General features: G+C 40.8%; 37 protein-coding genes and 4 pseudogenes (2 of these 41 cut by a window edge). 8 read left to right on the top strand and 33 right to left on the bottom strand.

Translation table 11 applies throughout. The annotated features are described in order from the left end of the window. The 11 genes and pseudogenes from H6A27_RS02420 to H6A27_RS02370 all read right to left on the bottom strand — a co-directional run. On the bottom strand, positions 1–70 hold the 5' end (the start) of the coding sequence (locus tag H6A27_RS02420; protein WP_204507543.1) for a TMEM43 family protein. Its footprint begins 1,247 nt before the window's first position; only the first 70 of its 1,317 coding nucleotides appear in the window; it begins with the start codon at positions 68–70; the stop codon falls past the left edge of the window. 53 nt (positions 71–123) lie between these two features. Next, complete coding sequence (locus H6A27_RS02415) at positions 124–1,560, bottom strand: hypothetical protein (RefSeq protein WP_204507542.1); 1,437 nt, start codon at positions 1,558–1,560, stop codon at positions 124–126. 23 nt (positions 1,561–1,583) lie between these two features. Further along, the gene (locus tag H6A27_RS02410) at positions 1,584–3,221 is read right to left on the bottom strand and encodes a right-handed parallel beta-helix repeat-containing protein (RefSeq protein WP_204507541.1); all 1,638 of its coding nucleotides are present in this window, start codon (positions 3,219–3,221) and stop codon (positions 1,584–1,586) included. Positions 3,222–3,252: 31 nt separating this feature from the next. Beyond that, on the bottom strand, positions 3,253–3,627 hold the full coding sequence (locus tag H6A27_RS02405) for a DUF805 domain-containing protein (RefSeq protein WP_204507540.1): 375 nt from the start codon (positions 3,625–3,627) through the stop codon (positions 3,253–3,255). A 240-nt stretch (positions 3,628–3,867) separates the two neighbouring features. Beyond that, positions 3,868–6,675 (bottom strand): response regulator, encoded by a 2,808-nt coding sequence (locus H6A27_RS02400; RefSeq protein ID WP_204507539.1) that lies wholly within the window; start codon positions 6,673–6,675, stop codon positions 3,868–3,870. 254 nt (positions 6,676–6,929) lie between these two features. After that, entirely contained in the window at positions 6,930–7,910 is a 981-nt protein-coding gene (locus H6A27_RS02395) for a M48 family metallopeptidase (protein ID WP_204507538.1), read from the bottom strand. Positions 7,911–7,932: 22 nt separating this feature from the next. Then, positions 7,933–8,493 carry a LemA family protein gene (locus H6A27_RS02390; RefSeq protein ID WP_204507537.1) on the bottom strand — a complete coding sequence of 187 codons (561 nt, stop codon included), beginning with the start codon at positions 8,491–8,493 and terminating at the stop codon, positions 7,933–7,935. Positions 8,494–9,195: 702 nt separating this feature from the next. After that, positions 9,196–9,612 (bottom strand): 5-fold beta-flower protein, encoded by a 417-nt coding sequence (locus tag H6A27_RS02385; RefSeq protein ID WP_204507536.1) that lies wholly within the window; start codon positions 9,610–9,612, stop codon positions 9,196–9,198. Positions 9,613–10,112: 500 nt separating this feature from the next. Beyond that, positions 10,113–11,471, bottom strand: a pseudogene (locus H6A27_RS02380) (TolC family protein). 197 nt (positions 11,472–11,668) lie between these two features. Beyond that, positions 11,669–13,244 (bottom strand): annotated as a pseudogene (locus H6A27_RS02375) (efflux RND transporter permease subunit); the annotation flags it as partial. 37 nt (positions 13,245–13,281) lie between these two features. Next, a pseudogene (locus H6A27_RS02370) lies at positions 13,282–14,211 on the bottom strand (efflux RND transporter periplasmic adaptor subunit); the annotation flags it as partial. A 56-nt stretch (positions 14,212–14,267) separates the two neighbouring features. Between H6A27_RS02370 and H6A27_RS02365 the strand changes: the two are divergent. Beyond that, positions 14,268–14,378, top strand: a pseudogene (locus H6A27_RS02365) (helix-turn-helix domain-containing protein); the annotation flags it as partial. Positions 14,379–14,583: 205 nt separating this feature from the next. Next, complete coding sequence (gene mnmA / locus H6A27_RS02360; protein WP_204404464.1) at positions 14,584–15,633, top strand: tRNA 2-thiouridine(34) synthase MnmA; 1,050 nt, start codon at positions 14,584–14,586, stop codon at positions 15,631–15,633. Here the strand turns inward: mnmA and H6A27_RS02355 are convergent. The 5 genes from H6A27_RS02355 to dapB all read right to left on the bottom strand — a co-directional run bounded on the left by H6A27_RS02355 (position 15,630) and on the right by dapB (position 20,881). Beyond that, the gene (locus H6A27_RS02355) at positions 15,630–16,862 is read right to left on the bottom strand and encodes an anaerobic sulfatase-maturation protein (RefSeq protein WP_204507534.1); all 1,233 of its coding nucleotides are present in this window, start codon (positions 16,860–16,862) and stop codon (positions 15,630–15,632) included. The genes mnmA and H6A27_RS02355 overlap by 4 nt on opposite strands. A gap of 31 nt (positions 16,863–16,893) precedes the next feature. Further along, entirely contained in the window at positions 16,894–17,535 is a 642-nt protein-coding gene (locus H6A27_RS02350; RefSeq protein ID WP_204507533.1) for a WbqC family protein, read from the bottom strand. Between the two features lie 9 nt (positions 17,536–17,544). Further along, on the bottom strand, positions 17,545–18,453 hold the full coding sequence (gene lepB, locus H6A27_RS02345) for a signal peptidase I (RefSeq protein WP_204507532.1): 909 nt from the start codon (positions 18,451–18,453) through the stop codon (positions 17,545–17,547). An 81-nt stretch (positions 18,454–18,534) separates the two neighbouring features. Continuing rightward, positions 18,535–19,959, bottom strand: coding sequence for a signal peptidase I (lepB, locus tag H6A27_RS02340; RefSeq protein WP_204507531.1), 1,425 nt, complete (start codon positions 19,957–19,959; stop codon positions 18,535–18,537). A gap of 166 nt (positions 19,960–20,125) precedes the next feature. Beyond that, the gene (gene dapB, locus H6A27_RS02335) at positions 20,126–20,881 is read right to left on the bottom strand and encodes a 4-hydroxy-tetrahydrodipicolinate reductase (RefSeq protein WP_204507530.1); all 756 of its coding nucleotides are present in this window, start codon (positions 20,879–20,881) and stop codon (positions 20,126–20,128) included. Between the two features lie 207 nt (positions 20,882–21,088). Between dapB and H6A27_RS02330 the strand changes: the two genes are divergently transcribed. Beyond that, positions 21,089–22,354 carry a DUF2851 family protein gene (locus H6A27_RS02330; protein ID WP_204507529.1) on the top strand — a complete coding sequence of 422 codons (1,266 nt, stop codon included), beginning with the start codon at positions 21,089–21,091 and terminating at the stop codon, positions 22,352–22,354. On the opposite strand, the gene H6A27_RS02325 is transcribed toward H6A27_RS02330, so the two are convergent. Further along, positions 22,347–23,288 (bottom strand): tRNA-dihydrouridine synthase family protein, encoded by a 942-nt coding sequence (locus H6A27_RS02325; RefSeq protein WP_204507528.1) that lies wholly within the window; start codon positions 23,286–23,288, stop codon positions 22,347–22,349. The two genes, H6A27_RS02330 and H6A27_RS02325, sit on opposite strands and share 8 nt — an antisense overlap. A gap of 201 nt (positions 23,289–23,489) precedes the next feature. On the opposite strand from H6A27_RS02325, the gene H6A27_RS02320 reads away from it, so the two are divergent. Together H6A27_RS02320 and dprA are read left to right on the top strand one after the other, a co-directional pair. Next, on the top strand, positions 23,490–23,894 hold the full coding sequence (locus H6A27_RS02320) for an acyl-CoA thioesterase (RefSeq protein ID WP_204403211.1): 405 nt from the start codon (positions 23,490–23,492) through the stop codon (positions 23,892–23,894). Between the two features lie 7 nt (positions 23,895–23,901). Continuing rightward, positions 23,902–25,017, top strand: coding sequence for a DNA-processing protein DprA (gene dprA / locus H6A27_RS02315; RefSeq protein ID WP_204507527.1), 1,116 nt, complete (start codon positions 23,902–23,904; stop codon positions 25,015–25,017). Positions 25,018–25,310: 293 nt separating this feature from the next. Here the strand turns inward: dprA and H6A27_RS02310 are convergent, their stop codons facing one another. The 8 genes from H6A27_RS02310 to H6A27_RS02275 form a co-directional block, all read right to left on the bottom strand. Further along, complete coding sequence (locus H6A27_RS02310; RefSeq protein WP_204403207.1) at positions 25,311–26,066, bottom strand: succinate dehydrogenase/fumarate reductase iron-sulfur subunit; 756 nt, start codon at positions 26,064–26,066, stop codon at positions 25,311–25,313. Between the two features lie 50 nt (positions 26,067–26,116). After that, positions 26,117–26,482, bottom strand: a complete 366-nt coding sequence (locus H6A27_RS02305; protein WP_204507526.1) for a four helix bundle protein — start codon at positions 26,480–26,482, stop codon at positions 26,117–26,119. Between the two features lie 75 nt (positions 26,483–26,557). Next, positions 26,558–28,540, bottom strand: coding sequence for a fumarate reductase/succinate dehydrogenase flavoprotein subunit (locus tag H6A27_RS02300; RefSeq protein WP_154044719.1), 1,983 nt, complete (start codon positions 28,538–28,540; stop codon positions 26,558–26,560). 124 nt (positions 28,541–28,664) lie between these two features. Beyond that, positions 28,665–29,336, bottom strand: a complete 672-nt coding sequence (locus tag H6A27_RS02295; RefSeq protein ID WP_154044720.1) for a succinate dehydrogenase/fumarate reductase cytochrome b subunit — start codon at positions 29,334–29,336, stop codon at positions 28,665–28,667. A 237-nt stretch (positions 29,337–29,573) separates the two neighbouring features. Next, positions 29,574–31,136: a S41 family peptidase gene (locus tag H6A27_RS02290; protein ID WP_204507525.1), complete on the bottom strand. Its 1,563-nt coding sequence runs from the start codon at positions 31,134–31,136 to the stop codon at positions 29,574–29,576. Between the two features lie 76 nt (positions 31,137–31,212). Further along, entirely contained in the window at positions 31,213–31,665 is a 453-nt protein-coding gene (gene coaD, locus H6A27_RS02285; protein ID WP_204403201.1) for a pantetheine-phosphate adenylyltransferase, read from the bottom strand. Between the two features lie 5 nt (positions 31,666–31,670). After that, positions 31,671–33,611 carry a DNA topoisomerase IV subunit B gene (locus H6A27_RS02280; protein ID WP_204507524.1) on the bottom strand — a complete coding sequence of 647 codons (1,941 nt, stop codon included), beginning with the start codon at positions 33,609–33,611 and terminating at the stop codon, positions 31,671–31,673. Positions 33,612–33,698: 87 nt separating this feature from the next. After that, positions 33,699–34,832 (bottom strand): N-acetyltransferase, encoded by a 1,134-nt coding sequence (locus H6A27_RS02275; RefSeq protein ID WP_204507523.1) that lies wholly within the window; start codon positions 34,830–34,832, stop codon positions 33,699–33,701. Between the two features lie 360 nt (positions 34,833–35,192). Between H6A27_RS02275 and H6A27_RS02270 the strand changes: the two genes are divergently transcribed. Continuing rightward, positions 35,193–37,301 carry an HRDC domain-containing protein gene (locus H6A27_RS02270; protein ID WP_204403195.1) on the top strand — a complete coding sequence of 703 codons (2,109 nt, stop codon included), beginning with the start codon at positions 35,193–35,195 and terminating at the stop codon, positions 37,299–37,301. Positions 37,302–37,388: 87 nt separating this feature from the next. On the opposite strand, the gene H6A27_RS02265 is transcribed toward H6A27_RS02270, so the two are convergent. The 7 genes from H6A27_RS02265 to H6A27_RS02235 all read right to left on the bottom strand — a co-directional run bounded on the left by H6A27_RS02265 (position 37,389) and on the right by H6A27_RS02235 (position 54,267). Next, positions 37,389–38,996, bottom strand: coding sequence for a glycoside hydrolase (locus tag H6A27_RS02265; protein WP_204507522.1), 1,608 nt, complete (start codon positions 38,994–38,996; stop codon positions 37,389–37,391). 79 nt (positions 38,997–39,075) lie between these two features. Then, on the bottom strand, positions 39,076–40,776 hold the full coding sequence (locus tag H6A27_RS02260) for a RagB/SusD family nutrient uptake outer membrane protein (RefSeq protein WP_204507521.1): 1,701 nt from the start codon (positions 40,774–40,776) through the stop codon (positions 39,076–39,078). 13 nt (positions 40,777–40,789) lie between these two features. After that, complete coding sequence (locus H6A27_RS02255) at positions 40,790–43,819, bottom strand: SusC/RagA family TonB-linked outer membrane protein (RefSeq protein WP_204507520.1); 3,030 nt, start codon at positions 43,817–43,819, stop codon at positions 40,790–40,792. 21 nt (positions 43,820–43,840) lie between these two features. Further along, positions 43,841–45,400, bottom strand: coding sequence for a hypothetical protein (locus H6A27_RS02250; protein ID WP_204507519.1), 1,560 nt, complete (start codon positions 45,398–45,400; stop codon positions 43,841–43,843). Between the two features lie 252 nt (positions 45,401–45,652). Beyond that, complete coding sequence (locus H6A27_RS02245; protein WP_204507518.1) at positions 45,653–49,687, bottom strand: hybrid sensor histidine kinase/response regulator transcription factor; 4,035 nt, start codon at positions 49,685–49,687, stop codon at positions 45,653–45,655. A 242-nt stretch (positions 49,688–49,929) separates the two neighbouring features. After that, positions 49,930–52,266 (bottom strand): beta-galactosidase, encoded by a 2,337-nt coding sequence (locus tag H6A27_RS02240; protein WP_204507517.1) that lies wholly within the window; start codon positions 52,264–52,266, stop codon positions 49,930–49,932. Positions 52,267–52,395: 129 nt separating this feature from the next. After that, the gene (locus tag H6A27_RS02235; protein WP_239469539.1) at positions 52,396–54,267 is read right to left on the bottom strand and encodes a glycoside hydrolase family 43 protein; all 1,872 of its coding nucleotides are present in this window, start codon (positions 54,265–54,267) and stop codon (positions 52,396–52,398) included. Positions 54,268–54,571: 304 nt separating this feature from the next. Here H6A27_RS02235 and H6A27_RS02230 point away from each other — a divergent pair, with 304 nt between their 5' ends. Beyond that, on the top strand, positions 54,572–56,137 hold the full coding sequence (locus H6A27_RS02230; protein WP_204507515.1) for a glycoside hydrolase: 1,566 nt from the start codon (positions 54,572–54,574) through the stop codon (positions 56,135–56,137). Between the two features lie 102 nt (positions 56,138–56,239). Here the strand turns inward: H6A27_RS02230 and H6A27_RS02225 are convergent, their stop codons facing one another. After that, positions 56,240–56,773, bottom strand: a complete 534-nt coding sequence (locus tag H6A27_RS02225; RefSeq protein ID WP_204507514.1) for a hypothetical protein — start codon at positions 56,771–56,773, stop codon at positions 56,240–56,242. Between the two features lie 223 nt (positions 56,774–56,996). On the opposite strand from H6A27_RS02225, the gene H6A27_RS02220 reads away from it, so the two are divergent. Next, positions 56,997–57,671, top strand: the 5' portion of a protein-coding gene (locus H6A27_RS02220; RefSeq protein WP_204507513.1) for a hybrid sensor histidine kinase/response regulator transcription factor. It continues 3,210 nt past the right edge of the window; 675 of the gene's 3,885 nt are visible here — the first part of the coding sequence; its start codon is at positions 56,997–56,999; its stop codon lies beyond the right edge, outside the window.

Below are 57,671 nucleotides of genomic sequence, written 5' to 3'. Positions count from 1 at the left end.
TTCCGATACCTCTTATGGAATTAGACAACCGGGTTCCATATCCTGTTGTTTTTGTTTCCTGATAAGCCATAATATTACAGTATTTATATTCTTTTTTTTTAGCTTGTTATTCGTACTTCACTGTCATTCAGGGAGCTGTGCTCCATATCCGGGTTCCGCGCCGAACAGCTGTACTGCCTTGTCGAAATTGTAGCGGTTGCCGAACATCGACACCCTGGTGGTCATTGTGCCCTGTTTGTTCAATCCGAAAGCCTCCCTGAAAAGGTTTGCCGCGGAATTAGGGTCATAACTTTCGGTTGTTATTATTTCGAGAGATGCATATCCTTTCAAATATGCCTGGTCAATAACATCTTTGAACTTGCTTGTACCTGGAAGTTCCCTGTTGTTTTCGTATTTGGTCAGCATTTCAACTTCATCGAAGCGTTTTCCCGGCACGTAAAGCCATTTGCCGCCGCTGTTTCCAGCCATAACGAGGTCGCCTCTGTTCATGAAGAACAGGTTGTCGTAGGCCGAACAGATTTTGCGCTTGTCGGCAGGGAGGTTAGAATCGTCCCAACCGCCGTCCAATGCACCATAGTTGTTGCAACCGAAGATATTGTGGTGAACATTATGGTCGGCACCGTTTTTGAACCGGTATCCGTAACCCATACTTTCCATTTCTTTTGTCGTTGGCCATGAGAACAATACTGTATTATGGTGGAAGTCGACAGTTGATTGGTGTGCCCCTGTGTTCTGGTTCAGACCTCCGTTAATCTCGCAGGAAGCATAGAGGTTGGCAACAAATACATTGTTGTATATCTCCCAGTCGCCGCCCATGTTTGTCATGATGATGGCGTTGAATGATGCGTTAAGGAACATGCAGTTGCGGATTACGAGTTTTCCTGCCACTTTTCCGCCTATAAGACGTATGGTCTTGTTGGGCTTTTCAGTAACCGGACAAATACGTCCCGTTTCACATCCTTCGGGGCAACCGAAACGGGCGTCTGACGGATCGGCAGGATTGTATTCGTGTACGAGCCCAAGGTCGAAGAAGATGCCGTCGATGATTATCTGTGAATTTTTATCAGACGTAGACTCAATCATCAGCAATCCCATGCCGATAGTACCTTTCTGTTCCTTGGAAGGCTGTATGCGTGTGATGTACTTGACAGGGTTGCGTTCGCTGAAGTCGTCTTTCCACCCGCCTTCGAGACTGACATACTTGCCTTTCATTTCAATCCATCCGCGGTCGAGATTGCCAAGGTAATTGCCCTGGGCAATGCGGATTACATCTCCGTTAGCAGCCTTGTCAATGGCTTTCTGTATATCCTTCATCGGAGCATCTTTTGTTCCCTCCGCTCTTGCACTTCCTCTTTCCTTGCTCACATATAAGGCATTGCCTTTAGCGGCAATAGTTCTACCTGACACATTGTCCGCAGAAATATTTGTCTTGTTTGTATTCTCTGTCACTGCCTTTTTAGCCCTTTGCATAAGCTTGCCTACTTGTGCTTCGGCCACCAAACCTGTGGCAAGGAATAACGCTGCCAACAGTACGCTTATTCTAAATCTCTTTGTTTTCATTTTGACTTATTTTTAATGAATTATTATCTTTCAATACTAGTTTCCTGTACATAGATACCTTCGATGCCGATGTTGGAATCAAAACAACCATCCGGTTTTCCTGATACGGGGATAATGAAGAGGAATCCATTGTAAAAAATGACTTCAAATTCATAATCGCATTCGCCATCCGATAATTGAAATTTGAATGAAGCTCCGAGGATTTCGGTTTTTCCACTGGTGGAAAACTTATGTTTTCCATTTTTACAATCGATAGTAAATTCCACCACGTCGAGATACTCGCCCAAACGTGAGATACTGATACTTCTGTAATTTTCAGAACTGCCTGCCTTGTTGATGCTACTATACACTCCATCGATATACCGATAGCGAGAGAAGAAGCTGATGATTCGTGATTTGAAGAAAGGACTGCAGTAGGCATCAGCTTCACGATGCATGAGGAAACGTGAGTCTCCTTTATAAGCATTGAGTATGAATCCTGTCTTTGTGGTTTCGTCAAGACACTCCAATGTATTGCCCACAATATGTCCGGTAAATGTTTTTCTTATGACACAACGGTTTTCACTATCATATATATTGAAAAGGATTTCGTCATCTGTACGGACAATTCCCAATACATTGAGGAACTCAGTGTACAACTCGTCCTTAATCATCAGTTCGCCTATCACCGCCATGCCAAGGCGCGTACATGCCAGACGCACTTCCTGATTGCTGATTTTTCCCTCCCACTGATAGTAAAACAGGGGTACAGGCGGCATTTTATCCTTATTTTCTTCCTCGGGGTCCAAATCAGTATGACACCAGACGCAATCATTATCAACAACCATATCGACAGTGCCTAAAGCACCTGCATGAGTGATTGAACATTTGTTCATCACTATGGGACTGTCAAGACCAAACAAATCGCCTTTATTATTTCTGATGCGGCATTTCGAAAATTGGACATTCGATGGATATTGGCTGGTATTTATAAGGCTGAATTGCCGATTGTCGTGGAAATCGCAGTCAATAAATTTGAAATTGGAACCTCCATACAAGGAAAGAATAGAATAGCTGCAATCGCGGATGATTGTACGTGTACATTCCAGCGTCTCCGTAGTACTGGCAGTAATGCCTTCCGTGCCGCATCCGTATAGGTCGCAGTCGTCAATCTTTATATTTTTACAATTATTGAAATTAAGCACTCCTCCGGTACAATATCCTTCTTCGGTATGCCCTATTTCAAGATGCCGCAATGTTATCCCATTACAGTTGGTAAAGGTGAGAACATTGGAATAATGCGGCTCGATTACAATTTTAGGTCTTTCTTCTCCGGCTCCTACTATTTCCAGATTGTTCAAGTGAATAATGTTCATCTCCATGCCAGAAAATTCAGATCCGATGGCCATCACACCTGTGAATGCTTCCGTCTCAGAAATCATTCCTAAGTCCGCAACTCCGGCTATCTTCCTCTGAACCGAGAATTCAAGAACCTTCGAGAGATTGATATAGCTGCCTTCTGCCACTGTGATGACGCGGTTACTTCCCAATGCACGAATCAGCTCCATCTCGTTTCTGACCGTTATTTTTGTCAGGTCGGTGGTCTTTGCATGGCTCTGAGAAAACAGAGCCATGAAAAAGATACTTACAAGAACAATCCGAGAAAAGATTCTTTTTCCCATATCTTCAAAAATTTATAAAACAAACTATTTATCAAGCAGGATTACCAAAACGATTCGCGACTTTCTCGCCTTCTTTTATCAATAATACAAGGAACCAGATAGAACCTATAAGAGGTATAAGATTGATAAATATCCAACCTCCCCCTTTACCTATATCGTGTAGTCGTCGTACACTGACTGCCAATGTCGGCACAAGCAATCCCAATATAACAATTATCTGCAGCACTAAAATGATATAATAAAGGAATGAGATACTTGCTACAAGATTCATCAAGATAGAGAATACAGCCCCGATGATGAAATAAACCAAATAAAACATCCAAAATTCACCTCTACCGGCACGTCCTTTGAACTGCGCATACTTACCAAGGATAATCTCCATGAAATTTGAAATAATTGCTCCCATAATCTTTAAATTTTAAGTTAATAAATCATATTACCTTTATAATTGACGTCTGAAGCAAATTTATCAGTATTTATTACCGCAGGTTAGGAGAATCAGATCAAAAAACAGTATTATAAAAACTTTTTTCGTTTAGAGAATCAGGATTATTCGAATGAATTATTCAATTATATTCTTGATTTATAACACTTTATTTCTCCTGTTTTCTCTCTAGAAACAGGTATCATATTTCTTTATTACATCCTATAGTTTGGGAGTTTTCCTATATTGACTGGGAGTAACATTGAACACTTGTTTGAAAACACGTGTAAAATAACTTGTATCTTCGAAGCCACAAACCATGGCAATGTCTCCGACAGGTTGTTCTGTAGAAGAAAGTAGCCTGGCTGCCTTCTCCATACGGATACGGAGGATGTAGGTGGTGGCAGTACAGTCTGTTATAGCACGGATTTTCCTGTTAAGTTGCGATCTGCTCATGCACATTCTGTCGGCAATGAAATCCGCATTCAAGTCTTTATTTGCCAAATGGCCATGTATAATTGATGTCATTCGATTCAGGAAGTCACGATCCCTAGGTGACAATTCAACGTTTTGGACAGAACCTTCCTGCAAGGCTCTGGAGAATTTGTCACGCAACTGACGGCGCTGCTCCAACAGTTTTTCGACACGAACAAGTAACTCCTCTGCATTGAAAGGTTTTATCAAATAGGCATCCGCACCTTCTTCCAATCCACGAATACGATCCACATCACTGCTTTTTGCCGTAATGATAATGATAGGGATATGGTTCAATATTTCCGACTGCCGTATTTCATGACAAAGAGTATAGCCATCCATGCCGGGCATCATCAGGTCTGTAAGTATGAGGTCGGGCATGCAATTTTTCGCTTTATCAATACCTTCTTTGCCGTCAGAGGCATAATTAAGATGGTATTTATCCTTTAATAGGGTACTGATGTAAAATGAAATATCCGGATTGTCCTCCACAATCAATATGGAAGGACACAGATTATCTTCAGTGTCATTATCTTCAACCTGAATATTTTCGAGATCATTCTTTTCAGGAAGCTGTTCTGTAATGTCGGTAGCATCTATCCATGGAAGTCTCTCTATCGTATCTTGATTAATTGGTATATAAACTGAAAAGACTACCCCTTCGCCTTTCTTGTTGCACACTTTGATACTGCCGTTCATGCTTTCAACCATCTGGCGTGTGTACGGAAGACCTATACCTGTTCCTATCTGTTTCTCGTTGTTTGATCCCTGATAGAACGTATCAAACAACCGTGGCAATTCCTCCTCGGGAATTTCTTTACCGGTATTGAAAACCTGCAACATCAACAACGAATTCTCTTTTTTCATTTCTACCCTGACAATTCCATTGGCTGGAGTATATTTCAGTGCATTTGAAAGCAGATTGCGCATTATTTTCTTGAAATATTCTGGAATAAAATCCATCTCAATGCTATTCGACTCAGGAATAAACAGCAGGTTTATATATTGCGAACAGGCATATTCGCGATAACTGTCAAGTGTCATTCGTATGAACGCGACAATATTTCCCCTATACCATTGTTTACGGTCGGCCTTTGCCATAAGTTTTGTCATGTCCAACAACTGATTTATTAAATCAAGCAAGTTACTACCCTGCCGTTGAATGGAACTGAGGTAACGTTCCGCCTCGTCTTTAGACACTTCATTCTTCTGCATTTGTTCTACCAATCCTAGAATTACGGTGAGTGGTGTACGAAACTCGTGTGTGATATTTGTGAAGAATCCTGTACGTATCTGTTCCATCTGTCGCAAAGTACGGTTTGTTTTCGACCTCATCCGCAAAGCATACCAAAGGAATGCTATAGCCGAACAAGTCATCAAAAGAATCAGAATGCTAACTACGAGGATAATTCGCTTGTTGCGTTGTTCCTCAATGAAATTCTGTTTTACCAGATCTATTTCCTGAGCGTTTTTTTCTATTTCGTATTTTATTCTCAGGTTTTGGAGATGATTGATGCTTTCCTCATTTTTCACGCTATCGGCGTATGCCTTGCTCTGTATATAACTGTCCAAAGCTCTTTTGCAGTCGTTTTGTCCTAAAAAATATATATAGTCCAGATTATGGATGGCACTAAGATGTTCGTACGAATTGATGGCCTGTGCCGTTTCCCTTGCCTGCGACAAATAAGTTTGAGCCCGAACCGGATTATTGAGTTTGAGAAGTACACGTGACATTGAAATGCACGACTCCAGCCAATGCCAATAGTCGCTTTTTCCTTTCATTATGTCATAAGCCTTGTTGTAGTTGGTTAGAGCCTCATCAAGTTCCCCTTTTTTTTCGTGAAGGCGTCCGAAATGATTATAGCAAAGGGATATTCCTAAATCGGATTTTGCCTGCTGATTATATGACAAGGATTGCTTGAAATATACATAAGCTGAGTCGTATTCTCCCCGGCTTTCAAAAATAGAACCTAAGTTGGCTGTGTTGATGGCCTGACCCAACGCGCTGTTCAGTTCCCTTTCTCCGGCCAGGGAATTGCGGAATACTCTTTCTGCCGCATTATTATTTCCCAAAGAGAGATAAATATTCCCGATACCGTTGATGGCTATCAGACGGTTTTTCCTGATAGCATACGTTCTTCCCTTCATTCTCTCTATCAGACCCAATGCTCTGAAATGATACTCTGAAGCTTCGGTCAGTATACCGATACGCCGGTAGTTGGTTCCAAGATTATTCAGTGCTTTTACGACTTCAAGTGTGTCGTTCATCATAGTGGCTATCTCCAGACCTCTTTTATGATACTGGATGGCATCGTCGAAAAAGGAGTTTTCACGACATATTTTTCCTAATTGTCCGTAGGTGGCAATCTGTCCGTACATATTGTCTGACGCTTTAAAAGAATCAAGCAAAATCAACAAAGAATCCGTGTTACGATTTTTTTGCAAAATAGAGTCAATTCCTTTCCTGTCCTCTTCCAAATATAATGGCGCGTTACTCTTCTGGCAAGCAAATAATATTGAAAGCCCTACAATAAGGATATATAAATATGTTTTCATAAACCGTTCACGTATTTCTTATACAACTTACATTCTGACTTACCCTGTAAAGAGCTTCACCGATATGTTAATAATGGCATCGACTATATTTCTGCTAGCAAAGTTAATATTTTATTGCATGAACAACCAGAACTTAAAGTAAAAATGGATATTAACATTTAAATATTTGTAAAACTCATAATATAAGATTTGAATCGTGGATAAATCCTGGAATTCACCTTCAGTAGATACTTCTACATCAGGATATAACATGGTTAAAATTGTTCAAGTATGCGTATTCTTTTTTCAATAGGAGGATGGGTAGCAAATATTCCACCAAGGTTTCCGATAAAACCTTCCGCCTTGTTTCCTGGATGCTGAATAAACAACTGGGCAACATCTTCACGTGTCACCGCCTCAATGTTAGGATCCTTGGCAATCTTGCTCAAGGCAGAAGCAAGAGCAAGCGGATTCTTTGTCATTTCAGCTGCTCCGGCATCAGCCAGATATTCCCTTTTTCGCGAAATGGCGAATCTCATCAGTGTTGCCAATAATAAACCTATCAGGGCTACTATAATAGCCAAAAACAGTACCAGTATGACTGCTCCATCGCTATTGTCATTCTTTTTTTTAGAACTGCCACCAGACAAAGATGATATTGTCGAGAATGCCAATTGAGCCACCATTGAAAACACACCTACAAACACAATTGAAACAATGAGCAGATGTACATCGTGGTTGCGTATATGCGACAGTTCGTGCGCTATGACCGCTTCCAACTCTTCGTCTTTTAGTCGGTCTATTATCCCTTTCGACAAAGTAACTGTATATGTCCGTTCGTTGATTCCACTTGCAAAGGCATTGAGCGACTCATCATTTATAATATTAATTTTCGGTATTTTCATGCCCTGACTCATACAAAGATTCTCTACCAGATTGTAGACACGTTTGTTTTTTTTTCTTTCGAGTGTAGTTGCTCCTGTAGATACTTTTATTATATACGTATTCAAAAAATAGGCTATGGTGAACCATACGAAAACCACTCCAAGAACATAAGGAACCGAATTCAAGTAAACGGAGTTGACAGAAAGCCAGAAGTGTCCCTCTGTTTCAGCTTCTTCAATAAAACCCAGCCATGCGAGAAGGAGAAAAAAAATGTACACCATACCTAAGACAAGGCATGGGAACATAAAAAGCAGGAGCATAGAACGGAAATCGTTTCTTCTTTTCTGTGCCTGTATACCGATATATTCCATTAATAGTATTTTATTAAGATTTTCAGAAATTGATTTCCGGAGCCTTATCCATTGTCTGGCGCTGCCCACCAAGATCAAACATCATTTCTTTTTTGAATCCGAACATGCCGGCAAAGATATTCGACGGAAACGTTTCTACAGCATTGTTAAATTCTTTAGTAGCCGAATTGAAATAACGCCGTACTGCGGCTAGTTTGTTTTCAACATCGGATATTTCCTCCTGCAACTGTAAGAAGTTCTGGTTGGCTTTAAGATCCGGATATGCCTCGAGAGTTACGCGCAGCCCTGCCAGTGCTGAAGACAAAGCGTTTTCAGCTACAATCTTATCATTGATAGTGCGGGCATTAATGGCTCCATTGCGTGCAGCAACTACCCTGTCTAGGGTATCTTTTTCGTGTGTGGCATAACCTTTCACCACAGTAACGAGCTGCGGAATCAAGTCGTGGCGCTGTTTCAATTGAACATCAATATCAGCGAAAGCATTCTCTCTATTATTTCTCAATTTTACTAAACGGTTGTACAGTGTCATTACCCATATTCCGAGCAACAAGATGACACCTAAGCAAATCAATAGTGTAGTCATATAATTCACAATTTATGATTAAAAGTCAGGTATAAAAAATATATAATTATTATGGTAATCCCCGCAAATTAAATTTTTACCATACATCATCCTTTTGGTATGCTTCCAATGATTCTGCGGGTACATATACAAGTATATCCGGACTGGTATTATAAAAAAGAAACGTTGTTATTTCCGGAGGATCGGCAGCCAGTATGGTAATTTGTGTGAGAGATAGGAACAATTGGAGAGTGCGTCTTTTGCAATATATTTCCCATTTCCGGGATAGTTACAACTCCGGAAAGATAGCTGTAATTATTCTCAAGACTTTCCTGTTTATACGTCACCTCCACGGTCTTTGTGCCTATGTCTATAATGTTGTAACATAAATCACCGACTTTGAAATTGTATGCCCAAATACCCGTTACGGATAATAGTATAATGGAAATAGTAAGTACTGTCGTTTTCATATTCCTTCTAATTATTTTTATAATTTACTACCTGCACCTCAACCACCGAAATTGCCACAGCCATAGTTTCCATGTCCAGAGCTGCTGCCATACTATTTCTTCGAGAAGATCCGCTATTGCTTCTACTGTCATCTGATTTAAATCACTTCAGATATTTGGCAATGGTATGCATACTATATTTTCAGCAGAGACAAGCATGAAGTCATATAGCGAATCTGTATCTGCTTGCAGACAGTATCGGTCAACTTCAGTCCTATCTAAAGAATCCGAAGAAGAAAAATAGAGCTGCATGCCTTGTAGAAACATTTTCAGCCTTTCCGATTGTCATGTTGGAGGCATTTCTCACACTACCATTGCTTTCCACTTTCCCAATCTTGACATTGGATGCATTTTTTACTGTGCCATCGTTTTCAATAGCTCCCAACCGACTGTTGTTCTTGTTCCAAACTTTTCCGTTACTATCAATCTTTCCTATGAGGATGTTGCCCGCATTGCGTATCTCTCCTGAGGATGAAATAGACCCAATTTTGACGTTGCCAGCATTTCTTACTGTTCCGTCACGTTCAATTTTTCCAATAGCGACGTTGGAATTATCACGAATAGTTTGTGCACCGGCAAACTGAAAAATACCGAATAGAGCCAGCATTGTAATGATTAATCTTGTTTTCATAACTGTAATTATTTGGTTAGTAATTAAATATTTATCTATCACAGTACTACCGTACTTACCGTCTTATCCAAACTATTAAGAATTAACATTCTCCGTTATAATAAGTTATATTTATCTACTATAGCAAAATTATCGTAATATATAATCGTGAGTTAGGAAAATATGATCAAATATCAGGATTATAGGACTGTTTTTCGATTATATAATTAGGATTATTTGATATAAAAAAAATACTATGCGACTAATTTACAACGATTTAATCATCCCATTTCTTAAACTGGATTCCTCAAAGCCACAACCCTTGGCAAAATCTCTTAATGATTTCCCATCCTAAACAAAAGTTGTGCTAAAGATGTTTTCAAAACTATTTCAAACAGTTTTCCCACAAAAAAGAACTGCCCGAAGATCACTCCCCAGGCAGCCCCAATCATCTAATTATCACACTAGATAATGATAACAGTTAATTTTATATGAAATGATTGTGTGTGTTTACACTATTATTATTCTCCTCTTCCGCCACCAAGCACCTGATAGAGACTTATCACACTCTGTATCTCCATAAAGCGGTTTGACACTTGTGTGAGTTGGGCACTGAGCAGGGACTGGCGGGCTGTCAACACCTCAAGATAATTTGTTGTTCCATACTCCATAAGCAAAGAGGTGCTGGTTACAGTCTTTTCCAAAGCTGTCACCTGTTTCTGATACAGCTCTGTCTTCGACTTACTTGACTGATATGCTGTAAGTGCATCGTTAACCTCGGCCCCTGCATTCAACAATGTCTGCTGGAAACTCAGACTTGCTTCTTCCTGCTGAGCCTTGGCTATACGGAGCTGGGCTATGTTCTGTCCACGGTTGAACAACGGCATTGTCAACTGTCCTATAGCTGTGGCTATGAACTTGGCAGGATTTACAATTATTGAACCAGCGGCATTCGTCCATCCTGCACTTCCGCTTAAAACTATAGAAGGATAGAAAGCCGAACGTGCCTGGTTCGTTACATAAAACGCAGCTTCCAGCGAACGTTCTGCCGAACGTACGTCAGGACGGTTTGACAACATCTGCAACGGAACGCCTATTGACAAGTCGTCAGGCATTACCTGGTCTGCCAGTTTTCCACGCTCGTAATTACGGGGAGTCTCAGCCAGCAGCAGCGCCAGAGTATTCTGCGTCTGGTTTATCTGTTCTTTAAGATCGACCACAGATGCCTGCACGCTGTAATATGTTGCTTCCATCTGCGATACACCCGCCTCGTTATACTGACCGGCATCCATCAATGCACGTGCTGCGGCAACTGTTTCTTTCCATGCCTCCGCTGTTTCTTCCGACAGTTTCAGTTGTTCGTCCAGCATAAGAAGCGTGTAATATGTATTGGCAACATTGGCAATCAACTGTGAACGTACTGCCTGTTTATAGTCAACACTCTGGGCATAAAATGCCTGAGCCTATTTCTTTGAGTTGCGCATACGTCCGAATATGTCGAGTTCCCAACTCGCTGTAACAGGGAGTTCATACGATTTTGTAGCTTTCTGAGAGTCAAAGCTGCTTATTGTTCCTTGTGGAGCCAATGCGAACGAAGGGAGGAAAGCCAGTTTGGATGACAACAGTGTAGCCTTCGCCTCTTCTATACGCAACTGTGCGGACTGATAGTCAGTATTGTTCTGCAATGCCTGGTCTATATAGGACTGAAGATAACTGTCTGTGAATATTTCTTTCCAGTCCGAATTCCCGAAGTTCGTTGTATCGGCTACTTCCACATTTGCTCCGTACAGGCTGTCAGGAACAGTTTCCGCTGGTTTATATTTTGGGGTCTTCTGGAATTTGGAGTGATGGGTATTGCGAATGGTATATTGACAATCTATACGCCCTATGTGTAACAATCTGTATTTTAGCTTGTTCTTACGCTTCTACACATTTAAACACAATTGAGCCATTTGTAGGGGCGAATTATAGCTTTTAGATATCAGTCTTATTGATTATCAACAATATACAAAATTGTATATGTTCCATATACGCTGATATTCAGTCATATAGGGTTATCACTCCAAATGTCGGATGAACCGGAAATAAGACCATAGCCTGATGTGGCACTGTAGTTCTCAACCTCATGGGTGTTCTTCAGAATATCCTTTACTTTTTCCATTACCTTGGCTGTCTCAGTAAGAGTGCTACCTGGTGATGTGCTGATGTTGACCATTACAGTACCCTGGTCCTCCTGCGGAACCAGACCTGTCTTTGTTGTCTTCATGAAGAATACGAGCAATACAACTGATACTATAAGCGCTGCCCAAACCATCCATCTGTGGTGGATAGCGAACATCACACCTTTCTTATATTTATTCATGGTAGCATTGAAAGAGGCATTATAAGCAGCCCTTACACGGCCATTGAAACTTTTAGGACTCTTGTTTCCGTCGGACGGGCGCATCATGATAACACAAAGGGCCGGACAAAGCACAAGGGCGCAAATCATTGACAAGCCTACTGACGTAGCCATAGTGATACCGAACTGGGTATAGAATATACCGGATGTACCGCCCATGAATGTTACAGGGATAAACACAGCCATAAACACGCAGGTACATGAGATAACGGCCATGGTAACATCGCCCAACGCATCTTTTGTAGCCAGATATGGAGAAGTATAGCCAGAATCGAATTTCTCCTGAACAGCTTCCACCACAACTATGGCGTCGTCAACCACGGTACCGATGGCAAGCACAAGGGCAAACAGAGTAAGGATGTTGATACTGAAACCCGCTGCCACAAGACAGGCAAACGTACCGATAAGTGATACTATGATTGAAATGGAAGGAATCAATGTACTCTTGAAATCCTGCAAGAAGAAGTAAACCACAAGAATAACAAGTATGATTGCTATTACAAGTGTTTCCACTACGTTATGAATGGAAGCATAGATTAAGACGTCCTTTATACCTCAACGCATATTGAAACACATTCGGAGAATTCTCGCCAAGATTACCGGCAGGTGCTTCAACGTTCTGCTCGCCAAGCACAGCTGTAACGTCGTCAGGAACCAGGCCATACTGGGCCATACGTTCCGGATTGAGCCATATACGCATACTGTAGGTATCACCTAACAGTGTCGCGTCGCCCACACCCTCGATACGCTTAATCTCAGGGATTACATTTATGTCAAGATAGTTGGCAAGGAATGTCTCATCGTATTTACCATCTGTACTGACCAACGAGTTGATCTGAAGGAAGCTTGTCTGCCTTTTCGCCGTAGAGACTCCGATTTTTGTCACTTCCGCCGGCAACAGTCCCTGCGCCTTCGACACACGGTTCTGCACATTGACAGCTGCCATATCAGGGTCTGTTCCCTGCTTGAAATAAACCTGTATTGTAGCCGAACCGGAGTTTGTTGCGGTAGAAGTAATATACATCATGTTTTCCACACCGTTTATACTCTCTTCCAGCGGCATTATGACACTATTCATAACCGCATCTGCACTGGCTCCTGTATATGTGGCATCAACAACTACCGTAGGAGGAGCTATATCAGGATATTGTTCTACCGGCAACGATATGAGCGAGATAAATCCCACCAACAAAATCACGATGGAGATGGAGATAGCCATCACCGGTCGTTTGATAAATATATTTCCTTTCATTGTTACTCTTAATTAAAGTCAAATCAACTCTGTCTGTTTATTTCACCTGAGTTCCTTCGCGAAGAAGTCCGGCACCCTTGGCAACTATTTCATCACCAGGATTAAGACCTTCAAGCACGATATACTCGCGTCCATCATTATAGGCCGCCACCTTGATCAGTGTTGTTACAGCCTTACCATCGACTACCTTGAACACTGAAATCTTATCTTGCTGTTTAACTGTAGCCTCCTGAGGTATTACTATATAATCGTTATACGTACTTGGTATCAACACCTTGCCTGACGAACTGCTCAGCAACAAGCCTTTTTCATTTGGGAATACGGCACGTACACCCACTGTGCCGGTCTGTGTATCAATCACTCCACTGACGGACTCAATCTTGCCTTTTTCGGCATATATAGTACCATCGTTCAGCTCAAGTGATATTTCCGGCATTTTAGCTATAGCCTCATCCATAGAGCCATATTCACGGACCATGCCGAGTACCTGATTTTCTGTCATAGAAAAATAGACATACATTTCAGAGTTATCCGAAACTGTTGTCAAAGGCTGTGTCATAGACGGACTGACCAACGTACCTACACGGTAGGGCAACATGCCTACCACACCGTTGCTGGGGCTTTTGACCTCTGTGTATGACAAGTCGTTACGGGCATTGACTTCCTGAGCCTCTGCCTGCGCCAACTGGGCTTTAGCAGTGAGATACTGGTTTTCCGAAGTCTGCAGCGTAAATTCTGATACCACCTTTTTGGCATACAGTTCCTTATTACTGTTATAAGTCAATTCCGAAGTGGCCAAAGCAGCCTGCGCCGACTTCACATTCGCCACTGCAGTATTGAGTGCAGCCTTGTAAGGAACCTGGTCGATAATGAAAAGCACCTGGTCTTTTCTTACCTTCTCACCTTCGGTTACACATAATTTCTGTATTGTGCCAGACACCTGCGGCATGATATCCAATTGGAACCTTCGTTCACTTTTTTCCTGAAAGAATATCCTTGTGTACAATTAGGAGATCAAACGTGTCCTTACAAGACATTTCATACGAGCTGAATTTTCCAGATCAGTCATTTTTCACCAGATATTTTAAAAAACATACAGGAATTACACCTCTTGAATACAGGCTGAAATATTAACAACTGTATAACGACAAGCAACTATATTAAATAGTGTTATAAAATATGAGTTTTCGCACACATAGTTTGCATATTACATAAAAGTCCGTACCTTTGCACTGTGTTTTTCATAGTATTAGATTTTAAGGTTAACAAAGGTTGGAGTACAGCGGTACTCCTTTTTTTATGCCCATACGTAAAATAACCCGTTTCAAAGGAAAGGATTATGAAAGAAAACAAGAAAGTATTATTAGGTATGAGCGGCGGGACAGACAGCTCTGTTGCCGCATTGTTGCTTCTTGACGCCGGTTATGATGTTACCGGGGTGACATTTCGGTTTTACGAGAAAGACAATAATACAGAATATCTGGACGATGCACGCTATCTTTGCGAAAAGCTTAATATTCCACATATTACATACGACCTGAGAGATAAATTCAAGGAATACATCATAGACTATTTTATAAAAGAATACATGTCAGGAAGGACACCGGTTCCGTGTACTTTATGCAATAATTACCTGAAATGGCCAATTCTAAGAGAAATTGCCGACAAAGAAGGCATTTACCATATCGCTACCGGACACTACGTTCAGAAAAAATTTATCAAAGGATACTGGCATATCATAAATGGGGCTGACCCTGACAAGGACCAGTCTTTCTTCCTATGGGGACTGCCACAGGACATTCTGCAGCGAATGCTTTTGCCTTTGGGTGGGCTTACAAAAACGAGAATAAGAGAAATTGCAGCGGAAAGAGGATTCATGAAGGTTGCCACAAAAAAGGACAGTCTTGGAGTATGTTTCTGCCCTATGGATTACAGGAGTTTCCTGAAAAAAAATGTAGATACAGAAAGTATCAAACCGGGGATATTCTGCGATGAGGAAGGCAATCAAATAGGCATACACGATGGATTTCCATTCTTTACCGTCGGTCAAAGGCGCGGATTAGGAATTTATCTGAACAAGGCTGTATTCGTAAAAGATATTATCCCCAAGGAAAACAAAATTATTTTAAGCGACAATATAAAGAGTCTTGAAAAGAATGAAATGTGGCTTACAGACTGGAATATCACAAACGAAGAGAGTCTGATTGGCAAGGACGATGTGATAGTCAAGATAAGATATCGCAAACAGGCGAATAGATGTAGAGTAGAGAAATCAGGCGACGGAAGGCTGCACGTTATCCTGTTCGAGCCATTGGCCTCAATAGCTTCAGGACAGGCTGCCGCCTTCTATCGCAACAATATGGTTTTAGGCGGTGGAATAATAGTCTAAATGTCTATCACTCCATTACGAATCGCTTCCATAACATTTGATGGCGGACGCTGTGCAAGCAATTCTTTCTTCATATAATCCATATATGGTGCCACATGCTTGAAGAACTGAAAATATCCCTTGCAAAGATAGTTCAGTCCGGGTTCGCCGGTAGCTGTCTTGGCAAAACGGTTCTTAGGACAGTCACCGTTGCAGGCAAAAAGGAACTCACATTCCTTACACTGGGTAGGAAGAGATTGCTGTTTCATTAGTCCGAATTCCTTTTGCCGGTCACTATACATCATTTCCACAAGAGTATTCTGATAGATATTGCCAAGCTTATATTCAGGAAATACGTAATGGTCGCACGAATATACATCGCCGTTGAACTCCATCACTCCGGCATGTCCGCACGTCTTAGCCATTGAGCATACACCTGGCTGTTCTCCTACCCAATTGGCAAGAGTTGAGTCGAATATCTGGATGAAATACTGTCCGACGTCATTCTTCACCCATTCGTCAAAAAGCCTACAGAGGAAATTTCCCCACTGTTCGGGAGTAACAGAAAAATCTGCCAGTTTATCTCCTTCCTGCATTGGTGAAGCAAGATGTCGTCCGTCATCGTGCTTGAAGATTCTTTCCACAATAGGGGCAAACTGGATATAATGGCATCCTATGGACTTGAAAAAGTTATAGAACTCAACCGGATAATCGGCATTATAATCGTTTACTACAGCCATTGCATTCCATTCCACTCCATGCTTGTTAAGTAATTCTATTCCTCGCATAACCTTTACGAACGAAGGAAGCCCCTGCCTGTTACGGCGGTATTCGTCATGGAATTCCTGAGGGCCGTCTATAGACACCCCAACAAGCCAGTTGTTTTCCTTGAAGAAACGGCACCACTCGTCAGTAATCAGTGTTCCGTTAGTCTGGATACAGTTATCTATCGTCCTTCCTCCGGCATACTGTTTCTGTAGTTCAACAGCTTTTTTATAAAAACTCAGAGGGCGCATAAGTGTCTCGCCGCCGTGCCATGTAAAAAGGACCTGTGGCATAGTCTGAGAACCGATATACTCCCTGATAAAGCGTTCCAGAAGCTCATCGCTCATCACATGCCTGGATGTATCCTTATACAAGTTAGATTTCTCAAGATAGTAACAATAGTCACAAGCTAAATTACATACAGCCCCTACAGGCTTTGTCATTACATAGAGAGGTTTGGCAAAAGGTGCAATAGTCTGTTTCATGGCATATTCTTTATGATATAGTTTTTTAGACTCAGAACGATACCGCATCACGCAGTACAAGGAGGCTTTCAGGTCCCATATTGAAAAGCAAATCAGCAATGCTCAAATCCGGTTGGAAGCCATGACGCGAATCAAATACCTGATAGTAAGGAACAGGGTGACAGAACGATAAAGAATCTTCTACATTTTTTTTAGGATGGATAGCCTCACGCAAATCAAGTATTCCTTCTTTGGCATCCATATATTCCGTAGTAGGTACAAGTTCCGGTTGTATGTCTATCTGCCGACACATCCAGTGTGTCAGTTCCATATTGAAATCGTAAAGAAAGACGTATTTTCTGTTGAAAAAGGCATTGAACTCATCGGCATAATAGTCAAAAAAAGGACTTTGCTTGTATGCAGCTACGAAAGCATTACGGTGGACATGACGCCAGTTACCATGTTCAGACACTCGGATATCCTTCATGGCACACTTGCCTTCAGACAATTTCTCGACAGGTATAGTAAGCGCCAAAGGTCCGTCGGCTGAAGCTATTACACAACGGTTACGATATGTCTGCTTCATATAATGGTCGTATCTTTCAATGTAAGCCTTACTACATGAATATAATGCTGCGAAATATGAGACCGGAGCCAAGTATGCAGAACCGAGGATTATATCTTTATTTTCCATCTTACGTATTTACTGAATTTTTTTCATGAACCGTCCTTTCCTGGAAGGATACCATATTCTTAAAGCTTTGCCTATAACATGTGTTTCGGGAACAAAGCCGAACAGACGCGAATCATTTATATTTACAGGATCATTCGATGCCATCCAATAGTAATTCTGCGAGAATGTATATTCTTTTCTTGGTTTACCCTCGACAAACACCGTATCACCTTTTATATATGCATTTTTTTTCTCATGAAAGGCTATCATATTAACTATAAGGGCAGCATTCCACGGATATATACTTACAGGAACTCCTTTCTTAGGTACAACAAAAGGATATGCCTTACAGCTATTTTCGGGATAGAGAGGTGTGAGGCTGAACCTGCCATCCATACGTTGGGTTACAAGATAATGTTCGTAATAGCTGAAACTCCTGATATAATTACCTTCTGGTGTATAGCCCGCCAACTGATTTTCTGTTATGCCCAACGAGGACAGTACACAGTCCATTACCTCCTCACTTTCGGCGGGATATGAATAAAGAGCTTTTGTATCAGGACTGAAAACATCGGTTCCCTCGGCTATGAGTTCGCTGTTAAGCATAAGGGTATCGCCTGGAGTACCTATACAGCGGCTTATGTAAAGTTCCCTACAATCGACTGAAATAGATGTATCGGCCGGCATAGGATTATTAAACAGTACAATTTCTCCCTGTCTGACGTCATCTGGCAAAAGTCTGTGATATCCGAAAACAGACTGCAAAGGCACACGCCATCCGTAACTCCATTTGCCCACCAGGACACCTTCTCCACGGTAAAGGGTGTTTTCCATGCCTGAGGAAGGAATAAAGCATGATGTAACAAACAGGGTTCGGACTATAAGAACGGCCAGAATGGCAATGACTATAGCTCTGATATATGTCAGATAGGGTTTCATTATTAGTTTTTGAGTTTGTCAGTTTTTGAGTTTGTCAGTTTGTTATCATCAACCAACTTAAAAACTCAGAAACTCATAAACTTACTTTATATTATCCACAAATCTAAACAGTCTGTTCCAACGGATTTTACCGTCGAACAGGCCTCTATCCTTATCAAGCGACAGCCAGATGAAGATTGGCTTACCTACGATATGGTCCTCGGGAACAAAACCCCAAAAACGAGAGTCAGCCGAGTTATGACGGTTATCACCCATCATCCAGTAATAATCCATCTGGAAAGTATATTTGTTTGTCTCTTCTCCGTTGATGTATATCTTTCCGTCCTTCACCTCAAGCCGGTTTCCCTCGTAGGCATGTATAGGGCGTTCGTATATAGGCAGATTATCAATTGTAAGTTCTATCGTCTCGCCTTTCTTAGGTATCCATATAGGTCCGTAATTGTCGGTAGTCCATCCTGTAAGTTTGTTTACCGGATACAGTCCACCGGCATCATCACCAGGAACATCAGTTATTGATTTCACAAGATCCTTGCGTGCCAGCAAAGCAGCCTTGGCCTTTTCTGTAAGAGGAATGTTATATACAGACTCCTTGGGATAATATGCCATAAGGTCTTCCTGGCTTATGCCAAGTTCCCTGCAAAGATCGTCAGGAAGCTGACGGGTAGTCTCGACAAAATATCTGTATTGCACATTATCCGGCTCCTTATTTGCCTTTCCGTCAAGGTAAACTATCTTGTTCTTGATTTCGAGTGTCTGTCCCGGAAGTCCCACGCAACGTTTTACATAGTTCTCGCGTCGGTCAACAGGACGGCTCACCACTTCGCCGAACATGGACTTGTTCTCATCAATATATCTGCGTCCTACAGCATAATAATAGTCAAACACATCGCGCTGCTGCAATGGCGTAAGAGTTGACATATCGATAGGTTTTGAAAGCTCCCTTCCAGCCTGATAGCTTATACGGTATATATCCTCTGCCGGCATGGCTGTAGCTACAGTATCTCCGGCCGGGAAATTGAATACCACAATATCGTTAAGCTGCACATGACCAAGTGCGTCAACACGCTTGTAATCCCATTTAGGCCATTCCAAATACGACTTGCAGTTGAACACCGGAAGAGTATGCTGAGTAAGCGGCATGTGAAGCGGAGTCTGAGGAATCCTTGCTCCATAGCTCATCTTGCTGACAAACAGATAATCGCCCACGAGCAACGATTTCTCAAGCGAAGAAGAAGGTATTACATAGTTCTGAAAGAAATACAGATTGACGAAATATACTGCCACAAGAGCAAACACAATGGCGTCAACCCAGCTCATAACAGTGACAACAAGCGGGTTGGTAGATTTCTTCCACCATGTCCAAGGTATTTTCTTGGTTATATAAACATCGAAAATGAATGGTATGGCAATAATACCAAGCCAGCTCTTCAGCCATATTATAAATGCAAGATAAAGAGCCATTGCTATGGCAAACTTTATCCATTGTTTGCGTGATGCATGTATCATTTTGAGTTTTTGAGTTTGTGAGTTTTTAAGTTTTTTGGATACTAGTTGACTAGTTACTAGTTGGCTAGGCTCTTTTTTAGTTACAAGTTAACGAGTTACTAGTTGACAAGGTCTCCTAGTATCTAGTCCCTAGTATCTAGTATCTGATTTCTGAAGCCTTGTCAACTTAGAAGTTAAACAAATCATTCATACCTAAGAATCCTGTATGTTCAGCAGTATATTCAGCTGCAAGCACAGCACCGAGAGCGAATCCCTTACGGTTCTTGGCATCGTGAGTAATGATGATTGAATCAGCTTCAGATTCGTATGTTATGGTATGGATGCCCGGCACCTCGTCACGACGGATTGCGCTAACAGGCATTTCGTCAGCCGCACAGTCTGTAGTACCAGTAACTGTTCCGTCTGGTGAGGTAAGCGTTCCCATCACCCATTTGTCCTTACGGTCGAGGTTCTCAAGAATGCCTTCAGCCAGAGTTATGGCAGTACCGCTTGGAGCGTCGAGTTTGTGTACGTGATGAGTCTCGACCATAGATACGTCATATCCCGGGAAATTATTCATTATACGGGCAAGATACTTGTTTACGGCAGAGAAAATAGCCACCCCAAGACTGAAATTAGATGACCAGAACAGTGTTGCGCCCTCTTCAGTACACAAGCGGCGCATCTCGTCTGCATGTTCGTTCATCCATCCTGTACTGCCTGAAACCACCTTTACACCATTCTTGAAAGCCGACAAACAGTTGTTATAAGCCACAGATGGAGCAGTAAACTCTATTGCCACGTCAGCCGAACGGAACGCTTCCGACTCAAAATCCTGTGTGTTGTCTATATCTATGATGCTAACAATCTCATGTCCGCGTGAGAGGGCAATCTTTTCTATCTCTTTGCCCATTTTTCCATATCCAATTAATGCTATCTTCATATTTGTAAGTTTGTGAGTTTTTAAGTTTGTGAGTTTGTAAGTTTGTGAGTTTGTAAGTTTGTGAGTTTTTAAGTTTGTAAGTTTGTGAGTTTGTATTCTTAAACCAACTCAAGAACTAAAAAACTCAAGAACTAAAATTATTTTCCGACAAAGATAATGCTTTTCATTATAAATCATTACATTTAGGCAATATTTACAATCGTTAGCATGGAACAACTTTTACATTACGTATGGAAACACAAACTTTTCCCTCTTAAGCCGTTACGTACTACAGACGGCATGGAAGTGGAGGTTATCGACCCGGGACTATGGAATACGAATGCAGGTCCGGACTTCTTTAATGCAAAGATTAAAATAGGCGGTGTATTATGGGTGGGAAACATAGAAATACACATCAAAGCTTCCGACTGGAAGTTACATCATCATGACATGAATTCCGATTACGAAAATGTGATTCTACACGTAGCTTCGGACATAGACTATGAGCCATGCCGACCGAACGGAGAGAAAATTCCGCAGATGGAATTGCACTACCCCACTTATCTTGTGGATAGCTATAACGAGCTTATTCGTACCGCCCACTACCCTGCATGCTACAAGCTCATCCCTTCACTATCCAAACTACTAATACACAGTTGGCTGAACACACTCCAGATAGAACGTTTCGAAGAAAAAACGGAACGTATAACTAAGCTGAAGGAAAAATACAACAATAACTGGGAAGACGTGTTCTTCATCACCCTGGCACGCAACTTCGGTTTCGGGACCAACAGCGAAGCCTTCGAACTGTGGGCACAGACCATTCCGCTAAGGGCTGTTGACAAACACCGCGACAACTTGTTCCAGATAGAAGCCATATTTTTCGGTCAGGCAGGACTTTTAGACGCGGCTAACGATGAATATGCGAACAAACTACTGAAGGAATATACATATCTTAAACATAAGTTCGGCTTCACCACATCGGAGAACTGCCGTTGGAAGTTATTGCGCATGCGTCCCGGGAACTTTCCTCACGTAAGAATCGCACAGCTGGCAAAACTATATCACACATCACAGGGACTGCTGTCAAGGATTCTTGAAGCAGAAACAATAGAACAGCTAAAACCTTTGTTAGAGACTGATACTTCAGAATATTGGATTACACATTATACATTCGGCGAAGTATCAGTTCCGATAAAGAAAAGCCTCAGCACTTCATCCGTCAATCTGCTGATTATAAACACAGTGATACCGTTCTTATATGCATACGGCAAACACAGAGGAATAGACCGTCTTACAGCACGCGCCTCGGAAATGCTTGAGACACTGAAACCGGAAAACAACTATATCACACGAATGTGGAAAGAATGCGGACTTGAAGCCTCACATGCAGGCGACAGCCAGGCTCTGATACAGCTGAAAAAGAATTATTGCGACCCGAAGAAATGCCTGTACTGCCGCATCGGGTTTGAGTATTTGAAAAAAACTACCTAACTCCCTCTACCTCGTTCAGATATACCGACAGCTTGTTTGCCTTGTGGATAGCTTTCCTTTTCTTCTTGTCAAGCCCGGGAAGCCAATATTCCCACATTGACTTCATTTTAAGAAGAAGCTGTGCATCGCCGCCCTCAATTGTTTCTGAATATCTTTGATACATCAGAGAGTGCATATTGCGCACCTTGGCATAAAGCACGTCCTTATTAATCTCCGAACCAGATTTATATCCGGCAGCCAAAGAGCCGTCGGCAAGCAGTCCGCGACCTATCATCACTCCATACAAGTCGGGGAACTTATCAACTACCCTGTTTATATCTGCCACACTGCACAGGTCGCCATTATATACCAGCGGTTTACGGCATTCATTATAGAATTCAGCAAATGCATCCATATCAAGCTCACCCTTATACTGCTGTTTGCCTATACGTGGATGAAGTGTAATCATCTTCACATCAGAATCATTAATGGCAGGCAGAATCTCCTTCCATTCATCGGCAGACACTTGCCCCAGCCTCATCTTAACGCTGAAACTTATGCCGTCAGCCGCATAACCATTGACGCACTTCATAAGCGCAGCCACCTTATCAGGATGTGGCAATATTCCGCTACCCTTTCCCTTGTTCGCTATCAGCGGAAAAGGACAACCCATATTGAGGTCAATCTCCTTATATCCTAAAGAAATGACGAAATCAGCCAAAGCTTTCATCTCCTCCGGCTCGGAAGCCATAATCTGAGGTATCAGCCTTATGCCACGGTTGTTTTCAGGCAGGACCTCGCGTCTGTCCTTATTGCGCAGACCGCCTTTCTCATATCTTATAAAAGGAGTGAAATAAGCATCAACTCCACCAAAAACCTCATTATGCGCTACACGCCATGCGGCCTCCGTAAAACCTTGTAACGGAGCTGCAAATATATTAAGTTCCTTATCCATATATGCAAAAATATGAAGAATATTCCTTGCAACGATAGATATAAGAGGATTTTTCCGTAAGTTTGTATTTATAGATTAAGAGACTAGAGACTAGGGACTAGAGACTATGAACTAGGGACTAGATACTAAGGAACCTAGTCAACTAGTAACTAGTCAACTAGTATCTAAAAAACTCACAAACTTAAAAACTTAAAAACTCAAATGAAATACATCTTCGAACAGCAAATGAAGGTACGCGATTATGAATGCGACCTACAGGGCATAGTAAACAATGCCAACTATCAGCATTATATCGAACATACACGCCATGAATTTCTTTTATCGTTGGGAGTAAGCTTCGCACACCTTCACAACGAAGGAATAGACCCTGTAGTGGCAAGACTCAATATGGCATTCAAAACACCACTGAAAAGCGGTGATGAGTTCGTATCAAAGCTGTACATCAAGAAAGAAGGTATCAAATATGTATTTTTTCAGGATATATTCCGTCTGCCGGACATGAAGCCTGTTATCAAAGCCACTGTGGAAACCGTTTGTGTTATAAACGGACGATTAGGCGACAGCGAGGTTTTCAACACTATCTTCTCACCTTATTTCAGCGAATAACACTACCATGAATGAGGAATTGCTTTACACCATGGCTCTTACCCGTCTGCCCGGACTCGGTATGATAGGAGCACACCGTCTGATGGAAGCCGTTGGTTCTGCCACAACTGTATTCCGCGAAGCAAAGGGCCTTAAGGAAATTGTGCCCGGTATCTCGCAGAAAGTTATCGATTCTATTCTCAACTGCGACGTGCTGCGCCTGTGTGAAGCAGAAATACGTTTTACAGAGAAAAACAATATAAGGTGTCTCACACTGAATGATGAAAATTATCCGTCACGTTTGCGTGAATGTGATGACGCCCCATTACTTCTGTTCTATCGCGGTACAGCCGACCTTAACAGCCTGCATATAATCAACATGGTAGGGACACGCCATGCGACTGAATACGGGAAGGGGATATGCCAGAAATTTATAAATGAGTTACACGAAATCATGCCCGATGTACTTATTGTAAGCGGACTGGCATACGGCATCGACATAAACGCCCATAGAGCTGCACTCCAGTACGGTATGAACACAGTAGGTGTACTTGCACACGGACTTGACAGAATATATCCGGCCGTACATCGGAATACCGCCGCCGATATACTCTCACATGGCGGACTGCTGACAGAATATCCAAGCGGAACAAATCCCGACAGGCAGAACTTCCTGAAACGTAACAGAATAATAGCAGGTATATGCGATGCCACGATAGTGGTGGAATCGGCAGCCAAAGGTGGTGCGCTGGTTACAGCAGATATAGCCGAGAGCTATCACCGCGACTGTTTTGCTTTCCCCGGTCGCATTAATGACGAATACTCTTCAGGCTGCAATGCGCTTATCCGCAACAACAAAGCCACTCTTCTGCAGAGCGCAGAAGAGCTCGTAAAAGCAATGAATTGGGATTATACACCTACATCCAACCCGCGCGAAGGAATACAGCGCCAGCTATTCCCCGATCTCTCGCCCGAGGAAGAACTTGTCATGTCGCAATTGGAGAAAAATCCTGACGGGCTGCAAATAAACACCATCGTGGTAAATACCAATATTCCTATCAACAGGATGACAGGCATACTGTTCGAAATGGAGATGAAAGGTGTGGTACGTGCCTTGGCGGGTGGGGTTTATAAGTTAATTTAAGACACAAAAAATGGGGACAACGCTTTGTCCCCGTACCTTGTTAACCTTAAATCTAATACTATGAAAAAAATCACGTTGCAAATGTATAATTTACACGCAATAAATGCAAGTAATCCAACTATAAAAATCTTTGTATTTAGAAATATTTCACATTAGCATATATTTGACTATTAAAATAATAATTTGTTAGCATGAATTTTAGTGTGCGTTAACGATATTTTATCGTAAGACAGCACAAAAAAAATCCGGTCCCGAACTAACGGGACCGGACTGTCATTCAAAAGCAATTTATATTAGTCTTTCAGTTTTGCTTTGATAAAGTTACGGTTCAAACGAGCGATGTTGCTGATAGAAACACATTTTGGACATTCAGCCTCACAAGCACGAGTGTTTGTACAGTTACCGAAACCAAGTTCGTCCATCTTAGACAACATTGCCTTAGCACGACGCAAAGCTTCCGGCTTACCCTGAGGAAGAAGGTTCAACTGGCTGACTTTTGCAGAAACGAAAAGCATAGCAGAACCGTTCTTACATGCAGCTACACAAGCACCGCAACCGATACATGTAGCAGCATCCATAGCTTCGTCAGCAACTGTCTTAGGGATAAGGATAGCGTTTGCATCCTGAGGAGCACCTGTAGATACGCTTACGAAACCACCAGCCTGCATAATCTTATCGTATGCAGAACGGTCAACCATCAAGTCCTTGATTACAGGGAAACCTGCAGAACGCCATGGTTCAACTGTGATAGTATCGCCGTCTTTGAAACGACGCATGTAAATCTGGCAAGTAGTAGCACCTGTTGCAGGTCCGTGTGGATGTCCGTTGATGTACAATGAACACATACCGCAGATACCTTCACGGCAGTCGTGATCGAATACTATAGGTTCTTTACCTTCTTCAATCAACATTTCATTCAAGATATCGAGCATTTCGAGGAATGAAGTATCACCCGGAATGTCTTTCATCTGGAATGTATCGAAATGACCTTTATCCTTAGGTCCGTTCTGACGCCAAACTTTCAGCGTAAATGATATATTTTTATCCATTTTACTTCTTTATTTGAGTTGACTAGGTACTAGGCACTAGGTACTAGGTACTAGGGGGTTATAGCTTTCTTTTTATTATTTATCAGCGATGTCAACATTTTCATTATTTCACTGTTCATCATCTCAAGTTCTACATATTGTCCTTCGGTAAGATAGCCAATTTCTTTACAGATAATCAATTGGGTCTCTAACTCGGATGCAGATCCTAATGATATATAAAGAAAATGTAATAACTCTTTGTCATGCGCCCTAGCATACCCTTCTGCTATATTTGAAGGGATGGATATGGCAGCACGTCGCATTTGAGAAGTGATACCATATAATTCACACAAAGGAAACTTTTGAGTAATCAAATACAAGGCTTTAACCATTGCAATACTTCTACTCCAAACGAGCAAACTCTTATGACTACTCATATACTCATTTCTTTTAACCTAGTCAACTAGTTTCTAGTCAACTAGTACCTTGTCAACTAATTAAACTTTAAAAACTTAACTCTTATAGTTACGAGTCTGTACTTTGATTGCTTCGTAAACCAATGGTTCCTTATAAAGTACAGGAGCCTTGTCGTCGCTTCCCTGGTATTCCCAGCAAGCTACATAGAAGAAGTTTTCGTCATCACGCTTAGCTTCACCTTCTTCAGTCTGGTGTTCTTCACGGAAATGACCACCACAAGATTCTTCACGGTTCAAAGCATCGTAAGCGATAAGCTGACCCATAGTGATGAAGTCGTCAAGACGGAATGCCTTGTCAAGTTCGATGTTCATACCTTCTTTAGCTCCAGGGATAAACAGTTCTGTTTCGAATTCCTTGCGGATTTCTTTCAGACGAGCCAAACCTGTCTTCAAGCCTTCTGCAGTACGTCCCATACCTACATATTCCCACATTACGCGGCCCAATTCCTTGTGGATTGAGTCAACTGACTTCTTACCCTTGATGTTCATCAGGTGGTCAATCTTAGCCTGGACAGCCTTTTCAGCTTCAGCGAATTCAGGAAGATCTGTAGAGAAGCGAGGAACTGTAATCTGGTCTGACAAGTAGTTCTGGATAGTGTAAGGCAATACGAAGTAACCGTCAGCAAGACCCTGCATCAATGCAGATGCACCAAGACGGTTAGCACCGTGGTCAGAGAAGTTACATTCACCGATTGCGAACAGACCCTTGATAGTTGTCTGAAGTTCGTAGTCAACCCAAATACCACCCATTGTATAGTGGATAGCAGGATAAATCATCATTGGGTTGTAGTATTTGCGTCCGTTGATTTCTTTTGCAAGTTCACCCGGATTAACGTCTGTGATTTCTTCGTACATATCGAAGAGGTTACCGTAACGCTGACGAACAACATCAAGACCAAGACGTTCGATACTTTCAGAGAAGTCAAGGAATACGGCAAGACCTGTGTTGTTTACACCGTAACCGTGGTCGCAACGTTCCTTAGCTGCACGTGAAGCAACGTCACGTGGAACAAGGTTACCGAATGCAGGATAACGGCGTTCCAAATAGTAGTCGCGTTCTTCTTCAGGGATATCACTACCCTTCTTAGTTCCTGCCTGAAGTGCTTTAGCGTCTTCAATATTCTTAGGAACCCAGATACGACCGTCGTTACGGAGTGATTCTGACATCAATGTAAGCTTAGACTGCTTGTCACCGTGAACAGGAATACATGTTGGGTGAATCTGAACGTAAGCTGGGTTAGCGAACATAGCTCCCTTACGGTAGCAAGACATGGCAGCTGTTACGTTACATGCCATAGCGTTAGTAGAAAGGAAGTAAGTGTTACCGTATCCACCTGTAGCGATAACCACTGCATGAGCGGCGAAACGTTCAAGTTTACCTGTTACGAGGTTCTTTGCGATGATACCGCGTGCACGACCTTCAACCAAAACGACGTCGAGCATTTCGTAACGAGTGAACAATTTAACTGTACCGGCACCTACCTGGCGGCTCAATGCAGAGTATGCGCCAAGAAGCAACTGCTGTCCGGTCTGACCTTTAGCATAGAAAGTACGTGATACCTGAGCACCACCGAAAGAACGGTTGGCAAGTGTACCACCGTATTCGCGAGCGAAAGGAACACCCTGTGCAACGCACTGGTCGATAATATTGTTAGAAACTTCGGCAAGACGGTAAACGTTAGCTTCACGAGCACGATAGTCACCACCTTTCACTGTATCGTAGAATAGACGATATACAGAGTCACCGTCGTTCTGATAATTTTTAGCAGCATTGATACCACCCTGTGCAGCGATAGAGTGTGCACGACGTGGAGAGTCCTGGATACAGAAGTTGAATACACGGAATCCCATTTCACCAAGTGAAGCGGCAGCAGAAGCACCTGCCAAACCTGTACCTACAACGATGATATCCAAGCGGCGTTTGTTAGCCGGGTTCACCAATTTCTGGTGAGCTTTATAGTTAGTCCATTTCTCAGCTATTGGGCCTTCAGGAATCTTAGAATCTAAAACTTTAGTCATAATGTTTTTCAATTTTAGTTTGTGAGTTTAAGAGTTTATGAGTTTGTAATATGAGTTTATTAGTTTGTGAGTTTGTGAAATCAGCAAACTTAAAAACTAAAGAACTCAAAAACTCAAAAACTTATTACAAGTTTTTTACGAAGAATACGATTGCTACAAGAGCAAATCCCAACACGATGATTGTTGAATAGATGTTAGAGATGCATTTCCAACGGTTGATCCAAGTCTTGTTGTTCCAACCCAAAGACTGCATAGAGCTCCAGAATCCGTGAGTAAGATGGAACCAAAGAGCAGCCAACCAAACCAGGTACAATACAAAGAATACAGGGTTTGAGAATGTCTGCATAATGTAACCATAGCCGTCAGTTGCATGAAGACCGCCCATCATAGGGTCGCCGATGATTTCAGCGAACTGCATTTTGTACCAGAAATTGGCAAAGTGAAGAGCCAATCCCAAAATCACGATAATACCAAGAACAAGCATGTTCTGTGAAGCCCATTCTACGTTCTTTGGCTTAACTGTTACTGCGTAACGTTCGTTACCACGTGCAGCACGGTTCTGGATAGTCAACCAGAAAGCATAGATGATGTGAATTACAAACAAGGCAGCCAAAGCCAAAGTTGCAACCAATGCGTACCAGTTAGCACCCAGGAACTCGCAAACCATGTTGTACGCCTCACCTGAGAACAATGCAACAAGGTTCATCGCCATGTGAAATGTCAGAAACAGGACAAGGGCGATACCTGTAACGCTCATCACCACTTTCCTACCAATAGATGAATTACTTAACCACATAAATGATTGATTTTAAATTATTTAATTATTAAAACTAAAATAGTCTGTACAATAGTCTCTACTAATGTTCATAATAATGGGCAAATTTAGACTATTTCCATCATTATTACAAACAATTAAGGAAATAATTCTTTAATTTAAGTTATGAGTTTGCATGTATGAGTTTGTGAGTTTATGAGTTTGTGAGTTTGTTTATGACAACCAACTAAAAAACTAAAGAACTTAAAAACTAATCAACTAATCCTCTATCAGCTCCAGCCCTTTCTGTACTGTCTCATTAATAGAGTTTATCACCTGAAAATATTCGTTCATATCCCAGAGGTCGCATGCTATAAGAGCCTTGAGTTGTGTCTTTATCAGTGGGAGAGCTGTCTTATACTCCTCTTCCTTATATTCCACACCGAGAGTCTTACCGAGTTCAATCAAATCATCTAACATTTCATCTGTCACCTCAAAGCGCTTGTTGAAACGATCGAAAGTCTTGTATTTTTCTTTCCACTCGCTGCGATGAGCGTCAATCAGTTTCAGGTTTTGCTGTACGATGGCTCCCTTGTCGCGCAACGCCAAATAATAATCTGTATAATAAGTAGTGTCGATAGGCACAAAGTAATCAGGCATTATACCTCCGCCTCCATATACTATACGTCCTTTCTTCAAAGTCTTCGTCTTAAGAGAATCAGGGAAATGAATGCTGTCCGCACTCTGCATCTCGCCACGGTTATACCTCTCTATAAGGTCTCTGTTATACTGTTCAATACTTTCGTACGGTTTCTGGATACACCTGCCGGAAGGTGTGTAATAGCGTGCCACAGTCAGACGTATCATAGAACCGTCAGGCAAGTCGATAGGTCTCTGTACAAGTCCCTTACCGAATGTGCGTCTGCCCACTACCATTCCCCTGTCCCAGTCCTGAATGGCTCCTGTCACAATCTCACTTGCCGATGCGGAGAACTCATCTACCAGCACTACAAGGTTTCCAGTGCGAAAATCACCGTTTCCACGTGCATTAAACTCTGTACGTGGATTGCGCTTGCCTTCAGTATATACTATAAGTTCACCTTTCTCGAGCACATGGTTTGCTATTTCAATGGCAGCATTAAGATATCCGCCACCATTTCCCTGAAGGTCGAGAATAAGATTGCGCATACCTTTTTTCTGAAGATTATGCAAAGCTTCTTCAAACTCGTCGGCAGTAGTAGCCGCGAAACGACTTATGCGTATATATCCCGTAGTCTTGGTCATCATATACGACGCATCAAGACTATATACAGGTATTTTGTCACGCTTGACGGTGAAGGGCAACAGTTCCGGAACTCCACGGCGCATTATCTTCAGGTTGACTTTTGTACCTTTAGGGCCACGCAGGCGACGCATAATCTCCTCCGTGCTCATCTTCACACCTGCTATCACAGTATCATTCACCTCTATAATACGGTCGCCTGCCAAGATTCCCACCTTTTCCGATGGGCCACCTGAGACAGGCTGTATAACGAACAATGTATCTGTAGCCATATTAAACTGCACTCCGATACCGTCGAAATTACCTACAAGGGGTTCGTTCAGTTTCTTTACTTCTTCAGCGTCTGAATAAGTGGAATGCGGATCAAGCTCTTCAAGCATATTTATTATGGCGTCTTCCACCAATTTGTCCTCATCCACATCGTCAACATAAAGATTGGCAATTGCGAACTCTGCCAGCTGAAGTTTTCTGGCAGGAGAATTCAATAATCTGTTCTGAGCTTCAACAAATAGTGTTAAACTAATGAATAAACATATAGTAGATAGTAATTTAAGCTTCATATATTGTGAGTTTGTGAGTTTGTAAGTTTGTAAGCATCAACCAACTTAAAAACTAAAGAACTAAAAAACTTAAAAACTAAAGTTTCATTCCTTCAGGCAAGAAAGGACTGACATCCTTGCCAAACTGAAGAAGTTCGCGCACGATGGTGGAACTTACAGAAGTCAGTTCCGGCTCGGTAAACAGCAGTATGGTTTCTATTCCCGCCATCTTGCGGTTAATGTCGGCAATGGTTTCTTCGTATTCAAAATCGCGTACGGTACGTATGCCACGTACTATAAACTGCGCGCCACACTCGCGTGCGAAATCTATTGTCAGCCCCGAATATGAGGCGACTTTTATTCTCGGCTCGTCAGCATAAAGCCGGCGTATCATATCCACACGTTTCTCTGTAGGAAACCATGTGCGCTTACTGTCATTTATACCGATACCTATCACCACCTCGTCCATAAACGTAAGGGCACGTTTCACTACCGAAAAGTGTCCGATAGTAAACGGGTCGAAGGTACCGGGAAATATTGCTTTTTTCATTTCATTTATAAATTTACATCTTCTTCAACCACCAGATTCTCAATGATGAAGTTCTGTCTCTCCATGGTGTTCTTTCCCATATAGAATTCCAGAAGTTCCTTCACGGCATCAGTCTTTCTCAGAGTCACCTGTTCCAGACGCATATCCTCGCCAATAAAGTTGCGGAACTCATCAGGAGATATTTCTCCCAGACCTTTGAATCGGGTTATTTCCGGATTAGGTCCTAGTTCATCAATGGCGGCAAGTCTTTCCTCGTCGGTGTAACAGTAGCGTGTAACGTATGTACCTTTTTTCCTGTTTCTCACACGGAACAAAGGAGTCTGGAGTATATATACGTGGCCTTTCTTTATCAGGTCGGGGAAAAACTGCAGGAAGAAAGTTATCATCAGCAGTCGTATGTGCATACCATCGACATCGGCATCGGTAGCCACAATCACCTTATTATATCGCAGTCCGTCAAGACCGTCCTCGATATTAAGAGCAGCCTGAAGCAGATTGAATTCCTCATTCTCGTAAACCACCTTTTTGGTAAGCCCGAACGAGTTAAGCGGTTTACCACGCAAGCTGAACACTGCCTGTGTATTCACATCACGGCTCTTGGTTATTGAACCGCTTGCAGAATCACCCTCGGTAATAAAGATGGCACTGTCCAGACGAGGATCTTTCTCCTCATCCTTCTTGCCGGACTTGACATCGTTCAGATGTATTCGGCAGTCGCGAAGCTTACGGTTGTGGAGATTTGCTTTCTTCGCCCTTTCGCGCGCTATTTTTGTCACTCCGGCAATGGCTTTTCTCTCTTTCTCGGATTCCTGAATCTTCTGCAATAAAACCTCAGCCACATCAGGATGCTTGTGCAGATAGTTATCTACATTAACCTTGATGAAATCGCCCACGAACTTATTCACACTCACTCCCGAAAGCGGATACGGATTACCGTCTGTATCCTTTTCAGGCGCCATTGTAAGCGAACCGAGCTTTATCTTGGTCTGACTCTCGAATGTAGGCTCTATAACGTTAATGGCAATGGCAGCCACCAGCCCGTTTCGTATATCCTGATATTCAAGGTTCTTACCATAGAATTCCTTAATCGTACGGGCAATGTGTTCCTTGAATGCGCTCTGGTGAGTACCACCCTGGGTAGTATGCTGACCGTTGACGAAGGAATAATATTCCTCACCATACTGAGGGCTATGCGTGAATGCTATTTCTATGTCCTCGCCTGTCAGATGAACTATAGGATATATACCTTGGGAAGTCATATTATCATTCAAGAGGTCCTCAAGTCCGTTACGGCTCACAATGCGGCGTCCGTTATAATAAATGGACAAACCAGTATTAAGGTAAGTATAGTTGCGGAGCATTGTTTCAATGAACTCCGGACGGAAATGATAATTCAGGAACAGTGTATTGTCAGGCTCGAAATAGATATATGTTCCGTTCTCCTCATTTGTAGCCGAAGTCTTATCGCTAACCAGCTCTCCTCTTTCGAACACAGCCTCACGCATCTGACCATCGCGGACGCTCCGTGCTATAAACTTCACACTGAGGGCATTGACAGCCTTGGCGCCAACACCGTTAAGTCCAACACTTTTCTTGAAAGCCTTGGTGTCATACTTACCTCCGGTGTTCAACATGGATACTGCATCCACAAGACTTCCCAAAGGGATACCACGGCCATAGTCGCGCACAGAGACTCTGAGATTATCCTCAAGAGTGATATCGATACGCTTTCCAACCCCCATCTTGAATTCGTCGATACTGTTGTCCACCACTTCCTTGAGCAACACATATATACCGTCCTCCGCCTGTGAGCCATCGCCCAGGCGTCCGATATACATACCCGGACGGGTACGCACATGTTCCATGTCGCTCAAGTGACGGATATTCTCTTCAGTATATGACACCTGAGGTTCCGAAGCATTTACATTATGATTCAGTTCATCCATTGTATTTTTATTTTAGTTACTAGTTGACGAGTTACCAGTTGACCAGGTTCCCCTAGTATCTAGTACCTAGTCAACTTGTCAACTGTATCAATTTATTTTTCTCTTGTAAGCACGGCGGCGTTTGTGCTGCTCAGACTCGAACGCACTCCACTGCGACTGTACCTTCTTATTATCTTCCAGTTCCGGGTTGCTTTCGCCATATTCAAAACCCATTTCCTTATATACAGGCACCAAATCGTAGAACAGAAGAGCATTGACACCCTTGCTCTGATATTCCTGCTTAACTCCTACAAGCAACAGGTCAAGAATCTTAGGTCTCTTGATAAACAAAGCCTTAAGCAGATGCCACCATCCGAAGGGCAGCATCTTTCCCTTTGCTTTCTGAAGCGCTTCAGACAATGACGGCATGGATATACCTACAGCAACAAGTTCGCCGGCAGCATCTTCCACCAAAGATACCATACGAAGGTCAATCACAGGCAGATACATCTTTATGTACTGGTCTATCTGACCCTGAGTCATCTTCGAGAATCCATAAAGCGGAGCGTATGCTTCGTTTATAAGGTCGAATATCCTCTGACCGTAATTCTTCTCTTTAAGTTCCTTACGGGTGATTTTCTTAATCTTGAGATTATATTTCTGAAGAATGATTTCCGAGATACGCACAAACTTCTCAGGAAGTTTTTCAGGCACTTTAAGCTTGAATTCAACCCAATCAGCTTCCTTCTCGAAACCAAGTTTCTCTATATGCTGCGGATAGTATGGATAATTATAAATTGTGGACATTGTTCCAAGCTGGTCATATCCTTCGACCAACATACCTTCAGGATCCATATCTGTAAATCCCAACGGACCTACAACATATTCCATACCCCTTTCTTTACCCCATTTTTCTACTTCATCAATAAGCGCTTTCGACACCTCCGCGTCGTCAATAAAATCAATCCATCCGAAACGTACCTCTCTCTTGTTCCAAGTCTCATTGGCACGGTTATTGATTATTGCCGCCACACGTCCAACAGGCTTTCCATCCTTATAAGCCAGAAAATATTCAGCCTCGCAGAACTCGAAAGCGGCATTCTTATCCCTGCTTAGAGTATTAACCATGTCGTCGTACAAATCAGGTACGGAATAAGGATTGTTCTTGTATAATTCATAATTGAGACGAATGAAAGTGTGAAAATCTTTCTTCGTCCTGACTTTCTTAATGATAATGGCCATTTTTGTTAAATTGAAATTTCGGCGTAAAGTTAATATTTTTTGTGTTTATTTCATGGCTGTTACGGTAAAAATAAGGACTTTACTCAAAATAAGGAATTAATATTGGGAACTAAAAAGATAATTCTACAGTACAAAAAGCTGTTTGTATGCTCAATTATTCTATAAATAAAAGCTATATTTTTATAAATACAAATTTGATTTATATATATACAACTTATATTTTTATAAATACAAGTTATATTTATAGATTATGAAAGGAATAAAACATCATTTCTACAGCACAAAATGAATTTTACCGGTTGATGAAATAAACAAATGAACTATATTTGCCATATATACTTGAATTAAAGCGAATCGCACATGAATACAAATCCGGAGCTCGAACTCGCCAATACACTGATAGCACAGACAGGGACTAACATATTCCTGACCGGAAAGGCCGGTACAGGTAAAACCACGTTTCTGAGAACACTGGTAAAAGAATCTCCCAAGAGAATGATTATCCTTGCACCTACCGGTATAGCAGCCATCAATGCAGGAGGAATGACAATACACTCTTTCTTCCAACTCCCTTTTGCGCCATACATTCCGGGAACTGCTTTCGGAGGTGATGCAAAATACCGCTTCCGCTTCGGAAAGGAGAAGCTGAACATCATGCGAAGTATTGACCTGCTTGTGATAGACGAGATAAGTATGGTGCGTGCCGACCTTCTGGATGCCATTGACGATGTGCTTCGACGCTTCAGACGAAGCAGCAAGCCGTTCGGCGGAGTGCAACTTCTCCTGATTGGAGACATACAGCAGCTTCCTCCCGTAGCCAAGAACGATGAGTGGCAGATGCTTTCGGAATACTACGACTCGCCGTATTTCTTCTCAAGCCATGCGCTCAGAGAGACCTCATTCTGCACCATAGAACTAAAGAAAGTATATCGACAGAGCGACATTCACTTCCTCTCGCTGCTGAATGCCATAAGGGAAAACCGCTGCACGGGCAATGACATAAAAGAGCTGAACAGCAGGTATATCCCCAACTTCAATCCTAATAATGACGACGGATATATCCGACTCACTACACACAATGTGCAGGCACAGCAGATAAACCAAAGAAAGCTGGACGAACTACCTACACGAAGCTATAAGTTCAAGGCTACCATAGAAGGGAACTTTCCGGACTATTCTTACCCGACAGACCTTGAACTGGAGCTGAAGAAAGGCGCGCAGGTGATGTTCGTGAAAAACGACATATCGGGCATGCACAGGTATGCCAACGGAACGATAGGACGTATCACCAACGTTTCGCACGAAGGGATAGAAGTGACGGTAAGCGAAACCGGCACCAGGGTGATTCTGGAAGAAGCCGAATGGGCAAATGCCAGATACACACTGGACGAAGAGACAAAAGAGATAGTGGAAGAGGTGGAAGGTACATTCAAGCAGTATCCACTGAAACTGGCATGGGCAATTACAGTCCACAAGAGCCAGGGACTTACATTCGACAAGGCTATAATAGATGTGTCATCATCCTTTGCACACGGCCAGGCATACGTTGCCCTGAGCCGATGCCGCACCTTTGAAGGTCTGGTACTCAGCTCGCCGATCTCTGCAGGATCCGTGATAAGCGACAGGGTGATAGACTCGTTTACCGACGAGCAACGTAAAACCACTCCTACCATGGAGCAATGTTCGGCCATGCAAAGAGCGTATTTCACCGACCTGCTGAAACAGCTGTTCGGATTCAGACAGATGGAAATATCACTCAACCATTATATCAGACTGGTGGACGAACATCTGTACAGGACATATCCCAAACAGCTTGAGATGTATAAGAATGAGGCTGAACGTTTCAAACACTCAATAATGGAAGTAAGTTCGAAATTCGAGAACCAATACACACGTATGACTGCACTGGCTGCCGACTGCGAGACAGACAAAGCACTTCAGGACCGCATATACAGCGCATCGGAATATTTTGCCGAGATGCTCAGACCGCTACAGGATCTGCTGGACAGTACGGACATTACATCCGACAACAAGGAGATACGGAAAAGGATAGAAACGGCATTCGATGAGCTGACTGATGCAGTAAGAATAAAGTCCGCACTCATGGAGCATGTTCACGACAAAGGTTTCCACGTACAGGATTTTCTCCGTAAACGCGCAATATTGAGTATGGAGGATAACAAGACCCCTGCAAGCAAGAAACGCGAAAAAACGGAAAAGAAAATTCCGCTTGAGAGCAGCGACATCGGAAATATGGAACTGTATCGTGCACTGGTGGAATGGCGCAGAAAAGAGGCCGCCAACCAGGGACTGCCGGCATATACCATACTTCAGCAGAAAGCCATCATTGGCCTGTCAAACATTCTGCCGAAAAACGAGCGCGAGCTTCTCCGCATAAAATGTATAGGAAAGAAAACCGTGGAGAAATATGGCAAGGCTATAATGGAAATAGTGGAAAAATTCAGATAGGCCTAACCTCTGATTAGGGATAAAAAAAGATGGCAAGTATTTATTTCTACATGCCATCTTTTTATTATATCTTAATTATAGACTTTATCAATTCAATTGATAAACAACAGTAGTAACGCTATTTGCATCAACATAAACATCACCATCAGTAGGTACTGTTCTTTCCTTAAGATTCTTTGAAAGACTTGAAGTATATGTAGTCACTGATTTTGGCTGACTGCTCCATCCTTCGCTTTCATCAACCAGTTTAACAGCTTTATCGGAAAGATTAGAATAAACAGCAACAATTTTGTCTCCTTCAGGTGAAATCCATGCAGAGCCAAAGAAATTCATATTTTCATTCATTGTCAGATTTATTCTTGTATATCCAGGACGAATGAAACGGCTATAGTTACCTAATACCCATAAAGTCGGAGTAGCTCTGTAGGAACCCTCTTCAGCGATATCACCACTTTCACCGCCTTTTGGAACCAATGAAATAAGCAAAAATCTGTTTTTATGTCCCCATCTTGAGACATCCATGGATGTCCAATAGCTCCATGAAGACACCTGTGCGACAGTCAAATCATTATGAATAACCTTCGACATGTAAAGGGCTATATCCATTTCAGTTGCAGCATCGTAACCAACAAATTCTGAAGAGCTGTATCCATCGCCCAACATACTCCATTCACTTTGCCACAACTCAAGGTTATATTCAACGGCTTTATTATGCACATTAAGCCTTACATCTCTCATTCCATCCCAGGTGCCATCAGTCCAGTAGCTATGACCACAAATAAGGTTATTCACATGCTGCAGGTCACCGACGTATGCCGAAGAGCCAGGAGTGAAGAAAGCTGATATAACATTGCTTCTTTCCTGTTCATTTTTTACCTTGTACAAATATTCCCAGTCACCAGCTTCACCAAGAAGTATATCTGTAGAAAGTCCGTTAGCTGTAAGGCTTGCATCAAGCTCTCTCGCAAGCTTAGCTACCTGATCATTAGTCCATCCACTACCTTCCTGACCGCTATCCCAGTTATATTGCGGTTCATTTACAGGCGAGATATGAGTGATATTGTATCCTTCGTCAGTATAATGTTTTGCGACATCGGCCATATATTTTGCATAATCATCATAACAGTCATCTTTCAGGTTGCTGTTCATTCCGCTGTTTGACAAGCCTTTGCCATTCTTTGTATATTGAACAAGAGGACTGTTGCTGAACAATATAAAGTTAGGGACACCCAACTCTTTTGCACGACTCATAAAATAACGCTGTCCCTCGCATTTATTCCAATCATAACTTCCATCCGATGACATATATGACTCTGCACGCCTTGACTTATCTTCTATACCACTTGCATCGCCTTGCTCAGCAGAGCCTGCACCTAAATTTACTCTCCACAGTGACAGACCAATTCCTTTGGGCTGTCCTTCAACAATCTCAGAAGAGAATAACAGCTCTGAAATTGCAGCACGACTATCAGTCCAATACTTTCCAACAAAACTTGGTGACCAACAGTCTGAAGCTCCGAAACCTTTTATTGTCTGAAACTTCTCAGCAGGATTAATAGATACGACCTTACCAACACTAACCTCAGGAATATCATCATCTCCAGAGTCCGGAGCTTCAGGGGTTTCTTCGCTACTGCAACCTACAAAAGCAAAACCTAAAGCCAATATCAAAAACTTATAATCAAAACAATTCATAATTTTTTATATTAAACAAGCTGTTGCAAATACCATAAATACCTGCAACAGCTTCCTGTTTATTGCATATCAAAAAATATTAATTCCATCCTGGATTCTGCTCTATAGAACCACCTGACATAGTAATTTCATAGATAGGAATAGGGAAAATAAGATCTCTAGTCACATCAAATGATATACCCTTATTACTGTCTTCACCCTGATTGTCCCATTCAAATGGATCGCGTGTAGCCTCATCAGTATTCCATTTTACGAATGAACCGTTAGGACCAAGAATACTTGCGATAAGCGGATTGCCGCTGTCATCCTTCCAACGACGAATATCATACAGACGGTTCTGTTCGAAAGCCAATTCAAGACGACGTTCATTACGGATAGCATCACGGAGTTCTTTACCTGTAGCAGTAACAGAAGGCAAGTTAACACGATTCCTTACTTTATTCAGAGCAGCCTGTGCATGAGAGTCGTCACCCAATTCGTTGCATGCCTCGGCATACATCAGCAATACATCTGCATAACGAAGAACACGATGATTCAATGGACTCTTTGTCTGGTAGTAATTTTCCGGTTGATCATCTATTGGAATATAATATTTACGGATAATACGTCCTGACTTGTGAGCCACAGGATTTATTATCAAACAATTTGGATCCCATCCATATTTTTCAGCCACTTTGGCATGGTCGGTAATTGTACCCTTATTATCTTTCAAGATTTTAGCAAAGTTTTCAGCTGTTTCACCTGCAATTTCTGTACATCCTGATGAAATGATTGTCCACTGACGACGAATATCGTCATCACCGTATGCAGCCTCAAGATTAGCTGTTGGCTGACACCAGCACCAACCGTCACCAAGAGCAGCACCAGAGTTACGAGCTCCTGTTACAGTAGATAGCGAACCACCTACGCCCAATGAAGGGTGATATTGATACTGTACTTCAAAAAGACTTTCTATACTATTATCGTGATTGCAATCCCAAACCTGTCCAAATTCAGGAAGTAAATCATACTCACCTATCTGTGAATCTTCACCAGTATAACCAGACTCCTTAACAAGTTTCTGAAGTACATCGTGTGCTTCCTGCCATTTTTCCTGATAAAGATATACCTTACCAAGCAAACCTAAAGCAGCACCACTTGTAGCACGTCCAAGATCAGCAGCAGCATATTCGCTACGTTTTGGCAGAACTTCTGCTGCAGCTTTTAAGTCTTCCTCAATGAACTTATAAGTATCTTCCAACGAAGAACGTTTAATACCTATTACATCCTCAGGCATCATAAAATTAGTCAACAAAGGTACACCACCAAAGTTTCTTGCCAATTCAAAATAGAAATATCCACGCAAGAAACGCGCTTCAGCAACAAAACGGTTCTGCAAAGCGACATCCTCCAATCCAGCATTAGGAATACGGTCGATAGCTATATTACAACGCGCAATTCCTTTGTAACGATACTGCCAGAAGTTGGAAATTACACCGTTACTTGCTCCATTACCTCTATAATGAGCCAAGGTGATATAATCAGTCTGGTCCTGAGAAGTATTACCCATCCATGCGTCATCGCTACACATTTCTGAAAGCAACCAAACTGTATTGATTTGCCACCAATCGCCAAAGGTAATACCTTGATAGCAACCTGTTATATACGCTTGGCACTCTTCTGCCGTACTAAAATAAGTGTCAAGATTCTGTTTTCCTCGTACTTCTTCTGTAAGGAAGTCCTCACAAGAAACAAACATCAGCGAGGAAAATATTGCAATAATTGAAAATATCTTTTTCATATTCATTCAAGAGTTAAAATTTAAAGTCTATTCCAAACAAGAATGTACGTGGATTAGGATAAGAAGTATTGTCAATACCTGTTTCAATTACACTACCATCCATAGCTGCTCTTTCAGGATCCATACCTGAATAGTTAGTAATTGTAAACGGATTTTGTGCAGAGAATGAAATACGTAAGCCTGTATCGCCTACAAGTTTCTTAGGGAATGTATATCCAATCTGAAGTAATTTACAGCGAACGTAAGAACCATCTTCAACATAGAAGCTTGATACACGGCTATAGTTCTGGTTATAGTCACCGTATGACAAACGTGGGATATCATTGCTTGTTCCTTCACCATGCCATGCCTTATAAATTGTTCCAGCCCATACATTCTGACCTGCAGTACCTGCATACATTTCCTTAGTCTTATTATATATGTCGTTACCTATTGTTCCATAGAAATTAGCTGCGAAGTCAATACTCTTGTAAGTAAATCCTAAATTCAATCCTAACATCAAATCCGGATAAGGATTACCAATCCATGTCTTATCATTAGCATCAAGATTACCATCATGGTTTAAGTCCTTGAAACGGATATCACCCGGCTGAGCATTTGGCTGAACCAAAGTTCCGTGTTCGTCTGTATGAGCATATACCTCTTCCCAGTTCTGGAATATACCGTCGGCTACATAACCATAGAATCTTGAAATCAAGCCACCATCCACATTGCTAATAATCTGGTCACCGTGGAATCCTCCAGTATAAACGGCTCCATCACCAGAGAATTTGATAGCTCTATTACGAACTGAAGATAAGTTCAAAGCAACATTGTATGTGAAGTCTTTACCTATCTGGTCGTTCCAGTCAAGACCTAATTCCCATCCTTTAGCATTCATACTACCAATATTCATCCAAATCTGGCTGTTCCACTGGTCGTAACCCAACGCAAGAATATTTTGTTTCTGATAAAGCATATCTTTTGATTTCTTCTGGAAATACTCAAAAGTTACACCAAGTCTATTATCAAGGAAAGACATATCAACACCAACGTTCCAGTCTTCAACAGTTTCCCATTTCAAGTTAGTATTACCTACGGTACCTACAAAATAACCGTTAGTTAATACATCGTTAAAGTAATACTGAGATTGACTTAAAAGAGTCAAAGTTGCATCATTAGAGATGTTCTGGTTACCTACACGTCCCCAACCTCCACGAAGTTTCAAGTCAGAGAATATATTCTGATCTTCCATAAATTCCTCACTGATAATTCTCCAAGAAGCTGAAGCTGATGGGAATAAAGCATATTTATTACCGGCTGGGAAACGTGAAGAACCATCGGCACGTAATGAAGCTGTAATATAATATTTGTTATCGTAGTTATACATTACACGTCCCAAGAATGAAACCATTGTATTGAAAGTCGAGGTTCCTTCTGCAACAGCATTGTCAGGATTACCAGCATCTACTTCCTGCATCTGATCCATATTGTTTGGCAAATCACGACGTAATGCCTTTGTATTATACCATGCATAACGTTCAGCAGTGAAGCCTGCCATAGCATTGAAATTATGTTTCTCTGCAAAAGTATCAGCATAAGTAATAGTGTTTGTCCAGTTCCAGTCCAACCATTCCTGTGACTGACGTGAAACTTCACTTAACTGCTGTTGTTCCTGTTCGTGAAGTCTGAATTCAGGAGTAAATGAGTCAGAACGACGGAAACGTGCATTAGTACCAAACTGTGTACGGAGTGTCAATTTCTGGATTGGGTTAACCTGCAAATAAGCATTGATAAGCGCACCCATTTCACGAGAGTTAGAGTTCGAACGTGCTATAGAGCCTGCCGGGTTCCAAGTCTCATTGTTATATGAACGCTGATATCTGTTATACTCATTGTCATCCCATTCTTCTTGAGGACGATAAATAGGAGTAGTAGGGTCCATAGACATTGCAGAACTAAACTGGTTTGGAGTATCATCCCAAGATTCCATACGTGGAGCTATGTCAACACCCATTTTTACATACTTATTAAATGTATATTCAGTATTCAAACGGATATTAATCTTATCCCAATAACCATAATCAAACTGAGAATCATTGCGATAATATCCCAAACTAAAGTTATACACTAACTTATCTGTACCACCTGAAACGCTAAGAGAATAATTCTGTACCATTGCAGTCTTGTTTACAACAGTATCCCACCAGTCAGTACCACCAGGATTAGTAGTGGCTCCAGCGTCATTCCAGTTAGATACAGAGCCATCGTTTTCATAACGTTTATTATAAACCTCCTTATATTCAGCAGGACCTGCCATCTTAGGTTTTGCGATATTCTGGAAACCTACAGAGGTTGTGAAATTAATATTGGCTTTTCCTGATTGACCTTTCTTTGTAGTAATCAAGATTACACCGTTAGATGCACGAGTACCATAGATGGCTGCGGCAGAAGCATCCTTCAAAACTTCCATTGACTGGATATCATTACTGTTCAAGAAGTTAATGTTATCACCAACCGGCATACCATCAACAACATAAAGCGGATTACTACCATTGACTGTGGTAACACCACGAATCAGGACTTTAGGAGCAGTACCTGGACCACCACCACTGGCAACCTGTACACCGTTTATTTTACCTTGAAGAGCGTCCATTGCATTACCGGTGACTGTCTGTGTGATTTCCTCACCCTTAACTGTTGCGATAGAACTTGTCAAGTCACTTTTCTTTACCACACCATAACCGATTACTACAACTTCGTCAAGCAATTCGGTCGCTTCTTTCAAAACTACATTTATAACTTGCTGACCATTAACCTTAATTTCCTGAGTATCGTATCCTATAGAAGAAAATACAAGTACTGCATCTGAGGCAACATTAGTCAACATATAGTCACCATCAATACCCGTGATAGTACCACTACCAGAACCTTTAATCTGTACAGTAGCACCAATCATCGGCTGCTTATCTGAAGCTGAAGTTACCGTTCCTGTAACGGTAGTCTGTGCATAGCCACATATAGAAAGCAGCATCAGACATAAAACTAAAAATTGTTTCTTCATATCATTATGATTATTGGTTTATTAATTAGCTGGAACAATCTTACCTCTACCTAAATGAGAATCAAACTCAAATCTGTAGTTGCCTGCTTTTGTAACGGTTGGACTCATCCAATTATCATTAACAGCTGTTCCGTCAGACCATTGTCTATTTGTTCCTTCCCAGTCTGGATTAACATCGTTTTTCTTACTGAAATATCCGAACTTTTCAATATCATTAGAATCGTCACAACGCCATTCTACATGATCCCACCATCCTGATGGATGATAATTCGAAATAATAAAGTTCAATTTTTCACCAGCAGACAAAGACCATGTTTCACCTTCAGCTGGATAATAGAACAGATGAGGATTATTTTCATCCTGAACAAACAAATGATTTCCAGCATCTTGAGGAGAGCCACCCCAACCAATATAGAACTCTATCAATTCAGATCCATTTTCCCAAACATCAAAGCATTTCTCGCCATATTCATAATGTCCCATCGGATCAGAAGCTTCCTCTACAGAATAAGTCTTTATAGTATAAGATGACATCAATAAATCCAGAGTAATTTCATAATAAACATTTGGAGTATCCAGAACAAATGGTTCAGCCAAATTAGGATCATTCAAAAGTCTGCTATTATCTTCAGGATTCAAGCCATAACATACAGGACTGAAGTTAGCTTTGTCTGAAAGGAAATAAATCTCAGTTCCAGCTGTCTTATTATAATAACGAGCTTTATACTGATATTCACCAGTATGGCTAATTACCATAGGAACACCAAATACATCACTTGTAAGAGCCGCAACATCACCTTTAGGAACGTCAGCCAAATACAATTTAGCAAAATCAACTACATCTGTTACAGATACAGTAAAGTTAATTGTATTAGTCTTACCTTCTTTATCTGTTACTACAATTGTAGCATCATAATCTTCCTTAACGGCAGGCAAATCAATTGTCCATTCATATTTTGAAGATGTCAAACCACCCAAATCAACTGTTATATCCTCGTAACCGGCAGCACCTTCAATATTCAATTGCAAAGACTGAAGTGCACGGTCATCAGATACCTGAATCTCCATAACGTAAGGATCAACAGAAAGCGAACCGTCGTCAGCCTTTTTCAATATCATAGGAACCAATCCGTTATTTGACGGTCCTACAAGAAATTTAGGATCTTCAAAATCACCATCCATTGTAATCAATACATCTTGTGAAGTTTCGCGACCGCCTACATCAACTACCGTTACTTTAACAGTGAACTGTTCGCCCAACTCATCAGCTGCAAGAGCAAACGAGTATTTCAAATCGTATGACTTCTTTGGTTCACCATAAATTTCGATAAGATCAATGGTTTTGTTCAAATACAAGTCCTTACACTCCAATCTGACAGCTGATATACCGTCTTCATCGATAAGTTTTCCTTCAATAGTAAAATCATGACCGGCACCAGATTTTATATGTTCTGTGGTCAATGTCATTGTAGGGGCCTGTCCATCCACATCCGGATATCCCACATCCTCACTACATCCAGTTGCAATTAAAGCCAACAAGAAAATGCCTCCAAATAAGGCATTGTAAAAATGCTTTTTCATACAGATTTTATTAATGTTAAACAATATTTTATTTTCTACTCGTGCAAAATTATTGTTAATTTTCAATCTGTACGTTTATAAATCCTTCGTATAAGATATATAAATCAATCAATGTATGATTTGAATATGCATTTTTAAAGACTTAACACAGCCTTTCAGAGATAGGAATGGCTTTTTGACACATAAAATATATGAATACGGGCAAAAGAATAGTCTTTTTAATAATGCCACTTAATATATTAACAATTCAGACTATCCTTTTATTCTTTTTATATAATCTGACGGTACAACTCCGAACTCTTCCTTGAAACACTGACGGAAATATACAGTACTGTTCATTCCAACCATAAATGCTATTTCAGATATGTTATATTTTCCTTCTAATAATAATTGTTCGGCATGCTGCATCTTAATTTTCCTTATATATTCATTAGTTGACAGACCAGTCAATGCTTTTACCTTACGGTACAATGTAGAATTACTCATACATAATTTATCGGCAATATATCCGACATCTACTTTATCAGACGACAGATTCGCTTCAACAATACTATTGAATTTCTGCAAGAAATCATTGTCAAGTTTAGTAGTGGACTCTGATATGAGTTTTCGTTTTTCCTTTACACTATATTCACTTGATATCTTTTCAGAAATCCTCTTACGCGTTTCAAGTATATTTCCAATCCTTGTCTTCAGCAAAGAGGCACTGAAAGGTTTCGTTATATACGAATCGGCACCTGCCATATATCCTTCTTCTTTATCGTGAAGACTATTTTTAGCAGTCAGCAATATTACCGGTATATGAGATGTACACATGTTGTTCTTTATTGTTTTGCATACTTCAATACCGTCCATCTCAGGCATCATTATATCGGTGACTATTACATCCGGAACAACGTCCAATGCTATTTGGAGCCCCATCTTACCATTGTCAGCCGTCCTTACATCATAAACATCCGACAATGAATCCGACACATAGTTTTTTATGTCTTCATTATCCTCAACGACGAGCAAAATTGGTTTCTCACCGTTTACAGATTGTCCAGATGTATTTACAGCCTCAAGGTCTTCATTCTCAAGACACACCGCACTATCATCATTATGCAGGTCATCAGGATATGTATAGTCGGCACTTAACAATATTCTGAATTCTGTACCCTCATTCACCTTACTTTCAATAGATATCCGGGCATGATGCAAGTCTATAAGCTTCTTTACCAGAGCCAATCCAATTCCTGTTCCTGAAGCCTGATGAGATCCTTTTTCCTGATAATAGCGGTCAAAGACAAATGGTAAAGCCTCCTCGGAAATACCATATCCAGTATCCGAGACTTTAATTTCTATAAACTTTTCCTCACCTTCTGATATTTTATCTACCTTAAGCTTTATCTCACCCTTGTTAGTGTATTTAAAAGCATTTGAAATAAGATTATCCAGAACCATTGTCATTATTTCTTTGTCGTAATATGTATTTATGTGGTCACTGGATGCCTCAATTTTGAACTCCACATTATTGTTTGTATTAAGTTCCTTAAATTTCAATCCTACCTCATATATTGTAGTACATATATTTCCATATCCCACACATAATTTGCGGTTTTGTGTTTCTGTCTTTCTAAATTCAAGAATCTGATTAATCAGGTTCAGAAGTCTTAATGCACTTTTATATATCACAGATACCTTTTGTTTATCTTTATCGATAAGGGTATTACTATTCATCATGTCTTCCAAAGGACCTATAATCAATGTAAGAGGAGTTCGCAATTCATGGGTTATATTTGTATAGAACCTTAATCTTTCCTGATTCAGGTCCTGTTCTTTGGCATGACTTTCTTTCTCCATTCTATACAGATACAACAGATTAAGCCTTCTTCTGTAAAAAAGAAGACTTGCATATACCAACAAAACAAAAACTATCGCATATATCATTTTTGCCCACCATGAAAGCCATACCGGAGCCTTAACTATAATAGGTATTGATATATATTCGTCGTTCCATTCCTGGTTTATTATCCTTGACCTCACGCGTAACTCGTATTCACCATACGAAATGTTTCGGAATACTACACTGTTGGGATCATCAACTGTGTACCAGGTAGGATCAAAACCTTTAAGCATATATGCATATTCGACCTGCTTCTCGAGCGCATAGTTAAGAACATTCAATGATACACTAAAATTATTCTGATAATACGCAAGTTCAATAGATTTCATCCTCTTAGGCAGTATTACTATTTTTATAGGTTCCTGAGTGTCAAGCCCTTCAGTAATTATTAAGCTTGATATAAAAGGTTCGGGAGCCTGACGTTCAGACAATACATTATAAGGATTAAAATAACATAGTCCATCTGTCGATGCAAAGTAAATTATCCCGTCATTATCTTTTGAAACCGCTCCTGTATTAAAGCCACTGACAGGAATGTTATATTGTTCGGTATAATTAATAAAATCATCGCTGTCTTTCCTTTTACAACTGATTCCTCTATTAGTACTTACCCATATATTATGCCAATCATCTTCTATTACAGCACGAATATGGATATTATTTAAACCATTCTTTCGAGTATAAGCCTTATAATCATCATAGTTGTCTGGAGAAAACATTACCAGACCTTCTCCTGTAGCGACCCATATATTATCAGAGCTGTCAATGAATAAATGATTTACTGTATTTGAAGTAAATCCAGAAAGAACATTATATGTCTTTATTACAGCTAAGTCCCTGTTCAATATAAAAAGTCCGTCACCGAACGTTGCTATGAAAAAGTTTCCATTTGAATCTCTTACAATCCCGCGTATCATATCATTACCTACATGATAATGACCTACTATTTCATAATTGTATTTATCAAGCTTATATACACCACTACTGGTAGATAACCACACATAACCGTCAATATCTTCATAAATAGACCGTACATCAAGATTATCATATTGACTATCCAATATCTGTGCTACTGAATTTTTAGCTTTATCAAATTTTTTCAAACCGCCTCCATAAAGGCCCAGCAATACATCACCATTAGAAAGACATATCGAAGACTGTACAACCTTAATATTACCATTCCCTAAAATGTTTTCATTAAGTATATACCCATTGCTGATAACACTAATACCTCCATTGTTCTTCCCCGCTATAATTTTATCCTTATCAAAACAACAGACTGTCAAAACATTGGGATTATCTAAAGTATGACCTTCTTCTACATTGTTGAGACTTATATAATTATTAAACAGTGAATTACCTCCATCAATGAAGCCTACTCCTCCACCCCATAATCCAAACCAGAAATTTGAGAAACTGTCAACAAAAATACTTCTGACACTCGTCGATGACATCCTATAATTGCCAACAACATTATCAATAACTTTAATGGAAGTTTCCTCCGGATGATAAAAAGTATTCTGAGAAATCTGCAACACAACTACACCACCAAAATCTGTAGCAATACATAACTTATTCTCAAACTGTACTATATCATAGACATAAAATCTTAATCGCCGATCAATATCAGAAAAGTCAATGAACTTGCCTGTTGATGAATCAAATAAAGCCAATCCATTATTCGTTCCGACCCATATATTACCATAACTGTCTTTAAAGATGGCATTTACCTCATTTCCTGGTAAACTTGAAGGATCATTAGCGTCATGCTTATAGTTTTTTACAGTCCTTTCAGATAAAGCGATAACGCTCATACCGGAGTCAACATGACCAAGGTATAAGTTTCCGTCACCAGTATCGCATACAGTCCAAACCTTGTTACTTTCCAAACCTGGCATGGTAGTACGGTTATAATGAATGAATTTTCCTGTTTTCTTATCAAAATAATCTACGCCTCCCCAGTAGGTAGATATCCATATATTTCCGTCATGCGAAGGTATCAGGTCTGTAATATCGTTTGTTATCAAACCATCAGGATTGTTTTCTTCATGAACATACGAAATAAACTTATCATTGACATAATCATATACATTTAAGCCGGATCTTTGTGTTCCTATCCATAATAATGAATCGGTAGGGTCGTCCAATACACAATTCAACTCATTACCGGTAATACTGTTGGCCTCACTCTTGAAATATGACGTGATTTTATTGCCATTCAACATATTCAGACCTTCTTCCGTAGCAAACCAGACAAAACCTAACTTGTCTTGGGCAATATCAAGGACACATGTATTAGACAAACCGTCCATAACGCCAAGACGGTCAACGTAATAAGGATATGAATAATTTTTTTGTACGATACAAAGCAACACTAAGGTCAACAATATTATTTTACGCATATTCTTCTTTTTTACACAAAAATACATTTAAAATCAAGAAAAGCAACACATTAGGCTGTATTTTAACAGTTTTATAAATATATAATATGGGCTTTCAAGAACAAAAGACAATGAAGGGAAATATGCAAACTGTAACCCAGAATACAATAAGGCACAAAAAAATAGCTTTATCAGCCATAATAAAATGTTTGATAAAGCTATTTCTCTGTAACATTCAGATATAGTCTGAATGCTACTAATCATTAATATTTAAAGTTTGTTCCTTTAACGTAAACAGTATAATCTTTTATCACGCCAGGAACTTCCTTTTCGGCACGAGGCAACATTCTGAAACCTGATACCTCATAAGTATCACCTAAATCGATTACTATCTGATGAGGGAAAGATGTATTGTCAACAGTCTGCCAGAATGTACTTTCCTGCAAGTCGTAAACCTTGTCCGCAGTACGGTTACCGCTTCTTGTCTCTTCGCTGTCGGCGTAAACTATTTTCCATTTCTCACGTGAAACAGGTTTGCCATTCTTGTCAAGAACATCAAGCTCTGCTATAGAAGCAATATTATTGCCATCATAGTTTGATATGGCATTCAGGCAGAAATATCTTCCGTTTACAGTATTAGCGAACTTAACATTCTGCCATCCATTACTTTGAGTGAAAGTACCTTTGTGAACAACGGTCTCGCCAGACAAATTAAGATTCTGGCCATTCTCACGGTGAGTTTCAGGCGCATTTTCTCTCAACATATCAAGAATTGGTTCTTTCAATCCAGGTATTGAAGTTTCAGAAGGACCTTTCAGATCAAGAACTATAATTTCATTTTCACCTTCTTTCAACCAGCATCCTGGCATATAAAGAGTTTGTTGAGGACCGATTTCCCAGAAACGTCCGAGAGCATGTCCGTTTACCCAAACCATACCTTTACCCCATGTATTCATATTGAAGAATGTATCGCCGGTCTTTTCAAGATTGAATGTAGCTCTATAATAAGCCGGTCCATCCACAGGTTCGCCTTTCTTATAGTCTTTTGCGCTTACAAATTCATAGAACGGAGGCAGGTTATATACGTTCCATCCCTTCAATTCTGTGGATTTTTTGCCTGAGATTACTTCTACCTTGTTTGTAATACCCTTACGGTCGTGAATAGACTTGTCGAAGTTGACACGTCCCATAGCCTCTACAAGTATATCAAGGCGTGTACCTTTTTTAAGAGTTGAAGGAAGCTTGAGTTCGAATTCACCTTTACGGCGGTCAAGGCGACCCAGCAACTTCCCGTCAGCAAATACCTGTGCCCAGTCATGAACCTCGTCTATGTGAAGCACTCCTGAAATATTCTCTTTAAGAACTGTGCTGTAAAGGATTGTACCCCATCCCTGGTCGAAGTATTCCATAGGTTTGATATCTTCTGTTTCCTTAGCTTCAGGAAGATTTTCAAATAAAGGAGCTACACTCCAGTCTGTGATTGCATGGATTTCAATTACAGGGAATGGCACCGGTGGTTCAGGCAATTTTTCTCCAGCCGGCAAATATCTCTGAAGAAGGTCACGCAACTGGAAATACTTTGGAGTTGTCCAACCGGCTTCACTGATTGGGGCATCGTAATCGTATGAGCTACACATTGCGGAATAAGAAGGATTGTTGGCACCTCCCCACCATCCGAATGTAGTACCTCCGTGAGTCATGTAAAGGCTGAAAGAAATGTTTCTGTCGAGCATGTCTTTAATACCGCTAACCATTGTCGCAGCATCACGGGTTTCGTGTTTTCTTCCCCAATGGTCGAACCATCCGCTCCAGAACTCGCTACACATAAGCGGAGTTTCAGGGCGCAATTCTTTCAACTTTTTGAACTGTTCGTCAATATTTGCTCCTGTACCGAAATTAACTGTCCAGAGCAGATCGTCAAGGGCGTTATTAGTAAAGTTTGAACTCCAGTCACACTGGAACAGAGGAACATCAGTAAATCCGGCTTCTTTTACTATATCACGTATTGCAGACACGTATGGTTTGTCAATGCCGTAAGAACCGAATTCATTCTCGACCTGTACCATTATGATGTTGCCACCACGTGTAATTTGCAAATCAGCAAGCTGTTTGCCTACCTCGTTCATAAAGATTTTCACACGTTCCATATAATATGGGTCCTGGGAACGCAACTGTACATCTTCTTTCTTCAGCAACCACCAAGGCAGTCCTCCCATTTCCCATTCAGCGCAAACGTACGGTCCCGGACGGACAATCACATACATTCCATGTTTCTGGGCAAGACGGCAGAAAGCTGCCAAATCATTGTTCCCGGTAAAGTCGAACTGTCCTTCCTGCTGTTCGTGAAGATTCCAGAATACATAAAGGCATAATGTATTCATACCTAATGCCTTACAAGAAAGAATACGCTGTTCCCAATATGGTTGAGGAATTCGCGGATAATGAACTTCGGCAGCCTTAACGACAAAAGGCTTACCATTCAACAAGAAAGTACCTTTTCCAACCTCAAAAGTACCCTTCTGCGTTCCGCTACATGATGCCAAGAATAATGCCATCACTGCAAAGAGCGCAGTAAAAACCTTAATCTGTAGTTTTTTCATTTAGATTTTATTTATGATTTATATGGTATAATGAATAAATTCTTTAGGACTGAATATTAAATGACATACAAACTCACCTTCGGAACTTAACTTATAAAGTCCAACCTTACTGTAAGTTCTCTAACTTCTTTAATTAAGTTGAACTCTCTTTATTGTTCCGTCTTCATTGAATTCCATCTTGTCGATACAAACCTCACGATGAATTCCTGGAGCTTTTTCACCATCAATATAATATTTGTTTATTCTATGATATACAATATACCATTCGTCTGTTCCAGGCTTGCAAATCACTGAATTATGTGCCGGACCATAGATTTCTTTTTCAGGGTTCTGGATTGTGACAATAGGGTCGGCAGCAACTTTAATCTTGCCCAATGGTGAATCTGATGTTCCATAAGCAACGTGATAATTAGCCGAACCGGTATCGTCAACAGACCACATGAAATAATACAATCCGTTTCTGTAGAACACGTATGGAGCTTCACGATATGCGTAATCCTGCAGTGTACCGCCTTCAGGAGTCATGACAGTGATTGATTTCTTTTTCAATGAAACCATAACCCTCTTAAGTTCGGTACCAGCCATATAGCCATTACCCCAATATATGTATGATTTACCTGAAACAGGATCTGTAAAAACGTCAACATCTATCTGCTGACCGCCTCCGACAGGAGATTCAGAGATGATTGATTTTCCGAGATCCTTAAACGGTCCCGTAGGATTATCCGCTATTGCGACTCCGATTTCCTTTCCACCACCGTTTTTAGGGTTTCCACTATAATAGAAATAATATTTATATCCGTCTTTAACCTTTACTTCCTCAATACATGGAGCCCATGCATTTCCGTCGGCCCACTGAACCTGATCGGATTTCAAGTCGAGTATAACGCCTTCATATTTCCACTCTTCCAGATTATCAGAAGAATAGGCTGTAAAATACCATCCTCCCCAACCAGGCTGTCCGTCAGTTGTAGAATATATATAATACTTGCCCGTCTTATTTGAATACATTATCTCAGGATCTGCATGAAAACCAGGGAGTACAGGATTCAAAGAAAGTTCGCCCAATCCGGCAGGTTTTCCCCATTTATCAAACAAACGCTTCATTTCTTCACGTGTAACGGGCATTACAGTTCCATGACGAGGATGGAAATCCATACTGATATCCTGATCTACAACCTTAAAGTTCTCGAAGTCAGTTGTTTCAGTAAACTGATATTTTCCGCGCATATATACGTCATACATCAATATATACTTATCCTGACCTATCAGTTTAAAAGTACACGAACCTTCTACAGCATCCTTAGTCTGCTGCTTGTAGTCAGGCTTTTCTTCCCATACGCCAGAAGTAAGAGACTTGGTTGTCGCTACTTTGATACCGTTACCATGTCCCTCCGTCTTATAAAACAGATAATAAGTTCCGTCTTTATACACTATATCTCCATCAATACATGATGTCTTGTTTTCAGGAATGAACAAAGGCTTCGGTTCGCCTAACAAATCATTAAAATCATCATTAGCGTATGCATAATATATAATGTCAGGACCACTGCCATGCTGCATAGACCAATAAATCATATACTTTCCGGCTTCTTCGTCATAAATTGTCTGCGGAGCCCACACACGTTTCAAATCTTCATGACCTTTATATCTCTGCTGGATGTTTATTACAGTATGTTTCCAATTTACAAGATTATCAGACTTCAAAAGAATCATAGCCCTGTTAGAATCCCAACCTTTGGCAGAAACCATGTCTGTTACAACCATATAGAATGTTTTCCCATCATGACCGCGAAGTATATGCGGGTCACGTACACCACCTGTAGAACTTATCTCTGCTGAAGAGATAACAGGATTGTTACCATTTAAAGAATAGTAGTTATAGCCATCATAACTTACAGCATAACGTATGGCCTCTTCCTTGATATCATTACCTGTAAAATACACAAAAAGATAACCGGCAAAATCCTTTTCAGTTATCTTCTCCAAAACATTGGCCATCAAACTTGAAAAACCGGCCAAAATGGTAATGATTGATAAAAATATTGTCCTCATGTTTATTAGATAAAAATTAATTCATGTTTGCAAATATATAATATATATAAATAAAAATATATACTAAAAACAGTCAAAGAAAGATACCAAATCATTCATAATGACACATATAAACAATCATGAAATGTAATACAATACAGATTGTAACTTTTAGACTTATTTGTGTCACCTATTTGACTAAAACATATACACATATTTATAATGTAATGCATAAATTTGTAAAAGGAACAAAATTCTTAAAACATTTACAATGAAAAAAGAACTGCTTTTATTAACTATTATGTCTGTATCTTCACTTTGCGTTGGGGCAAAGGAGAAGACATCCTACATAATCCAGACTTCAAATCCAAAGCAACAAATGGAATACTTCAGCGCTTCGGATGCATGGAGCATGTTTAGAATAGGATTATGGTCGAAGGAAAAACAGGAACAGGTTGCCGACTGGCTTTTCAGCACCGAGAACGATGAAAACGGGCAACCTAAAGGAATTGGGCTTAGCCTATGGAGATTCAATGTAGGTGCAGGAAGTGCTGAACAAGGTGACGACAGCCAGATTAACTGGGGAACGAGAACCGAATGTTTCAGAAACGCAGACGGATCGTACAACTGGAACAAACAACAAGGACAGAGAAATTTCCTCAAACTGGCTAAGGAAAGAGGTGTAAACAGATTTCTTGCTTTTCTAAATTCACCTCCTGTATATTTCACAAAGAACGGTCTTGCAACCAATACCGGACGAGGCGGAACATTTAACCTGAAAGATGAATGTTACGACGACTTTGCAGTATTCCTCGCTGACGTTATAGAAGGAGTGGAAAAACATGACGGAATAAAATTCAATTATCTTTGTCCGGTAAATGAGCCGGATGGACACTGGAACTGGTTAGGCCCAAAACAGGAAGGGAGCCCTGCCACAAACAGGGAAATAGCACGTGCCGTAAGACTTATCAGCAAAGAGTTTGTCAAAAGGAATATTGACACACAGATATTGGTTAACGAATCGTCCGACTACAGATGTATGTTCGGTACTCACATGACCGACTGGCAAAGAGGATATCATATACAGTCATTCTTCAATCCTGACAGTACTGCGACATACCTGGGCGACACTCCAAACGTTCCAAGAATGATTGTAGGACACAGTTACTGGACAAATACTCCTGTAGATAACCTGAGAAACTTCAGAATACAACTGAAGGATACTCTTGATAAATATAACGTCAAATTCTGGCAGACAGAAACTTGTATAATGGGTAATGATGAAGAGATTGGTGGCGGTGGTGGCTACGACTTTACGATGAAGACAGCATTGTATGTAGCAAGAATCATTCACCACGACATCGTTTATGCAGGAGCAAAAAGCTGGCAGTGGTGGAGAGCTGTTGGCGGTGACTACAAAGACGGACTCATCAGAGAATATCCTAATGAGAACAACACTGACGGCGAAGTTGCCGACTCAAGATTAATGTGGGCATTAGGCAATTACAGCCGTTTCATAAGACCCAATGCCATAAGAATGGGAGTCATTGCCAAGAATGAAAACGGAGAGGTTATTCCTGAAGGAGACACTGATCCTACAGGACTAATGCTTACAGCCTACAAAAATGAGAACGGTAAATGGAGTATCGTTATTATCAATTATTCTGACAAAGACAAAGACATGTCATTCGATATAGAGAATAAAAAAATAAAGAAATGGAAAATGTACAGAACTTCGGATGCTGAGAATGAAAAGCTCAAACCGATTGGAAGCTGTAAGGAAAACGAAACCATAAGTATAGCGGCAAGATCTGTTGTAACTATTGTATCAGAATAAAACTCATAAATATAGAAAAATGCTTTGTCATTCGATTTTGAACGACAAAGCATTTTGTTTTAAACAAAAGTTCTACTAAATTAAAACATTTAAACAGCGGAATTATTTATCCTGCATAGGACATTTACCGCAGTCATGGCGTTCCATGCAACCTGGCCTGTCGCCGTGACGCATCATCTTGTGATTCTGCATTCCAGGTTTCATTTTACCACCCATACATGGCTGTTGAAATACCATCTCCAATTGTTTTGCATTAAGCAATTCATTGAACTTCTTGAAATATTTTTTCTGTACATCCAGCATTTTCTGTCTGGCATCAAATCTGTTCTGAATAGCCTGTTCTATTTCGGCATCAGTCATTTCTGCCTTTTTGGCTTTCACGCACTCTGCCGGACGGCAATCCTTCATAGCCTGAAGATATTCCTTATATAATGGAGTGAATTTTGCAGCAGTCTCATCGTCCATCACAAGTTTTTTCTCCATCATCTTAACATGTCTGTCCATCATCTGTTCAGGTGTAGGTTTCTGTTTTACACGTCTTTGTGCAGGTACATCTTGAGCGTTCTGTGCCATTACACTAAAGCTGCTTATTGAAACAGCCATCATAACTACTAATGTCATTAATCTTGTTTTCATAATCGTATAAAATTAGATGTTCAACTTTCAATTGTCTGATACAAAATTAATGATTATATAATGATGAAAAACAGACGTTACCTTGAATAGTGGCAAACGTACAGAATATAGTGGCGAACTGCAAAAAAGAGAGATTATAAATAAAAAAAGAACATACATTAAAATGGTTTTTTAAGAAAAGTCCCTATTTTTGTATAAAACAACTATACTATCCATACACTAAATGAAAAATACCATATACATAATAATCCTATTCATATCATATTTTTCTGTACTCTCAGGACAAGTTGTGTCATACATGCAGTTCAGCAGAATGCATACAAACACAAACGCCTCAGTCTTTGGATGCATAATGCAGGATTCTTTGGGAATGATATGGGCAGGAACAAATAAAGGACTTTTCAGCTATGATGGATATTCATTCTTTCAGCATAATACAGAAAAAGAAAAATATGAAACCAGAATATATTGTGGACTTATACATTCTGACTCAATATTTATAGGAACAGATAACGGACTTTTTTCATACAATACCCCCAAAGGGACGTACTATGACCACAGACAAGAGAAGATTAAAGACATCAGATGTTTCACACTCTCCGGAAATGAGCTATGGATAGGAACCCTGGACGGACTGTTCCGCTATAACATAGAAACAAAGACGACATATGAATTTCCTACAGACAAATTACCACATAAAACCATATATTCCATAATAAAAGCCGCAGACGGAAATATGTATGTAGGCACTTACAACGGATTATGCAAAATAGACAACTCCAACAACATAACTTCTATAAATATCCCAACAGACAGGACATGGAAAAACATCTTCGTAAACGTTCTGTTAGAAAATAAAGAAAAAGGAATAATCTGGATAGGTACAGAAGGAAATCTG

It is taken from the genome of Bacteroides caecigallinarum, assembly GCF_016902295.1.
Taxonomy (GTDB): domain Bacteria; phylum Bacteroidota; class Bacteroidia; order Bacteroidales; family Bacteroidaceae; genus Phocaeicola; species Phocaeicola caecigallinarum_A.
The sequence above is the reverse complement of the archived record's forward strand: the minus strand, read 5'-3'. Positions and strand labels throughout refer to the sequence as shown.

What these genes read in the sequence shown, in the direction of transcription:
- H6A27_RS02415 (WP_204507542.1), bottom strand. Translation starts at nt 1,560, where the DNA reads ATGAAAACAAAGAGATTTAGAATAAGCGTACTGTTGGCAGCGTTATTC.
- H6A27_RS02400 (WP_204507539.1), bottom strand. Translation starts at nt 6,675, where the DNA reads ATGAAAACATATTTATATATCCTTATTGTAGGGCTTTCAATATTATTT.
- H6A27_RS02410 (WP_204507541.1), bottom strand. Translation starts at nt 3,221, where the DNA reads ATGGGAAAAAGAATCTTTTCTCGGATTGTTCTTGTAAGTATCTTTTTC.
- H6A27_RS02350 (WP_204507533.1), bottom strand. Translation starts at nt 17,535, where the DNA reads ATGGAAAATAAAGATATAATCCTCGGTTCTGCATACTTGGCTCCGGTC.
- lepB (WP_204507531.1), bottom strand. Translation starts at nt 19,959, where the DNA reads ATGATACATGCATCACGCAAACAATGGATAAAGTTTGCCATAGCAATG.
- H6A27_RS02235 (WP_239469539.1), bottom strand. Translation starts at nt 54,267, where the DNA reads ATGGCCAATGTTTTGGAGAAGATAACTGAAAAGGATTTTGCCGGTTAT.
- lepB (WP_204507532.1), bottom strand. Translation starts at nt 18,453, where the DNA reads ATGAAACCCTATCTGACATATATCAGAGCTATAGTCATTGCCATTCTG.
- H6A27_RS02255 (WP_204507520.1), bottom strand. Translation starts at nt 43,819, where the DNA reads ATGAAGAAACAATTTTTAGTTTTATGTCTGATGCTGCTTTCTATATGT.
- H6A27_RS02275 (WP_204507523.1), bottom strand. Translation starts at nt 34,832, where the DNA reads ATGGCCATTATCATTAAGAAAGTCAGGACGAAGAAAGATTTTCACACT.
- H6A27_RS02390 (WP_204507537.1), bottom strand. Translation starts at nt 8,493, where the DNA reads ATGACTACACTATTGATTTGCTTAGGTGTCATCTTGTTGCTCGGAATA.
- H6A27_RS02325 (WP_204507528.1), bottom strand. Translation starts at nt 23,288, where the DNA reads ATGGATAAGGAACTTAATATATTTGCAGCTCCGTTACAAGGTTTTACG.
- mnmA (WP_204404464.1), top strand. Translation starts at nt 14,584, where the DNA reads ATGAAAGAAAACAAGAAAGTATTATTAGGTATGAGCGGCGGGACAGAC.
- H6A27_RS02270 (WP_204403195.1), top strand. Translation starts at nt 35,193, where the DNA reads ATGAATACAAATCCGGAGCTCGAACTCGCCAATACACTGATAGCACAG.
- H6A27_RS02225 (WP_204507514.1), bottom strand. Translation starts at nt 56,773, where the DNA reads ATGAAAACAAGATTAATGACATTAGTAGTTATGATGGCTGTTTCAATA.
- H6A27_RS02405 (WP_204507540.1), bottom strand. Translation starts at nt 3,627, where the DNA reads ATGGGAGCAATTATTTCAAATTTCATGGAGATTATCCTTGGTAAGTAT.
- H6A27_RS02260 (WP_204507521.1), bottom strand. Translation starts at nt 40,776, where the DNA reads ATGAAAAAGATATTTTCAATTATTGCAATATTTTCCTCGCTGATGTTT.
- H6A27_RS02265 (WP_204507522.1), bottom strand. Translation starts at nt 38,996, where the DNA reads ATGAATTGTTTTGATTATAAGTTTTTGATATTGGCTTTAGGTTTTGCT.
- H6A27_RS02320 (WP_204403211.1), top strand. Translation starts at nt 23,490, where the DNA reads ATGAAATACATCTTCGAACAGCAAATGAAGGTACGCGATTATGAATGC.
- dprA (WP_204507527.1), top strand. Translation starts at nt 23,902, where the DNA reads ATGAATGAGGAATTGCTTTACACCATGGCTCTTACCCGTCTGCCCGGA.
- H6A27_RS02310 (WP_204403207.1), bottom strand. Translation starts at nt 26,066, where the DNA reads ATGGATAAAAATATATCATTTACGCTGAAAGTTTGGCGTCAGAACGGA.
- H6A27_RS02355 (WP_204507534.1), bottom strand. Translation starts at nt 16,862, where the DNA reads ATGAAACAGACTATTGCACCTTTTGCCAAACCTCTCTATGTAATGACA.
- H6A27_RS02300 (WP_154044719.1), bottom strand. Translation starts at nt 28,540, where the DNA reads ATGACTAAAGTTTTAGATTCTAAGATTCCTGAAGGCCCAATAGCTGAG.
- H6A27_RS02295 (WP_154044720.1), bottom strand. Translation starts at nt 29,336, where the DNA reads ATGTGGTTAAGTAATTCATCTATTGGTAGGAAAGTGGTGATGAGCGTT.
- H6A27_RS02230 (WP_204507515.1), top strand. Translation starts at nt 54,572, where the DNA reads ATGAAAAAAGAACTGCTTTTATTAACTATTATGTCTGTATCTTCACTT.
- H6A27_RS02240 (WP_204507517.1), bottom strand. Translation starts at nt 52,266, where the DNA reads ATGAAAAAACTACAGATTAAGGTTTTTACTGCGCTCTTTGCAGTGATG.
- dapB (WP_204507530.1), bottom strand. Translation starts at nt 20,881, where the DNA reads ATGAAGATAGCATTAATTGGATATGGAAAAATGGGCAAAGAGATAGAA.
- H6A27_RS02245 (WP_204507518.1), bottom strand. Translation starts at nt 49,687, where the DNA reads ATGCGTAAAATAATATTGTTGACCTTAGTGTTGCTTTGTATCGTACAA.
- H6A27_RS02280 (WP_204507524.1), bottom strand. Translation starts at nt 33,611, where the DNA reads ATGGATGAACTGAATCATAATGTAAATGCTTCGGAACCTCAGGTGTCA.
- H6A27_RS02305 (WP_204507526.1), bottom strand. Translation starts at nt 26,482, where the DNA reads ATGAGTAGTCATAAGAGTTTGCTCGTTTGGAGTAGAAGTATTGCAATG.
- H6A27_RS02385 (WP_204507536.1), bottom strand. Translation starts at nt 9,612, where the DNA reads ATGAAAACAAGATTAATCATTACAATGCTGGCTCTATTCGGTATTTTT.
- H6A27_RS02395 (WP_204507538.1), bottom strand. Translation starts at nt 7,910, where the DNA reads ATGGAATATATCGGTATACAGGCACAGAAAAGAAGAAACGATTTCCGT.
- H6A27_RS02290 (WP_204507525.1), bottom strand. Translation starts at nt 31,136, where the DNA reads ATGAAGCTTAAATTACTATCTACTATATGTTTATTCATTAGTTTAACA.
- coaD (WP_204403201.1), bottom strand. Translation starts at nt 31,665, where the DNA reads ATGAAAAAAGCAATATTTCCCGGTACCTTCGACCCGTTTACTATCGGA.
- H6A27_RS02250 (WP_204507519.1), bottom strand. Translation starts at nt 45,400, where the DNA reads ATGAAAAAGCATTTTTACAATGCCTTATTTGGAGGCATTTTCTTGTTG.
- H6A27_RS02330 (WP_204507529.1), top strand. Translation starts at nt 21,089, where the DNA reads ATGGAACAACTTTTACATTACGTATGGAAACACAAACTTTTCCCTCTT.